This window comes from Streptomyces sp. NPDC051018, from assembly GCF_044456085.1.
Taxonomy (GTDB): Bacteria; Actinomycetota; Actinomycetes; order Streptomycetales; family Streptomycetaceae; genus Streptomyces.
Genome location: NZ_JBITFN010000011.1, coordinates 114,751 through 171,119, shown reverse-complemented (window position 1 = coordinate 171,119; position 56,369 = coordinate 114,751). Strand labels below are relative to the sequence as shown.

Annotated in this window: 47 protein-coding genes and 4 pseudogenes (1 of these 51 running past the window's edge); 29 read left to right on the top strand and 22 right to left on the bottom strand. The window is 71.8% G+C overall.

The window, feature by feature from the left end; translation table 11 throughout:
• A protein-coding gene (locus ACIBCM_RS20595; RefSeq protein ID WP_399245163.1) for an acetyl/propionyl/methylcrotonyl-CoA carboxylase subunit alpha crosses the window boundary here: on the bottom strand, positions 1-87 show its 5' end (the start). The gene continues 1,668 nt to the left of window position 1, outside the view; the window shows 87 of its 1,755 coding nt (coding positions 1-87); the start codon lies at positions 85-87; the stop codon falls past the left edge of the window.
• Between the two features lie 371 nt (positions 88-458).
• Between ACIBCM_RS20595 and ACIBCM_RS20590 the strand changes: the two genes are divergently transcribed.
• Positions 459-1,058, top strand: coding sequence for a hypothetical protein (locus ACIBCM_RS20590; protein ID WP_399245161.1), 600 nt, complete (start codon positions 459-461; stop codon positions 1,056-1,058).
• Positions 1,059-1,209: 151 nt separating this feature from the next.
• On the opposite strand, the gene ACIBCM_RS20585 is transcribed toward ACIBCM_RS20590, so the two are convergent.
• From ACIBCM_RS20585 to ACIBCM_RS20570, 4 genes are all read right to left on the bottom strand, one after another.
• Positions 1,210-1,848: a Maf family protein gene (locus ACIBCM_RS20585; protein WP_399245159.1), complete on the bottom strand. Its 639-nt coding sequence runs from the start codon at positions 1,846-1,848 to the stop codon at positions 1,210-1,212.
• A 20-nt stretch (positions 1,849-1,868) separates the two neighbouring features.
• Positions 1,869-1,997 (bottom strand): morphogenic membrane protein MmpB, encoded by a 129-nt coding sequence (gene mmpB, locus ACIBCM_RS20580; protein ID WP_399245157.1) that lies wholly within the window; start codon positions 1,995-1,997, stop codon positions 1,869-1,871.
• 507 nt (positions 1,998-2,504) lie between these two features.
• Positions 2,505-2,714 carry an acyl-CoA carboxylase epsilon subunit gene (locus ACIBCM_RS20575; protein WP_399245155.1) on the bottom strand — a complete coding sequence of 70 codons (210 nt, stop codon included), beginning with the start codon at positions 2,712-2,714 and terminating at the stop codon, positions 2,505-2,507.
• 21 nt (positions 2,715-2,735) lie between these two features.
• On the bottom strand, positions 2,736-4,361 hold the full coding sequence (locus ACIBCM_RS20570; RefSeq protein ID WP_399245153.1) for an acyl-CoA carboxylase subunit beta: 1,626 nt from the start codon (positions 4,359-4,361) through the stop codon (positions 2,736-2,738).
• A gap of 133 nt (positions 4,362-4,494) precedes the next feature.
• Between ACIBCM_RS20570 and ACIBCM_RS20565 the strand changes: the two genes are divergently transcribed.
• The 5 genes from ACIBCM_RS20565 to hutH all read left to right on the top strand — a co-directional run bounded on the left by ACIBCM_RS20565 (position 4,495) and on the right by hutH (position 11,947).
• Positions 4,495-5,379 carry a biotin--[acetyl-CoA-carboxylase] ligase gene (locus ACIBCM_RS20565; protein ID WP_399245151.1) on the top strand — a complete coding sequence of 295 codons (885 nt, stop codon included), beginning with the start codon at positions 4,495-4,497 and terminating at the stop codon, positions 5,377-5,379.
• A gap of 429 nt (positions 5,380-5,808) precedes the next feature.
• Positions 5,809-7,140, top strand: a complete 1,332-nt coding sequence (locus ACIBCM_RS20560; protein ID WP_399245149.1) for an adenylate/guanylate cyclase domain-containing protein — start codon at positions 5,809-5,811, stop codon at positions 7,138-7,140.
• Positions 7,141-7,500: 360 nt separating this feature from the next.
• Positions 7,501-8,289 carry an enoyl-CoA hydratase/isomerase family protein gene (locus ACIBCM_RS20555; protein WP_399245147.1) on the top strand — a complete coding sequence of 263 codons (789 nt, stop codon included), beginning with the start codon at positions 7,501-7,503 and terminating at the stop codon, positions 8,287-8,289.
• Between the two features lie 341 nt (positions 8,290-8,630).
• Positions 8,631-10,190, top strand: coding sequence for a diguanylate cyclase domain-containing protein (locus ACIBCM_RS20550; RefSeq protein ID WP_399245145.1), 1,560 nt, complete (start codon positions 8,631-8,633; stop codon positions 10,188-10,190).
• A 212-nt stretch (positions 10,191-10,402) separates the two neighbouring features.
• The gene (gene hutH / locus ACIBCM_RS20545) at positions 10,403-11,947 is read left to right on the top strand and encodes a histidine ammonia-lyase (protein ID WP_399245356.1); all 1,545 of its coding nucleotides are present in this window, start codon (positions 10,403-10,405) and stop codon (positions 11,945-11,947) included.
• Between the two features lie 167 nt (positions 11,948-12,114).
• Here the strand turns inward: hutH and ACIBCM_RS20540 are convergent, their stop codons facing one another.
• The gene (locus tag ACIBCM_RS20540; protein WP_399245143.1) at positions 12,115-12,396 is read right to left on the bottom strand and encodes a hypothetical protein; all 282 of its coding nucleotides are present in this window, start codon (positions 12,394-12,396) and stop codon (positions 12,115-12,117) included.
• Between the two features lie 468 nt (positions 12,397-12,864).
• Here ACIBCM_RS20540 and ACIBCM_RS20535 point away from each other — a divergent pair, with 468 nt between their 5' ends.
• Complete coding sequence (locus ACIBCM_RS20535) at positions 12,865-14,133, top strand: Ig-like domain-containing protein (RefSeq protein ID WP_399245141.1); 1,269 nt, start codon at positions 12,865-12,867, stop codon at positions 14,131-14,133.
• 331 nt (positions 14,134-14,464) lie between these two features.
• Here the strand turns inward: ACIBCM_RS20535 and ACIBCM_RS20530 are convergent, their stop codons facing one another.
• The 3 genes from ACIBCM_RS20530 to ACIBCM_RS20520 form a co-directional block, all read right to left on the bottom strand.
• Positions 14,465-16,126, bottom strand: a complete 1,662-nt coding sequence (locus tag ACIBCM_RS20530) for a glycosyltransferase family 87 protein (RefSeq protein WP_399245354.1) — start codon at positions 16,124-16,126, stop codon at positions 14,465-14,467.
• Between the two features lie 231 nt (positions 16,127-16,357).
• On the bottom strand, positions 16,358-18,106 hold the full coding sequence (abc-f, locus tag ACIBCM_RS20525) for a ribosomal protection-like ABC-F family protein (RefSeq protein ID WP_399245139.1): 1,749 nt from the start codon (positions 18,104-18,106) through the stop codon (positions 16,358-16,360).
• A 569-nt stretch (positions 18,107-18,675) separates the two neighbouring features.
• A complete protein-coding gene (locus ACIBCM_RS20520; RefSeq protein ID WP_399245137.1) occupies positions 18,676-19,638 on the bottom strand; it encodes a phosphorothioated DNA-binding restriction endonuclease in 963 nt (320 codons plus the stop codon).
• Between the two features lie 221 nt (positions 19,639-19,859).
• On the opposite strand from ACIBCM_RS20520, the gene ACIBCM_RS20515 reads away from it, so the two are divergent.
• From ACIBCM_RS20515 to ACIBCM_RS20505, 3 genes and pseudogenes are all read left to right on the top strand, one after another.
• Positions 19,860-20,405 carry a GNAT family N-acetyltransferase gene (locus ACIBCM_RS20515; protein WP_399245135.1) on the top strand — a complete coding sequence of 182 codons (546 nt, stop codon included), beginning with the start codon at positions 19,860-19,862 and terminating at the stop codon, positions 20,403-20,405.
• Positions 20,406-20,500: 95 nt separating this feature from the next.
• Positions 20,501-20,785: pseudogene (locus tag ACIBCM_RS20510) on the top strand (XRE family transcriptional regulator); the annotation flags it as partial.
• Between the two features lie 2 nt (positions 20,786-20,787).
• A complete protein-coding gene (locus ACIBCM_RS20505; protein ID WP_399245133.1) occupies positions 20,788-21,258 on the top strand; it encodes an NUDIX domain-containing protein in 471 nt (156 codons plus the stop codon).
• A 63-nt stretch (positions 21,259-21,321) separates the two neighbouring features.
• Here ACIBCM_RS20505 and msrA read toward each other — a convergent pair whose 3' ends face one another.
• Together msrA and ACIBCM_RS20495 are read right to left on the bottom strand one after the other, a co-directional pair.
• Positions 21,322-21,999: a peptide-methionine (S)-S-oxide reductase MsrA gene (gene msrA, locus ACIBCM_RS20500; protein WP_399245131.1), complete on the bottom strand. Its 678-nt coding sequence runs from the start codon at positions 21,997-21,999 to the stop codon at positions 21,322-21,324.
• A 237-nt stretch (positions 22,000-22,236) separates the two neighbouring features.
• The gene (locus ACIBCM_RS20495; RefSeq protein ID WP_399245129.1) at positions 22,237-23,340 is read right to left on the bottom strand and encodes a hypothetical protein; all 1,104 of its coding nucleotides are present in this window, start codon (positions 23,338-23,340) and stop codon (positions 22,237-22,239) included.
• A gap of 70 nt (positions 23,341-23,410) precedes the next feature.
• On the opposite strand from ACIBCM_RS20495, the gene ACIBCM_RS20490 reads away from it, so the two are divergent.
• Positions 23,411-24,565 (top strand): cystathionine gamma-synthase, encoded by a 1,155-nt coding sequence (locus ACIBCM_RS20490; protein WP_399245127.1) that lies wholly within the window; start codon positions 23,411-23,413, stop codon positions 24,563-24,565.
• 341 nt (positions 24,566-24,906) lie between these two features.
• Here the strand turns inward: ACIBCM_RS20490 and ACIBCM_RS20485 are convergent, their stop codons facing one another.
• The 3 genes from ACIBCM_RS20485 to ACIBCM_RS20475 all read right to left on the bottom strand — a co-directional run bounded on the left by ACIBCM_RS20485 (position 24,907) and on the right by ACIBCM_RS20475 (position 26,934).
• A complete protein-coding gene (locus tag ACIBCM_RS20485; RefSeq protein ID WP_399245125.1) occupies positions 24,907-25,104 on the bottom strand; it encodes a DUF1059 domain-containing protein in 198 nt (65 codons plus the stop codon).
• Between the two features lie 354 nt (positions 25,105-25,458).
• Positions 25,459-25,938, bottom strand: coding sequence for a sigma factor-like helix-turn-helix DNA-binding protein (locus ACIBCM_RS20480; protein ID WP_399245123.1), 480 nt, complete (start codon positions 25,936-25,938; stop codon positions 25,459-25,461).
• A 492-nt stretch (positions 25,939-26,430) separates the two neighbouring features.
• On the bottom strand, positions 26,431-26,934 hold the full coding sequence (locus tag ACIBCM_RS20475; protein WP_399245121.1) for a MarR family winged helix-turn-helix transcriptional regulator: 504 nt from the start codon (positions 26,932-26,934) through the stop codon (positions 26,431-26,433).
• Between the two features lie 169 nt (positions 26,935-27,103).
• Between ACIBCM_RS20475 and ilvA the strand changes: the two genes are divergently transcribed.
• The 3 genes from ilvA to ACIBCM_RS20460 all read left to right on the top strand — a co-directional run bounded on the left by ilvA (position 27,104) and on the right by ACIBCM_RS20460 (position 30,663).
• Positions 27,104-28,339, top strand: coding sequence for a threonine ammonia-lyase (gene ilvA / locus ACIBCM_RS20470; protein ID WP_399245119.1), 1,236 nt, complete (start codon positions 27,104-27,106; stop codon positions 28,337-28,339).
• A 450-nt stretch (positions 28,340-28,789) separates the two neighbouring features.
• Positions 28,790-29,809, top strand: a complete 1,020-nt coding sequence (locus tag ACIBCM_RS20465; protein WP_399245117.1) for an ATP-binding cassette domain-containing protein — start codon at positions 28,790-28,792, stop codon at positions 29,807-29,809.
• Positions 29,806-30,663, top strand: a complete 858-nt coding sequence (locus ACIBCM_RS20460) for an ABC transporter permease (protein WP_399245115.1) — start codon at positions 29,806-29,808, stop codon at positions 30,661-30,663. Before ACIBCM_RS20465 ends, ACIBCM_RS20460 begins: the two co-directional genes overlap by 4 nt.
• Positions 30,664-31,151: 488 nt before the next feature.
• Here the strand turns inward: ACIBCM_RS20460 and greA are convergent, their stop codons facing one another.
• Together greA and ACIBCM_RS20450 are read right to left on the bottom strand one after the other, a co-directional pair.
• Positions 31,152-31,649 (bottom strand): transcription elongation factor GreA, encoded by a 498-nt coding sequence (gene greA, locus ACIBCM_RS20455; RefSeq protein WP_399245113.1) that lies wholly within the window; start codon positions 31,647-31,649, stop codon positions 31,152-31,154.
• A gap of 201 nt (positions 31,650-31,850) precedes the next feature.
• Entirely contained in the window at positions 31,851-32,255 is a 405-nt protein-coding gene (locus ACIBCM_RS20450) for a DUF4307 domain-containing protein (RefSeq protein WP_399245111.1), read from the bottom strand.
• A 163-nt stretch (positions 32,256-32,418) separates the two neighbouring features.
• Here ACIBCM_RS20450 and mca point away from each other — a divergent pair, with 163 nt between their 5' ends.
• A complete protein-coding gene (mca, locus tag ACIBCM_RS20445; protein ID WP_399245109.1) occupies positions 32,419-33,300 on the top strand; it encodes a mycothiol conjugate amidase Mca in 882 nt (293 codons plus the stop codon).
• A complete protein-coding gene (locus ACIBCM_RS20440) occupies positions 33,293-33,559 on the top strand; it encodes a hypothetical protein (RefSeq protein WP_399245107.1) in 267 nt (88 codons plus the stop codon). Before mca ends, ACIBCM_RS20440 begins: the two co-directional genes overlap by 8 nt.
• A 694-nt stretch (positions 33,560-34,253) precedes the next feature.
• Here ACIBCM_RS20440 and ACIBCM_RS20435 read toward each other — a convergent pair.
• Positions 34,254-37,472, bottom strand: coding sequence for a tetratricopeptide repeat protein (locus tag ACIBCM_RS20435; RefSeq protein WP_399245105.1), 3,219 nt, complete (start codon positions 37,470-37,472; stop codon positions 34,254-34,256).
• A gap of 174 nt (positions 37,473-37,646) precedes the next feature.
• Between ACIBCM_RS20435 and ACIBCM_RS20430 the strand changes: the two are divergent.
• Positions 37,647-37,928 (top strand): annotated as a pseudogene (locus tag ACIBCM_RS20430) (type II toxin-antitoxin system RelE/ParE family toxin).
• Between the two features lie 139 nt (positions 37,929-38,067).
• Here ACIBCM_RS20430 and ACIBCM_RS20425 read toward each other — a convergent pair.
• Entirely contained in the window at positions 38,068-38,634 is a 567-nt protein-coding gene (locus tag ACIBCM_RS20425; RefSeq protein ID WP_399245103.1) for a Uma2 family endonuclease, read from the bottom strand.
• A 181-nt stretch (positions 38,635-38,815) separates the two neighbouring features.
• Between ACIBCM_RS20425 and ACIBCM_RS20420 the strand changes: the two are divergent.
• The 10 genes and pseudogenes from ACIBCM_RS20420 to ACIBCM_RS20375 all read left to right on the top strand — a co-directional run.
• Positions 38,816-38,971, top strand: a pseudogene (locus ACIBCM_RS20420) (DUF255 domain-containing protein); the annotation flags it as partial.
• Positions 38,972-39,340: 369 nt separating this feature from the next.
• A complete protein-coding gene (locus ACIBCM_RS20415) occupies positions 39,341-39,886 on the top strand; it encodes a Uma2 family endonuclease (RefSeq protein WP_399245101.1) in 546 nt (181 codons plus the stop codon).
• A gap of 205 nt (positions 39,887-40,091) precedes the next feature.
• Entirely contained in the window at positions 40,092-42,608 is a 2,517-nt protein-coding gene (gene cas3 / locus ACIBCM_RS20410) for a CRISPR-associated helicase Cas3' (RefSeq protein ID WP_399245099.1), read from the top strand.
• Positions 42,609-42,773: 165 nt separating this feature from the next.
• Positions 42,774-43,337: pseudogene (casA, locus tag ACIBCM_RS20405) on the top strand (type I-E CRISPR-associated protein Cse1/CasA); the annotation flags it as partial.
• Positions 43,338-43,377: 40 nt separating this feature from the next.
• Positions 43,378-44,523 carry a type I-E CRISPR-associated protein Cse1/CasA gene (locus ACIBCM_RS20400; protein ID WP_399245097.1) on the top strand — a complete coding sequence of 382 codons (1,146 nt, stop codon included), beginning with the start codon at positions 43,378-43,380 and terminating at the stop codon, positions 44,521-44,523.
• 46 nt (positions 44,524-44,569) lie between these two features.
• On the top strand, positions 44,570-45,232 hold the full coding sequence (gene casB / locus ACIBCM_RS20395; RefSeq protein ID WP_399245095.1) for a type I-E CRISPR-associated protein Cse2/CasB: 663 nt from the start codon (positions 44,570-44,572) through the stop codon (positions 45,230-45,232).
• Positions 45,229-46,413, top strand: coding sequence for a type I-E CRISPR-associated protein Cas7/Cse4/CasC (gene cas7e / locus ACIBCM_RS20390; RefSeq protein ID WP_399245093.1), 1,185 nt, complete (start codon positions 45,229-45,231; stop codon positions 46,411-46,413). The genes casB and cas7e overlap by 4 nt, the downstream gene beginning before the upstream one ends.
• Positions 46,414-46,424: 11 nt before the next feature.
• Entirely contained in the window at positions 46,425-47,183 is a 759-nt protein-coding gene (cas5e, locus tag ACIBCM_RS20385) for a type I-E CRISPR-associated protein Cas5/CasD (protein WP_399245091.1), read from the top strand.
• Entirely contained in the window at positions 47,180-47,863 is a 684-nt protein-coding gene (gene cas6e, locus ACIBCM_RS20380) for a type I-E CRISPR-associated protein Cas6/Cse3/CasE (protein ID WP_399245089.1), read from the top strand. Before cas5e ends, cas6e begins: the two co-directional genes overlap by 4 nt.
• A gap of 62 nt (positions 47,864-47,925) precedes the next feature.
• Positions 47,926-49,929, top strand: coding sequence for a thioredoxin domain-containing protein (locus tag ACIBCM_RS20375; protein ID WP_399245087.1), 2,004 nt, complete (start codon positions 47,926-47,928; stop codon positions 49,927-49,929).
• 113 nt (positions 49,930-50,042) lie between these two features.
• Here the strand turns inward: ACIBCM_RS20375 and ACIBCM_RS20370 are convergent, their stop codons facing one another.
• The 4 genes from ACIBCM_RS20370 to ACIBCM_RS20355 are packed head-to-tail and all read right to left on the bottom strand — an operon-like array spanning position 50,043 to position 54,134.
• The gene (locus tag ACIBCM_RS20370) at positions 50,043-51,284 is read right to left on the bottom strand and encodes an ABC transporter permease (RefSeq protein WP_399245085.1); all 1,242 of its coding nucleotides are present in this window, start codon (positions 51,282-51,284) and stop codon (positions 50,043-50,045) included.
• Entirely contained in the window at positions 51,281-52,345 is a 1,065-nt protein-coding gene (locus tag ACIBCM_RS20365; RefSeq protein ID WP_399245083.1) for an ABC transporter ATP-binding protein, read from the bottom strand. Before ACIBCM_RS20365 ends, ACIBCM_RS20370 begins: the two co-directional genes overlap by 4 nt.
• Complete coding sequence (locus tag ACIBCM_RS20360) at positions 52,342-53,484, bottom strand: efflux RND transporter periplasmic adaptor subunit (RefSeq protein ID WP_399245081.1); 1,143 nt, start codon at positions 53,482-53,484, stop codon at positions 52,342-52,344. Before ACIBCM_RS20360 ends, ACIBCM_RS20365 begins: the two co-directional genes overlap by 4 nt.
• The gene (locus ACIBCM_RS20355) at positions 53,484-54,134 is read right to left on the bottom strand and encodes a hypothetical protein (protein WP_399245079.1); all 651 of its coding nucleotides are present in this window, start codon (positions 54,132-54,134) and stop codon (positions 53,484-53,486) included. The genes ACIBCM_RS20360 and ACIBCM_RS20355 overlap by 1 nt, the downstream gene beginning before the upstream one ends.
• An 86-nt stretch (positions 54,135-54,220) precedes the next feature.
• On the opposite strand from ACIBCM_RS20355, the gene ACIBCM_RS20350 reads away from it, so the two are divergent.
• Positions 54,221-54,874 (top strand): response regulator transcription factor, encoded by a 654-nt coding sequence (locus ACIBCM_RS20350; RefSeq protein ID WP_399245077.1) that lies wholly within the window; start codon positions 54,221-54,223, stop codon positions 54,872-54,874.
• The gene (locus ACIBCM_RS20345) at positions 54,871-56,220 is read left to right on the top strand and encodes an ATP-binding protein (RefSeq protein WP_399245075.1); all 1,350 of its coding nucleotides are present in this window, start codon (positions 54,871-54,873) and stop codon (positions 56,218-56,220) included. Before ACIBCM_RS20350 ends, ACIBCM_RS20345 begins: the two co-directional genes overlap by 4 nt.
• The last annotated feature ends 149 nt before the right edge of the window (positions 56,221-56,369 follow it).

Below are 56,369 nucleotides of genomic sequence, written 5' to 3'. Positions count from 1 at the left end.
GGCTACGCTCGCGATCCCGGCGTCCCGGCAGGCCCGGGCAACGCGGACAGCGATTTCGCCTCGGTTGGCGATGAGCACCTTGCGCACGATGGCTCCCTCCTTGAAACAAGCTGAGTTTAGGGACTGCCGACACGGCCGTTCGACCCGTCCCCTATGGTGAGCTTGCCCACACGGAGCGTGATTCGAGGCTCGCTCGAGGCGCGAAATCCCTAGTCGCACCACGGTACGACGGGTTTCCTCCCCGCACAGTAGTCCTGATATGTGGCACAGGTCTCTGTCCGAGAGCCCCGCCGCCGAACCGGTTTCTTTGTGGAGTCCCTACGAATGGGCGAATGATTCTTTGCCCCGGCGCCGAGCGCGGCGGGAGTGCGCCAGAACTCTTGCGGTGGTGATTACCCATTAGTAGCGTGCGCGCTGTCCGATGCGTGTACTTCGGGTAACACAGGGTTGGGGGCGCCGTGGTGCGGAGACCGGCGGCCGTGGTGGCCGCGGCAGTTCTGCTGGTGGAGGCGGTCGGCTTTGTCGTGATCAACGGCATCCTCGCCACTTTCGTGGACGGCCAGTCGATGTCCCTCGACGGGCTCGACCCGGACGCGATGGTCGTCGGGACCTGGGTCCTGGGCGCGGTCACCGGGCTCTTCCTCGCCTGGTGCGGGGCGGTGTGTCTGCTGGCGGCCGTACGGGACCGGGCGCCCGGCCGGGCCGCCCGGATCCTGCTGATCGCGGCGGCGGTGCTGCACGGGGTGCTGGGGGCGGTGACCGTGGGGCTCGTGGGGTGGGCCGCGTTCACGTTCATGATGGTGGTGCTGGGGCTGATCGTGCTGGTGCTGGTCTCCTACGGCGATCCCCGGCCCGGGACATCTCCGTCCAACGGCCGTCGGCCAGGCGGCCCCGCGCCCGGCACCCGTACGCCCGACGGCCGTCCGGTGGACCCGGCCGCCGGGGTGCGTCAGCCGAAGCTTCCCGGGCTTCCCCGGGCGGCACCGGCACCCCCGCCGCCGCCTCCTCCTCCGGCCCCGCCGGGTGCCGGTGCCGTCGAGCGGGTGGCGCCCGCCTGAGCGGTGTCGTCACGGTTCCGGTCGGGCCGGCTATCCAGGCGGGTGGGGTATCCGGTCGGGCCGGGTATCCGTTCGTACGGGCCGGGCACTCGGGCCCGCGGCCGGGCACCCGCGCGGGCCCGGGGGCGCCGGAGTCACCGGGGCGCGGGAGTCACCCGGGCCGCGAGGCCGTCGCGGCGGCCCGGTCAGCCCAGAGGTCGGTGATCGAGTACCCCAGCTCCGCCAGCAGGGTGCGCAGCAGCGGCAGCGAGATACCGATGACATTGCCGTGGTCGCCGTCGATGCCGTCGATGAAGGGACCCGAGAGCCCGTTCAGCGTGAACGAGCCCGCGACCTGGAGCGGTTCGCCCGTGGCGACGTACGCGGCGACCTCGTCGTCCGACGGCTCGCCGAAGCGGACCGTCGTGGACGCGGTCGCGGAGGCGATCCGGCCCGTGGTGGTGTCGGTGACGCAGTGGCCGGTCCGCAGCACCCCCTCCCGGCCCCGCATCGCCTTCCAGCGGGCGGTCGCCTCCTCCGGGTCGGCGGGTTTGCCCAGCGCTTCCCCGTCCATGTCCAGCACCGAGTCGCAGCCGATCACCAGCGCGCCCGTCACCTCGGGACGCGCGGCGACGACGGCGGCCTTGGCCTCGGCGAGCACCAGGGCGAGTTCGGCGGGGGTCGGGGCGCTGAGGGCGTCCTCGTCGACACCGCTGACGATCACTTCCGGTGCGAACCCGGCCTCGCGCAGCAGGCGCAGGCGGGCGGGGGAAGCGGAGGCGAGAACGAGGCGAGGGGCTGGGACGGTCATGGCGCCATCGTAGGCGCCGGTCAGCGCAAGTTGACCACAATCATCCCGAGCACCATCGCCAGTGCGAGCACCAGACCGGCGCGGCGCAGCATCGCCTGCGTCTCGCGCAGTTCCTCGGGGGGTTCGTTCTCGGGGTCGGACCACAGCATGCCCCGATCCTGCTCCGGGGGCCGCGACCGCGCCTGAGTACGGGTACTCAAGCAGGGCCGGGGGGCCGGTGACATGCACCTGAGTCACTCCGGGGGCGGCCGGTGACGGGGGAGCCGGAGTGCCCCTTTTCGGCACGGGACCCCGTTGCCGCCCGGGGCCGTACGACGCCCGCCCGCGCCCCGGAAGCACGGCTACCGGAATCCGGTGGGTCCGGGGCCGACGGGTGCCGGTGACGGCGCCCGGCCGGTCGGCGAGGGATACCCGAGCACCGGCGCGGGGCCGCCGGCCGGATGCCGGGGCCGTCTGCGTGCGGGCGTTGGGGCCGTCGGCGGTGCGGTCGCCGGGGAAGCCCGGGCCGGGGGCTCGTCACGGTCCTGCGGGTCCCGGGCCCCACGGTCGTCGCGGGCCCGGCGCCCCGCGCCGCCTACGACCCCGGCCGGTACGACGGGAAGACCCCGGCCCGTACGTGACGGGATGGCCGCGGCCCGCCCGGGCCGGGACGCCGGCTACACCGGCCAGTAGGTGCGGGCCCAAGCCCTCGGGCCCGGGAGGGGGCTCGTGCTGCGGGCGATGCGGGCCGGGTCCGCCCACTGCTCGGGCGGCGGTGGCGCACCGCCCTCCGCCGCCGCGGCCGTCGCCGCGGCCCGTGCCCGGACCACCGCCAGAGCGGCGGCCAGCTCCTCCGGAGTGGGGTTGCCCCGTACGATCCTGATCATCGTGACTCCCTTCCCGGAGGTCTACAGGGGGATGTTGCCGTGCTTCTTCGGCGGCAGGTTCTCCCGCTTGGTCCGCAGCTGGCGCAGGCCCCGTACGACCTGGACCCGGGTGTCGGACGGCATGATCACGGCGTCGATGTAGCCGCGCTCGGCCGCCGTGTACGGGTTGAGCAGCGCCTCCTCGTACTCCTCGATGAGCCGGGCCCGTGTCGCCTCCTCGGCCGCCGCGTCACCGGCCGCCGCGTCACCGGCCTCCGCGATCGTGCGCCGGTGCAGGATGTTCACCGCGCCCTGGGCGCCCATGACCGCGATCTGCGCGGTCGGCCAGGCGAGGTTGAGGTCCGCGCCCAGGTGCTTGGAGCCCATGACGTCGTACGCGCCGCCGAACGCCTTGCGGGTGATCACCGTGATCAGCGGGACCGTCGCCTCGGCGTACGCGTAGATCAGCTTCGCGCCCCGGCGGATGATGCCGCCGTACTCCTGGTCCACGCCGGGCAGGAACCCCGGCACATCGACGAAGGTGAGCACCGGGATGTTGAAGGCGTCGCAGGTACGGACGAACCGCGCCGCCTTCTCGGAGGCGTTGATGTCGAGACAGCCCGCGAACTGCATCGGCTGGTTGGCGACGACACCCACCGGGAAGCCCTCGACCCGCCCGAAGCCGGTGAGGATGTTCGGCGCGAACAGCGCCTGCGTCTCCAGGAACTCGCCCTCGTCCAGCACATGCTCGATGACCGTGTGCATGTCGTACGGCTGATTGGCGCTGTCCGGGATGAGGACGTCCAGCTCCAGGTCCTCGTCGCCCGTCGTGAGGTCGGCCTCCTCGGGGAAGGCGGGCGGCTCCGACAGATTGTTCGAGGGGAGGTAGGAGAGCAGGGACTTGACGTACTCGATGGCGTCCTTCTCGTCGCCCGCCATGTGGTGCGCGACGCCCGAGGTGGTGTTGTGCGTACGGGCTCCGCCGAGCGCCTCGAATCCGACGTCCTCGCCGGTCACCGTCTTGATGACGTCCGGACCGGTGATGAACATGTGCGAGGTCTGGTCGACCATCACCGTGAAGTCGGTGATCGCGGGGGAGTAGACCGCGCCGCCCGCGCAGGGGCCGACGATCAGCGAGATCTGCGGGATGACACCGGAGGCATGGGTGTTGCGGCGGAAGATCTCGCCGTACATACCGAGCGCGCTCACGCCCTCCTGGATGCGCGCGCCGCCGGAGTCGTTGATGCCGATGACCGGGCACCCCGTCTTCAGCGCGAAGTCCATCACCTTGATGATCTTCTGGCCGTAGACCTCGCCGAGCGCACCGCCGAAGACGGTGAAGTCCTGCGAGAAGACCGCGACCGGACGGCCGTCGACCGTGCCGTAGCCGGTGACCACGCCGTCCCCGTACGGACGGGTCTTCTCCAGCCCGAAACTGGTGGAGCGGTGCCGGGCGAACTCGTCCAGCTCCACGAACGAACCCTCGTCCAGCAGCAGATCGACGCGCTCGCGGGCGGTGAGCTTGCCCTTGGCGTGCTGTTTCTCGACCGCGCGCTCGGAACCGGCGTGGGTGGCCTCTTCGATACGCCGCCGGAGATCCGCGATCTTGCCCGCGGTCGTCTGGCTGCTGGGTTCGTGAGAACGGGCGGTCTGTTCCGGCTCGGACATCGGGATGCGGCTCCCTGCCTGGTCACGGGGGTGGTGGAGGTGTGGGGGTCGTTGCCGTCGGCTACTGGTTCGTAGCGTATCCGCGCCGATACGGATCGGCAGTGCGGCGTTTACCACACCTAACCTGGCTTGCATGACGTCTCGGAATGCGCCCGGCGACCCGTCCGGCAACGCGCGCGACAGCCGCTGGTCCGACCTCGGCCGGCCGCCGCTGAACACCTCGGCACTGCGCCGTGCCCTGCTGCGGCCCGACGGGCTGTGGACCTCGCTCACCGTCGTTCCCGCCACCGGCTCCACCAACTCCGACCTCGCGGTCCGGGCCGGTGAGGGCCTCGCGGAGGGGGCCGTGCTGATCGCCGAGGAGCAGACGGCGGGGCGGGGGCGGCTGGACCGCGCCTGGAGCGCGCCGCCGCGTTCGGGGCTCTTCTTCTCCGTACTGCTGCGGCCGGGCCCCGGCGTTCCGGTGGAGCGCTGGGGCTGGCTGCCGCTGCTCGCCGGGGTGGCCGCCGCGACGGGGCTGAGCCGGGCCGCCGGCGTCGACATGTCCCTCAAATGGCCCAACGACCTGCTGGTGACCGTGGGCGGTGAGGAGCGCAAGGCCGGCGGCATCCTCGCAGAGCGGGCCGGGGGCGACGCGGTGGTGGTCGGCATCGGCATCAACGTCAGCCTGCGCGCCGATGAGCTGCCCGTGCCCACGGCCGGGTCCCTGGCACTGGCGGACGCGGTCTCCACCGATCGGGACCCGCTGCTGCGGGCCGTGCTGCGCTCGCTGGAGCAGTGGTACGGGGACTGGCGGGCCGCGGGCGGCGACCCCGTGGTCTCCAGGGTCCAGGCGGCGTACGCGGCGGGGTGCGCGACCCTGGGCCGTACCGTACGGGCCGAGCTGCCCGGCGACCGTGCGGTGACCGGCGAGGCGGTGGCGCTGGACGGGGACGGGCGTCTTGTGCTGACCCTCGCGAACGGGGAACGGCAGGCCGTCGGCGCGGGGGACATCGTGCATCTGCGTCCGGCCGGCTGACCGCCGTCCGCCCGGCCCGAACCGGAACCGTCACGGGGACGTGAGCCAGGGCACACCTGCCGTATCGTTGAGGCGATCGAGCGACAGATCGGCAGGGCAGTTGCGCAGGGAACGGGCAGGAGGCGGCTGGTGACCGTCGACGACACCACTTCCGGCGCGGGCGCGTCCGGTGGGTCAGCGTCCGTGTCCGGTTCCGGTACGGGATCCGGAGCCCCCGGGGCGTCCGGGGAGCCGGGGTCCGCGGGGCCGTCCGGCACCGCCGGAGCGCCGGGGTCCGCGAGACCGTCCGGAGCCCCCGGAGCTTCCCGTACCGCCGGTGTCCCCGGTACGGCCGGCACTCCCCGTGCAACCGGAATTGCCGGTGGTCCCCATGCTCCCGGCGGGCCCGGTGGGCCTGGTGTTGCCGGGCGTTCCGGTGCTCCCGGTTTCATGGGCGGCCCCGGGGCCTCCGGCTCCGGGGAACGGGGGCCGAGCGGGGTCGGTGAGGCGGCCGGAGCGCCGGGGTCCGCCGGGGGGCCGGTGTACTCCGGAGGGCCTTCCGGGGCCCCGGGACCGGCCGGACCCGAGGGCTCGCCCGATTCCCAGATCGGTCACGGGGCCGGTGCGGACCAGGCTTCCGGAGGTTCCGCTTCCGGGGCGGCGCCGGTGCCGTACGGCTCCTCGGGGGCGGTGCATCCGACGCCGCACCACGCCGTCGACCACACCGCCGAACCGACCGACGACCCCCTCGCCATCCGCCTCGAACACCTGATCCTCGGCGCCGACCGCCGCTACACCCCCTTCCAGGCGGCCCGCACGGCCGGTGTCTCCATGGAGCTGGCCTCCCGCTTCTGGCGAGCCATGGGCTTCGCCGACATCGGCCAGGCGAAGGCCCTCACCGAGGCGGACGTCCTCGCGCTGCGCCGGCTCGCGGGTCTCGTGGAGGCGGGCCTGCTCAGCGAGCCGATGGCGATCCAGGTGGCCCGCTCCACCGGCCAGACCACCGCCAGGCTCGCGGAGTGGCAGATCGACTCCTTCCTGGAGGGTCTGACCGAGCCGCCCGAGCCGGGGATGACGCGTACGGAAGTCACGTACCCCCTGATCGAACTGCTGCTGCCCGAGCTCCAGGAGTTCCTCGTCTACGTCTGGCGGCGGCAGCTCGCCGCGGCCACCGGCCGGGTCGTCCAGGCCGCGGACGACGAGGAGATGGTCGACCGCAGGCTCGCGGTCGGCTTCGCGGACCTCGTCGGCTTCACCCGGCTCACCCGGCGGCTGGAGGAGGAGGAGCTGGGCGAGCTGGTCGAGTCGTTCGAGACCACCTCCGCCGACCTGGTGGCCGCGCACGGCGGCCGGCTGATCAAGACCCTCGGTGACGAGGTCCTCTACGCGGCCGACGACGCCGGCACCGCGTCGGAGATCGCGCTCCGGCTGATCGACGCGATGAACCAGGACGAGGCGATGCCCGCGCTCCGCGTCGGTATCGCCTTTGGCACGGTCACCACGCGCATGGGCGATGTCTTCGGTACGACCGTGAATCTGGCGAGCCGTCTGACGTCGATAGCGCCCAAGGACGCGGTGCTCGTGGACGGGGCGTTCGCGCTGGAGCTGATCCGAACGGGCGACGCCCCGAAGTCGGAGACCCAGGCGGCGGAGGAAGCGGCCACGGCGGAGAAGGAGGGCGAGCCCCCGCCGCCGTACCGGTTCGCCCTCCAGCCGATGTGGCAGCGACCTGTAAGGGGGCTCGGTGTCGTCGAGCCCTGGCTTCTGTCCCGCCGCGACTGAGCGTTCCGCGCGTGCCGGTGGGGTGGGGGTGGCTCCGGGCGTGGGTCGTTCGTGGGTACGCCGGTCCCGGCGCGCGGGTCGCCCGTGTACCGGGGCCGTTCGCGTCGGTACGGGCGCTCGCGTACGTCCGCTCCGAGGGCGGGCCCTCGGGCGGGGGCCGACGGACCGGGCGGCCCCGTGGCGGGTGGTTCGGGGCGCGGGGCCTTCCCCGCGTACGCCGTTCATGAGCGCGGGGCGCACCGGCCGGAGGCCTTCCGCGGGGCGGGTGGCCTTGGGGCGCGGGGGCTGCTCCCGCACGGTGGGGCCCGTGGGGGAGCGCCTATGATCCGGTGAACCATCGTTAACCGGGAGGGTGCCCAGATGTCCGAGCAGCGCTTCGGCGAGTTCGTCCTCGTCCGCACAGACGCCCATGTCGCCGAACTCGTCCTCGACCGGCCCCAGGCCATGAACGCCGTCTCCACGCAGATGGGGCGCTCCATCGCCGCCGCGTGTGACGCGCTCGCCGCCGACCGGGACGTCCGCGTCACCGTGCTGACCTCCTCGAACGATCGCGCCTTCTGCGTCGGAGCCGACCTGAAGGAGCGCAACTCCCTCAGCGACGCCGAGCTGGTGCGCCAGCGGCCCACGTCGAGGGCCGCGTACACCGGGGTGCTGGAGCTGCCCATGCCCACCGTCGCCGCCGTGCACGGGTACGCGCTCGGCGGGGGTTACGAGCTGGCGCTCTCCTGCGATGTCATCGTGGCCGACGCCACCGCCGTGGTCGGGCTGCCGGAGGTCTCCGTCGGTGTCATCCCCGGCGGTGGCGGTACTCAGCTCCTGCCCCGCAGGGTCGGGGCCGCGCGCGCCGCCGAACTGGTCTTCACGGCCCGCCGGGTGGCGGCGCAGGAGGCGCGGGAGCTGGGGCTCGTCGATCTGCTCGCCGAGGACGCCCGTACCGAGGCTCTCGCCCTCGCCGGCCGGATCGCGGCGAACTCCCCGGTGGGCCTGCGCGCCGCCAAGCGCGCGCTGCGGCTGGGGCAGGGGCTCGACTTCCGCGCCGGTCTGGAGGTGGAGGACGCGGCCTGGCGGTCGGTCGCCTTCTCCGGTGACCGCGCGGAGGGGGTGGCCGCGTTCAACGAGAAGCGGAAGCCGGTGTGGCCGGGCGAGTGACGGACCGGCGGGCGGATGGCGCCGGAGTGGGAGGCGGCCCGGCACCTGCGCGCGCCCGTAACCTGCGCGCGCCCGGCACCCGCGCGCACTCGGCACGGCCGCCTGCGGCGAGGGGTGAAACCTCCGGGAGGAGTACCTGGGCCGGGTGCCCGGACAAGCGCCCGGACGAGAGCGGGACGAGCGCGGGACGAACGTCCCTGACGAGCGCCGAGCCGAACATCCGGGGCGCCCGCGCGCGCTTCGTTCAGCTCATGCCATACGCATATGACATCACTCACCGTCAATATGACCCGGCTCTGTTCAACCGATCAAAACCGTGGAAACCCTCCTAAGCTGGGGTGATGGCTGAGGATCGGCGATTGCGGGCCGTAGTGGCGCTGGCGCAGGCGATGGCGGCAGCGCAGACCCCGCGCGACTTCTGGCGCGCGGCGGCCGAGGGTGCCCGCACCGCGCTCCTCGGGTCGTTCGCCGCGCTGTCCGTGTGGGAGAGGGAGCTGGGCCGCCTCAGGGTGCTGGTGAACGCGGGGCAGCGGGCTCCGGACGAGGAGGAGTTCCCCGAGTCGGAGACGTATCCGGTCAACCGCTTCCCGGAGATCACGGAGTTCCTCCACGAACGCTGGGCGGGCGGCGGCGAACCGGAAGCCTGGGTGGAGACCGCCGACCTCCCGCCGGAGCCGCCCGGGTCGCCCGCGTCGCCCGCGTCGTCCGACGCCGGGGTGCCGGGCGCGGAGGCCGTGTCCCGTACGCCCGTGGGGTCGGGGTCGGGGCCGCCCGCCGAACCGGGTCTCCGCGCCCCTGATGCTCCGGCGGCCGGGGTACGCCATCGGGGCGCCGGGCCCCTTGAAGCGGAGGCGGGTCACGGGGTCGCCGAGGTTGCCGGGGCCGGGTCTTCCGAGGCCGGACGGCCGCCCGGGGCCGGGCGCACCGGGCCCGCCGCCGGGGCTCCCGGGGCCGGGCAGCGCCCCTCGGCCGGGACTCCGTGGGAGGAGGCCGGGCGGGGGTCGGTGGTTCCGGAGTACGGGCCGCACACCACGGCACCCCGCGGTTACCGTCACCCCTCCGTGCCGCCCGTACCCGGCGGGGCCGAGGGGCGGGCCGCGGCCCTGCGGCGGCGGCAGCGGGGGTGCTGCGTCGTGGCGCCGATCGTGCTGCACGGGCGCGCCTGGGGTGAGCTGTATGTCGCGCGCCCGCTCGGTGCGCCCGTCTTCGACCGGGACGAGGCCGACTTCGCGACCGTACTCGCGTCCGTCGTCGCCGCGGGGATCGCGCAGACCGAGCGGCTGGAGGAGGTCCGCAGACTGGCGTTCACGGACCCGCTCACGGGCCTCGCGAACCGGCGGGCCGTCGACATACGGCTCGACGAGGCCCTGGAGCGCCACCGTGAGGACGGTGTCGTCGTCAGTCTGGTCGTCTGCGATCTCAACGGGCTGAAGCGGGTGAACGACACCCACGGCCACGCGGTCGGCGACCGGCTGCTGGAGCGCTTCGGCTCGGTGCTGTCCCTCTGCGGCGCGATGCTCTCGGACGCGCTCTCCGCCCGCCTCGGCGGGGACGAGTTCTGCCTTCTCTGTGTGGGGCCGTCGTCCGACGAGGTGGTCCGGGTCGCCGGTGAGGTCTGCGTACGCGCGGCCGAACTGGAGCTGGGGGAGGGCGTGGCGTGCGGGGTCGCCTCGACCGGGGACCCGATCGGGCGGATCGGAAGCGCCCGCAGGCTTTTCCGGCTCGCGGACGCGGCCCAGTACCGGGCCAAGGCCGCCCGCTCGCCCGAGCCGGTGGTCGCGGGCCGGGACGGCACCGTACTCCGCCTCGCGGACACCCCGCCGCGCCCGCAGCCGCAGGAGCGGCGCCGGTTCCGGGGCGTATCGCCGCAGGACGCCGAGGAGCCGTGGAGCGAACCCTGACCCGCTGACCCGCTGACCCGCTGACCCACCCGCGCCCGATGCCCGATGCCGGATGCCGGTTGCCCGATGCCGGATGCCCGATGTCAGACACCTGCCCCGGTCCTCCCGGGTCCCTCCGGGCCCGGCGCCCCCGCCCGCGTTCCGGTAAGGAGCCAACCCGGCCACCACTGGTGACGTATCGCAATTCAGTCCGTACGCTGCTGAATATGCATATGCAGACAGTCGTGGTGGGTACGTCCGGTGTCACCGCGGCCGAGGTCATCGCCGTGGCCCGCGGAGGCGCCCGGGTGGAGATCTCCGCCGCCGCCCTGGACGCCCTCGCCGCCGCCCGGGCCGTCGTGGACGCGCTGGCCGCCAAGCCCGAGCCCGTGTACGGCGTCTCCACCGGGTTCGGCGCGCTCGCGACCCGGCACATCGGCCAGGACCTCCGGGGCAGGCTCCAGCGCAATATCGTGCGCTCGCACGCCGCCGGCATGGGCCCGCACGTCGAGCGGGAGGTCGTACGCGCGCTGATGTTCCTGCGGCTGAAGACCCTCTGCTCGGGGCACACCGGCGTACGCCCCGAGGTCGCCCGGGCCATGGCCGGCGTACTGAACGCCGGGATCACCCCCGTCGTCCACGAGTACGGCTCCCTCGGCTGCTCCGGAGATCTCGCACCGCTGTCCCACTGCGCCCTGACCCTCCTGGGCGAGGGCGACGCCGAGGGTCCGGACGGCCGGGTCCGGCCCGCGGCCGAACTGCTCGCGGAGCACGGGCTCACCCCCGTCGAACTGCGTGAGAAGGAGGGCCTGGCGCTCCTCAACGGCACCGACGGCATGCTCGGCATGCTCCTCATGGCCATCGACGACCTCCAGCGCCTCTACACCAGCGCCGACATCACCGCAGCGCTCTCGCTCGAAGCGCTCCTCGGCACCGACAAGGTCCTCGCCCCCGAGCTGCACGCCATCCGCCCCCACCCCGGGCAGGGCGCCTCCGCCGCCAATATGCGGGCCGTGCTCAAGGGGTCCGGGCTCACCGGGCACTTCCAGCAGGACGAGGCCCCGCGCGTCCAGGACGCGTACTCCGTGCGCTGCGCCCCCCAGGTCGCGGGCGCGGGCCGGGACACCCTCGCGCACGCCCGTCTGGTCGCCGACCGCGAACTGGCCTCGGCCGTCGACAACCCCGTCGTCCTGCCGGACGAGGGCCGGGTGGAGTCCAACGGCAACTTCCACGGCGCGCCCGTCGCCTACGTCCTCGACTTCCTCGCCGTGGTCGCCGCCGACCTCGGCTCCATCGCCGAGCGCCGCACCGACCGGCTCCTCGACCGGAACCGCAGCCACGGCCTCCCGCCCTTCCTCGCCGGCGACCCGGGGGTGGACTCGGGCCTGATGATCGCCCAGTACACCCAGGCCGCCCTGGTCGGCGAGATGAAGCGGCTCGCGGTCCCGGCGTCCGCCGACTCGATCCCGTCCTCCGCGATGCAGGAGGACCATGTGTCGATGGGCTGGTCGGCCGCCCGCAAGCTCCGTACCTCGGTCGCCGCGCTCGGCCGCATCCTCGCGGTCGAGCTGTACGCGGCGACCCGGGCGATCGAGCTGCGGCACGGTCTCACCCCCGCGCCCGCCTCACGCGCGGCCGTCGACGCACTGCGCGCCGCCGGGGTGGGCGGACCGGGGCCCGACCGCTACCTCGCGCCCGAGCTGGAGGCGGTGGACGCGTTCGTACGGGAGGGGAGGCTCATCGCGGCGGTGGAGCGGGTGACCGGCCCCCTCGCCTGAGCGCGCCGGGCGCGCACGGACGCGGGCTGTTCGCGGACGCGGGCCGTACACGGACGCGGGTCGTACACGGGGCCGGCTGTTCACGGGCTCCGGCTGCTCATGGACACGGCACCTGACCCGGACCGCGGGTTTCACGGGCCCGGAGTCGTGCCGGGCCGGGCGGGGGCTCAGGTCCGGACGGGTCCCCGCCGCCGCGTCGCATAGGCCACGAACCCCACCCCGACGCCGAGGAACGCCGTCCCGCCGATCAGATACGGGGTGGTGTCGAAGCTGCCCGTGGCGGCGAGCCGCAGATCCGGGGAGTCCTCGCCCTGGGCCCCGGCGGAGGCGCGCTGTCTGCCGTTGTCCCCGTGTTCGGCCGTGGCGTTCGCCGACGGAACGAACCACAGCGCACAGAGCAGAGACCCCGCTGCTGCGGCGGTCAGTAGCGGGCGGCGTGCGAAGGACACGAACTCGATCTCCCTTGACAACTCTTGGACTTGGGCGTCGGCTGATGCTAGTGAACGGGGTGGCTCCCGGGAAAGCCGGGCAGCCCAGGGCCCTGACCTCCGGCATATGACCGCTGCTGAGTCATCACGGTATGTACGGTTGGCGGTGGAATCACTCCTGAAGATCGGTACGCAGGCGGCCCCGACGCGGTCGATCGGGACCTCGGTGAAGTCGATCGGGACCCCGACCGGCAGGATCGGGACCCCGGCCAGCAGGATGTCGGGACGAGGGAGGGGGCCGGCCGGAACGAGCCGTACGGCGGTCACGGTGAAACCGGACAACCGGGGACGCGTGGGACGTACGGCGGCCGGAAGGCCAGGGAACGGCGAGTGGTATTCGCCACATTCTGCGAAGGATGTGGAACCGGGTACCCCGAGATAGATGTTGTCCCCAATGGTTCGGTAGTTCGGCCAGGGGACTCGGCGACGATGGAGAAGCGTGTGATGACGGACAGCAAGCGGCGCAGGGGCCTCATGGTCGCGTCCGCTGTGCTCGGCGGCGCATTGGTGCTGTCGGCCTGTAGTGACGGTGGGGACAAGGGCGGCGACGCCGCCGACAGCTCGAAGAAGTCGTCGCAGGCGCAGGTCGACGAGGCGGCGGCGAAGAAGGTCTCCGAGGCCCGAATAGCCATTGAGCCCAAGACCGGCACGAACAACGCGAGCATCAACAACGCCAAGGTCACCGTCACCGCGGGTACGCTCACCGAAGTCACCCTGACCACCTCCGACGGCCAGCCCGTCGAGGGCAAACTGGCCGCGGACGGCAAGAGCTGGACCCCGGCGAAGGCGCTGGAGCGCTCCACCTCGTACAAGGTCAGCGCCACCGCGAAGGACGCCAAGGGCCTGGTGGCCCACGAGAACTCCTCCTTCACCACGGTCTCACCGGGCAACAGCTTCATCGGCAACTTCACACCGGAGGACGGCTCCACCGTCGGCGTCGGCATGCCGGTCTCGATCAACTTCAACAAGCCGATCACCGACAAGAAGGCCGTGCAGAGCGGCATCACGGTGTCGTCCAGCAGCGGCCAGGAGGTCGTCGGCCACTGGTTCAACTCCCAGCGCCTGGACTTCCGGCCGGATCAGTACTGGCAGGAGGGCTCCACCGTCACCATGAAGCTCGCGCTGGACGGGGTCGAGGGCTCCAGCGGCGTCTTCGGCGTCCAGCAGAAGACGGTGACCTTCAAGATCGGCCGCAACCAGGTCTCCACCGTCGACGCCCGGTCCAAGACGATGACGGTCACGCAGGACGGCAAGACGGTCAGGACCATCCCGATCTCCGCGGGCGCGCCCTCCACACCGACGTACAACGGGCAGATGGTGATCTCCGAGAAGTTCAAGGAGACCCGGATGAACGGCGCGACGGTCGGCTTCACGGACTCCGACGGCAAGGGCGAGTACGACATCAAGGACGTCCCGCACGCGATGCGGCTGTCCACGTCGGGCACGTTCATCCACGGCAACTACTGGGGCGGCCGCGGGGTCTTCGGCAACTCCAACACCAGCCACGGCTGTGTCGGTCTGGAGGACTCGCAGGGAGCCAACAATCCCAACAAGCCGGGCGCCTGGTTCTACGACAACTCGATGATCGGCGATGTCGTCATCGTGAAGAACTCCAAGGACAAGACCATCAAGCCCGACAACGGGCTGAACGGCTGGAACATGAACTGGGCCGACTGGAAGGCCGGTTCGGCGGTCTGAGCCGCCGCGGTCCCCGGGCCTGGGCGACCTTGGCCCGCGGCCCGCGGCCCGCGGCCCGCGGCCTGCGGCCCTTGGGCTGCGGTCCTCGGTCTGCGGTCCTCGGCCCTTGGCCCGGGCCGGTCCCACTCGGAAAGCGCGGTGTCCCTCCCGGGGCACCGCGCTTCTCGTCTTCCCCGGGGCTGCCTCGGATGCTCCCGGCCGGGCGCCCGGCCCGTACGAGAAGCCGTGCCCGTGCCCGTACCGGCATCCGCGTGGCCCGGGCCGGAGGGTGCCGAACCGCCGTCGGACGGCCCTGAGCCGGAGCGAGGCGGCCATCCGTCAGCAGCCAGCTTCAGCAGCCCGCGCGCGGGAAGCGGTACGGGGAGGCCAGAGTGTAGTCGCCGGGGCGGTCCACCGTCAGCCGGGTCCACTCGCCGTCGGGGCGGAGGCAGGCACCGTCGGCGCGGAGCCAGGGGGAGTGGGCGACCCGTACCGTCACCGAGCCCGCCGCGGGCATACGGACGACCAGTTCGGCGGCGTCGGCGCGGACCACCGTCGCCGGGGAGGAGACCAGGGGCACCGCGTCCCGTACGCGGTAGACGGTCCAGCCGTCGTCCCGCCAGACGCGCTCCAGCCACGGCGGTTCACTCCGTACGATCGCGGCCTCGTCCAGGGCCGGGCCGTCCGGCCGGCCGTGGTGCAGGACGACATAGCCGACCGCCCAGTGGTCCAGCCAGGCACGGTAGGTCCGGGGACTCAGCGACCCGTCGTAGAACAGGCGCCCCCGCTCCACGTCGAGCTGGCGGTTCCAGCCGCGCGCCATGTTGATGTGCGGGGCGAGTACGGCCGCCTCGCGGTGGTTGCGGGCGGGGACCACCTCGACGCGCGTACGGTCCGCGCCGAGCCGATTCAGCTCCCGTACGACGCCGTCGGTGTTCGCGGCCCAGGGGGGGACGGTGTTGGAGACGGCGAGATCGTCCTCGGTCTTGTCGATCAGCCAGTTGGTGTTGACGGCGAGGGCGGCGACAAGCGCGAACCGCAGCGCCAGGGTCCGGGCCCGCCCACCGCGACCGGCCGGGGCCGTCGGGGCGCCGGCGCCGGAGGAACCTGCCTCTGTGGAACCTGCGCCGGTGGGGCGGGGGCCCGTACCGCTCCCGGCGCGGAGGAAGGCCGCCACCCCGCCCGCGGCGCTCACCGCCGTCACCACCGCCGCGAGCAGCACGGGCGGTCCCGCGAGTCCCGCCAGACGCTCCACGTTCCGCCCGATCGGCGAGGGGATGAGGTAGGTCAGGACGACTCCGAGCCCGTACACCAGGGCCCCGTACCGCACCAGGCGCCATGCGCGCGGCGCGGTGAGCGCCACCGCCGCCGAGACGACGAGCGGCAGCCAGAGCTTCTCCGTCTGCATCGGCATCTCGCCCTCGAAGGGGAAGAGCACCGTCGTCGTCGCCACCACGAGGGCCGGGGGCACCACCAGCGCCACCGCCGGACGCCACCGCCGGTCCAGCAGATACGCGGCTCCCGCGACCACCAGGAAGAGCCCGGCGACCGGGCTGGCCAGCGTCGCGAGCGCCGCGCACCCCCCCGCGAGCACCGGTCTGCGGGCGTACAGCAGCGCGAGCAGCGCGATCGCGACACCCAGCGCGAAGGTCGTGCGCCCGGACGCGATGTTCGCCCAGAGCACTCCCGTCCCGGCGATCGCGGGCCACAGCGGACGCGTCACCCCGCTGCGGACGACGAGCCGGGCCAGCGCCCAGGTCGCGAGGAGCCCGGCGGCGACCGACACCGCCCGTACACCGAACGCGGCCATCAGCGGCGGGGCCAGCACACTGTAGTTGGCGGTGTGCATACCGCCGTACCAGGAGAGGTTGTACGCGGACGACGGATGCTGCTCGGTGAAACCCGTCCACGCCAGCTGGGCCGCGAGATCGCCGCCGCCGGTGGCGAGCCCGCCCGCCCACAGGACGTACAGCGGGACGGCGGCGGCGGTCGCGACGAGCGGTACGCGCCACAGCGGCAGGCGCCACGGCGGGAGACGCGACCGGGGTGCCGCCCCCCGCTCGTCCTCCGTGCGCTCCGGCGCGTCCGCCGTCACCGTCGTCTCTGCCCGCCGCTCACTGATTCCCACCCGGAAACCCTAACGGCGCAATCTCGCCACGAGGGCGCCGCGTCCGGGCCGCGTGCGAGCGGGGTCCGGGCCGGGTCCGGGTCGTGTCCGAGCGTCGTTCGCGCCGGATCCGTGAGGTCAGGCGGTCAGCGGCGCCGACCGCGGAGTTGTCCCCGGTGCCGTGCTCGCCGCCGCTCGCGGTGTCGTGGACGGTGTTGTGTTCGGTGTTGTCCGTGGTGCCGGGCCGGTCTCCGGCGGTGGTGCCGTGAGCCGTCCGGAACGCAGTTCCAGCCGTTCGCCCCCGAAACCGCTCCGGAACCTCCGGTCGTGCGACACCGCCACGATCGCGCCCGGGAACGACGACAGCGCCTCCTCCAGCTCCTCCACCAGGCTCAGCGCCACATGGTTGGTCGGCTCGTCGAGGACGAGCAGATCCGCTGGCGAGGCCAGCAGCCGGGCCAGCTCCAGCCGCCGCCGCTGCCCCACCGAGAGCGCCGGGACCGCGACCGTCAGGTCCTCCTCCCGGAACAGCCCCGTCCCGAGCAGCTCGTCCGCGTACTCCTCGGGCAGCCCGCGCCGCCCCCGCGCGTACGCGTGGAGCAGTGGCTCGGACGCGGGGGAGGGCGCCAGTTCCTGGGCGAGGTAGCCGATCCGCACCCGCTCCCGGTGGTGGACCGTGCCCCGGTCCGGGCGCAGTTCACCGGCCAGGACGCGCAACAGCGTCGTCTTGCCCGCGCCGTTCGGGCCGGTCACCAGCAGCCGCCACCCCGACTCCACCCGGAGCCCGGCCAGCCGCAGCCGGTCGCCCACCGCGATGTCCGTCAGCTCGGCGAGGAGTCCCGTACTGCCGGAGGTAACGGGCCGCGCCCGGAACCGCAGCGGCTCGGGCGGCGCGGCCACGGGCTCCCGCCGGAGCCGCTCCAGCCGCACACGGGCGGCCCGGACCTGCCCGGACAGCTTGGCCTCGTGCGAGCGGCGGTGCTTGCCGAAGCCCTGGCGGGGGTCCTTCCCGCTCGTCGCCAGCCGCTGTCCGGCCGCCGCGACCAGCTCCGCCGTACGGGCCAGCTCGTCCAGCCACTCCTGGTGCTCCTGCTCCCGGCGGCGGCGGGCGGCGGCCTTGGCCGTGCGGTAGCCCTCCCAGCCGTCGCCGTACCGGTGCACCGCGCGGGTGTCCCGGTCCACCTCCAGGATGGTGGTGGCGACGCGTTCCAGGAACGCCCGGTCGTGGGTGACGGCGACGACCGTGCCCCGGTGTTCCCTGAGCCGGTCCTCCAGCCACGCGACGGCCTCACGGTCCAGATGGTTCGTCGGCTCGTCGAGCAGCAGCAGCTCGGGCGCGGCGGAGAGCACACCCGCCAGCGCGAGCCGCGACTGCTCGCCTCCCGACAGCGTGCCGAGTCGGCGCTCCCGCCCGATCCGGGCCAGCCCGAGGGCCTGGAACGCGGCGTCGACCCGGGCGTCCGCCTCGTACCCGCCGCGCTCCTCGAACGCGGTGAGCAGATCCCCGTACGCGGTGAGCGCCTCCTCGCCCGCGTCGGTTTCGAGGTCCTTCTCGGCCTCGCGCAGCCGCCGTTCCAGGTCCCGCAGCCCGGCGAGCGCGGCCTCCATGGCGTCACGCACGGTGTGACCGGGCCCGAGCCCGAAGGTCTCGGCGATCGTCTGGGCGAGATGCCCGGTCCCGCCGGGGGCGCTGACGGTGATCCCGCCGGTGTCGGGCGCGTCGGCCCCGGCGATCAGCCGCAGGAGGGTGGATTTCCCGGAGCCGTTCTCACCGATGACTCCCGCGCGTTCGCCGGGCCGGACGGTGAGCGACACCTGATCGAGGACGGGGCGGGTGCCGTACGCCTTGGAGACGTCCTTCATGGTCAATTGGGCGCGTTCGCGCATGGTTCTTTCCCTGATGATGAGGAGGGGTTCGGCCGGTACGGGCGACGGCGGACGGCGGCGGAGCGCTCAGTCACCCGCCCGACGGCGGAGCGCCGATGCGCCCACCCGGCGGGCGGAGCCGCTCTACGCCGCGTCCGCGCCCGGAATCAGAGAAAGAAGTAGTACGTGTACGGACCCATGCGCCCAGGCTAGCCAGGCGGCCGCGGCCGCGCACCCGGATTGCGCCGGACAGGGGGAGCCGGGGACGACGGCCGGCGTCGCCCGGGACTGCGACCGGGACGGCCGCGGGGGTTGCGGCCGGGGGCACCCGGGCCCGGGATCATCCGGGTCTGCGGCCGTCATGGCACGGGGTCGCTCGATCGACGGGGCGTACGGGGGCGGGCCCGCGGCCCGTACGTGGCGCGGGGCCCGGGCCGTACGCGGGGCGGGGCCCGCGGCCGTACGCGGGGCGGGTAGGAGCCCGGGCCCCCGCGCGAGGCCGTCGGCGGGGCTCGCGTGGGAGGAGGCACCCCCGCTCCCTCACGCCGGCAACGCCCTCGCTCCCCAACACCGGCAACATCCCCGCTTCCTCACACCGGCTCGGGCGTGCGTGCCTGGCCCCGGAACACCTGCGCGGTGTGCCAGCCGACATGCTCGGACGCGACCCGGGCACTGCCGTTCTGCGGCCCGATCAGCTCCTGGCCGATGAGGCTGAACACATGGCTCCGCGCCGACGCGCTGCGGCCGACGAACTCCCGCGAGACGGTGATCCGCCGCCCGGTATCCAGTCCCAGCACCCCCCGGTCGAAGAGCTTGTGGTGAAGGGAGCACAGACACAGGCAGTTGGACAGTTCGTCGGGCCCGTCGAAGGCCCACCACTGGACATGCGCCGCCTCCAGCCCGACCGGGAGCCGCCCGATCGCCCCGTCGAAGCCGCAGAACGCGCACCGGTACTCGTACGCCACCAGCACCTCCCCCCGCAGCTCCCCCGCCCGCGATCTCGCCCGGACCCGGCCCGTCTCCCGTGTCTGCCCCCGAGCCTGACCCTGAGCCCGGGCTATGTCATCGGCGTGGGTCCAGCCCTCTCCAGGGCCCGAGCCGCGCTCCAGGTCGAGCCCGACGGCCGCGGCGATGTCAGCGTGGATCGACGGCGGAAAGTGCAGGTCGAGCAGGAGATGGGCCATCCGTCCCAGCAGCCCGGGATCGTCCGCGAGCGCCTCCCTCAGCCCCTCCGCCAACCGCCCCTCGGCCCCGCTCTCCCGCAGCGCCCGCACCCCCGTGCCCGGACTGACCGCCCCCCGCTCCGTACGGACCTCCCACACCCCGTCGCTCACCAGATGATGGAACGGATACGCGGCCGAGGTCCGCCGCGGCGGCCCGTACTCCTGCAACAGCCCCTGCAACTCCCGCTCGACCTCCGAGAACCGCAGCCCCCGCCCGGGCTCCCGCTGGAACCGCCCCAGCGCGTACAGCATCAACAGGGGCTTGTGCGGCGCGCGTTGTCCGTTCTGCGCCCACTGCCGCAACCTCCCGACCCGCCCGATCCAGTCCATGCCCCGACTGTAGGCCGCCCGCCCTACGGCTCCCCCTCCCCATGACCGCCATGTGCCCCGCCGGGAGAGGGAGTTGCCTCAAGGGAGCACGATTCCGGGCACAGGGCCGAGGGCCGGAAGCGGCGCCGGAAGGCGCACCGGGGTTCGTGCCCGGGATCCGAACGGGCAGGCCCTCCCGCCCCGCCCTCTCCCGCCGACCCCGACCGATAGAGTTCCGGCCCATGCATCCGGTCAGCCGCACCAGCGAGCGTCTCGCACTGCGTGAAATCCGCACCGAGGACATCGCCGACGTCCTGGCGATCTACGGAAGCCCCCTGGCCACCGAACACCTCTCGTTCACACCACGGACGGCCGAACAGGTCACGACGATCGTCGAGGGCTCCATCGCCTCGGCCACCGCCGAGCCGCGCACCGAGTACGGGCTCGCCGTCACCACGCGCGACGCCGACCGGCTGATCGGGTACGCCCGCCTCGCACTCGACCCCCACCAGCAGCGCGCAGCCACCATCGGCTTCGCACTCACCCCCGACATCTGGGGAAGCGGGTACGGAACCGAGACCGTGCGGCTGCTGCTGGCCCTCGCCTTCGAGGACCTGGACCTCCACCGCGTCTGGGGAGCCCGCTCCCCCCACAACCACATCTCCGCCCGCACGATGACCCGCGCGGGCATGCGCGAGGAGGGCCGCATCCGCGAGCACATCCACAAGAACGGGGCCTGGCGCGACTCCGTCGTCCACGCCGTCCTCGAACGCGAATGGCCCGGCTGACACCGCATCCGACCCGATCCGCACCTGACCGAGGGCACCCGGTCTTCGCACCCGACCACCTCGAACCGGCACCGCCCCGCTCACAACGCAGGCCGCGTACCGGGCACGGAATCGAGTCCCGGTGCCGGCTCGCGCTGATGCACTGCCGGCCCCTGATCGGGGTACCCGGCATCGAGATCCGGACTCACGAGACGACGCTCTACAACTCCCTCTACCGGGCTGATGACCAGCTACTGGTCAACGCCCATGTCTGGGGGGTGAACGCCTACGGTGCCCCCGTCTGGCATCTGCGCCGTCAGAGTGCCGGGGGAGTCTTCGACACGTACACCCAGAGCTTCGACGCGGTATGGGCGACGGCAACCCCCGTCCAGGAGGAGTGACCATGGCCCGTACCGAGTACTACGACGATCCGGCCGCCCCGGAGCCCAACCATCTCGTCGTCGCGGCCTCGGCGGTCGTCACCGACGAGGAGGGGCGCATCCTTCTCCAGCGCCGCCGTGACAACGATCTCTGGGCACTGCCCGGGGGCGGCATGGGGATGACGGACTCCCTGCCCGGTACGGCGGTGCGTGAGGTCCGGGAGGAGACGGGCCTCACCGTGGAGATCACCGGTCTGGTCGGGATTTACACCGACCCCCGCCATGTGATCGCGTACTCGGACGGTGAGGTGCGCCGACAGTTCAATGTCTGCTTCACCGCCCGGGTCACCGGCGGGGAACTGACGATCTCGGACGAGTCGACCGAGCTGCGATTCATCCACCCGGACGATCTTGCCGACATCCCCATGCACCACACCCAGCGTCTCCGCATCCAGCACTTCCTTGATCACCGGGAACGCCCCTACCTGGGATGACCGGGAGTTCCAGAAGGGCGGGTCCCGGAAGGGAACAGGATCGGGGTACGCAGGGGGGCTGTCCTACGTGTTCGGGACCTCTGGAGCCGGAGCGACGCCGATCGGACAGGAGACCCCCGTCCCGCCGATCCCGCAGTACCCCGCGGGGTTCTTGTCCAGGTACTGCTGGTGATATGCCTCAGCCGGGTAGAAGGGGCGGTCTTCCGCCGGGAGCAGTTCCGTGGTGATCGTGCCGTAGCCCGAGGCCGTCAGGACCTGCTGGTACGCCTCGCGGGAGGCGGTGGCCGTGGCGGACTGGGCGGGGGCGTGGGTGTAGATCGCCGAGCGGTACTGGGTGCCGACGTCATTGCCCTGGCGGAAGCCCTGGGTGGGGTCGTGGGACTCCCAGAAGAGCTTCAGGAGCCGCTCGTACGAGATCACCGACGGGTCGAAGACGACGCGGACGGCCTCGGTGTGGCCCGTGAGGCCCGAGCAGGCTTCCTCGTAGGTGGGGTTCGGGGTGTGGCCGCCCTGGTAGCCGACGAGGGTGGTCCAGACACCCGGGGTCTGCCAGAACGTGCGCTCCGCGCCCCAGAAACAGCCCAGGCCGAAGTCCGCGATCTCCAGACCCTCGGGGTACGGGCCCAGCAGCGGGTTGCCCAGGACCGTGTGGCGCTCGGGCACGGTGAAGGCGGGGGCGGGACGGCCGGGGAGGGCTTCGTCCGGGGTGGGGAGGGCGGGGGCGCGGCGGGACAGGAACATGCGGGCTCCTCCTCAGACGTATCTCGGTAATAGAGGAACGCGCGGGGCGCTTCCGGCATTCCTTCGGGGCCGGGCCCGGGCCCGGGCTTTCCTGCAACCGTCACCAGGGCACAGCTTCCGAAGGGCCCCCGCCCCGGCCCGGTCCGGGGAGCGCGCCCTGCCCCGCACCTCCGCCGGGGATCCTCCCCGGGAAGCCGGCCCCCGTCCGGGGACCCGTCGTCCAGGGCCCCCGCCCCACTACCGCCGCAGTGTCGCCGGGCTGCCGCCGTTCGCCTCGTAACCCGCCACCGCCAGGTTCCGGTACACGGTGTACTCCGCCGCCGGGTCGTCGCTCAGCGTCCACGGCAGGGCGCCCACATGGCCGTCCACCCAGATGAGCTGGTTCATCGCCTCGGCCCACCGCTCGGACCGTACGAGGAAGCCGATGAGCAGATGGCGTACGTGTGCCAGCATCGGGTCGCCCGGGCGGGCCGAGTGGACCGCGTACAGCGCGCCCTCGACGGCCTTCGTGACCACCGCGCTCTGGTAGAAGCCCTGCACCAGGACCAGGTCCGGGATGTGCTCATGGACGGCGAACAGGGGCAGCGCGGCCAGCAGCGAGCCCTGGGGCGCGCGGGCCGCGGCCGTCGTCGCGAAGTGGTCGGCCTCTTCCCGGCTGCCGTGCCACTTCTCGCACCAGTAGTGCAGCGCCGCCAGATGCGCGCCCATGTGCTCCGGCGCGCGGTCGATCACCTTCGCCCACACCTGGTCGAAGCGGTCGTGGGGGTAGCCGAGGCCGCGGGCGACGGCCAGTTCGACGATGTACGGAACGGGGTCGCCCGGAGCCAGCAGCGCGGCCTCCTCGCAGACCCCGCGGGCCTCCTCCAGGATGATCCGGAAGTCGTCCTCGCCGACGGACGAGGACCGCCAGGCCTGCTGCACCAGGAACTCCGCGTGCACCTGCGCCCCGCCCGCGTCCTTGGGGGCCTCCGCGCGCCAGGTCCGCAGCCAGGCCCCGCCCACGCCCGGCTTCTGTGCGAGTTCGAGCGAGGCGGCACCGGCGAAGGCCTGCACCCGCTGCCAGCGGACCTCCCCCTCCGCCGGAGTGCCCGCGAGCAGCTGGGAGGCCGCCTGCCAGTTCCGGGTCTGCTGGACGACATCGAGGACATCGAGGAGATCCTGGTCCGGGCCGGGCAGCCGGATGTCCAGCTCCTCCTGGCGCAGAAAGCCGTAGTCGTCCGGGTTGGCCGCGTCCGGGGAGCGGGGGTCGACCTGCTGGAGACCCGGGCGGCGGCGGTTGACAAAGGGGACGAGGATGCCGACCAGCAGCGCCATCGCGATCAGGAACCAGAGAATCTCCATGTCGCCATTGTCCCGGACCACGCCGGACGGCTGCCACGAGTCCGCTCCCACGGCGTTACCCTCGGGCCTCATGAGCCACCAGCACAGCTTCCACAACCTCGAAACCCTCGCGATCCACGCGGGCAACACCGCCGACCCGCTGACCGGCGCGGTCGTCCCGCCCATCTACCAGGTGTCCACGTACAAGCAGGACGGGGTGGGCGGGCTGCGCGGCGGCTACGAGTACAGCCGCAGCGCCAACCCGACCCGTACCGCGCTGGAGGAGAACCTCGCGGCGCTGGAGGGCGGCCGGCGCGGGCTCGCCTTCGCGTCCGGGCTCGCGGCGGAGGACGCCCTGCTGCGTACGCTCCTCGAACCGGGCGACCACGTCGTGATCCCGAACGACGCGTACGGCGGCACCTTCCGCCTCTTCGCGAAGGTCGTCGCGCGGTGGGGCGTCGAGTGGTCGGTCGCCGACACCTCCGACGCGGCCGCGGTGCGGGCCGCCCTCACCCCGAGGACCAAGCTGATCTGGGTCGAGACGCCCTCCAACCCGCTGCTCGGCATCACCGACATCGCGGTGCTCGCCGAGATCGCCCACAGCGCGAACGCCCTGCTGGTGGTGGACAACACCTTCGCGAGCCCCTACCTCCAGCAGCCGATCGCGCTCGGCGCGGACATCGTGGTGCACTCGCTCACCAAGTACATGGGCGGGCACTCGGATGTCGTCGGCGGTGCGCTGATCGCGGCGGACGCGGAGGTCGGCGAGGAACTGGCGTACCACCAGAACGCGATGGGCGCGGTCGCGGGCCCCTTCGACTCCTGGCTGGTGCTGCGCGGGATCAAGACGCTGCCCGTCCGGATGGACCGCCACAGCGAGAACGCCGGCCGGGTCGCCGAGATGCTGTCGCGCCACCCGAAGGTCACCGAGGTGCTCTACCCGGGGTTGCCGGACCACCCGGGCCACGAGATCGCGGCCAAGCAGATGAAGTCCTTCGGCGGGATGGTCTCGTTCCGTGTCCGGGGCGGCGAGGAGGCGGCGGTCGAGGTCTGCAACCGGGCGGAGCTGTTCACGCTCGGTGAGTCCCTGGGCGGCGTCGAGTCGCTGATCGAGCACCCGGGCCGGATGACCCACGCGTCGGTCGCGGGGTCCGCGCTGGAGGTGCCGGCGGATCTGGTCCGGTTGTCCGTGGGCATCGAGGCGGCCGATGACCTGCTCGCGGACCTCCAGCGGGCGCTGGGGTAGCCGGCCGCTGGGGCTTCGCACCGCCCCGCCACGGCTTCGTACGGCCATGGCTTCGTACGGCCACGCTTCCTACCGCCACGGTGCGTGCCGGTACGGTCCGGTACTCCGCACGGCCTGTGTCGTGCGGAGTACCGGACGTGCGGCGGCTTCGACGGGCTGCGTTCCGTGACGTACGGCGGTGCTTCCGTACCGAGGTGTGTACCGAGGTGTCGCCCTACGGCGTGGGCCGGGCGTGCGCGAGCCGGCGTCCGTGTGGGGCGCCGGCTCGTTGCTGCCGTCCGGGCCCCGATGAGGTCGGGGTCCCCGGACGGCCGGACGGGAGGGTCGGTACCGGACGGGTGTCAGTGCCGCGCGGGGATCTTCTCGTCCTCCAGCAGACCGCGGATCTGCTCCCGCAGCTCGGGGGAGTCGGTGTGGCTGTGCACGGAGACCGCGTGCTCCGTAGCCGCCTTCACGACTTCCTCTTCCTCACCGGAGATGGTCAGGGTGCAGTCCGTCTCGCTCGGGAACCTGCGGCAATCGGCGACTTTCCTGGTCATGACGACCTCCTTGGAGCTGTCCGTACACCGCTTGTTCCAGGATAGGTCTGCCGGGACCGGAAAATTGTACGAAGTGGGTCAAGTCGGGCAAATGGTGGTCCAGGCCCACCACCACCGGCGGGGTCGTCCGTGACGGCGGGCCCTCCCAAGGTTCCGCCACCGCCGCCCAGGCCGTGAGCGCGATCACCGCCGCGAGCAGCAGTGCCCACGCCGTGGCCCGTACCGCGCGCCGCCGGCGCAGCAGCCGGGTGCCCTGTTCCAGGGCGAGGGCCGCCAGATCGGCCGGGACCGGCGGATGCGGGGTGCCCAGCATCCGGCGGACGTCCGCCTGCTTGCGTGTCTGGCCGCTGAGCGTCACACCGCCTCCGCGGGGGCGGTCCGGGCAGCCGGGGTCCGCGGCTGCGGGCTGTGCGCCGTCGCGACCGCCCGGTGGCAGACCGTCCGGACCCGTTCCACTGCGAGCCCCAGCTGGGCCGCCGTCTGCTCCTCGGGGATCCCTTCGTACAGCCGCAGCACCAGAACGAGCCGCTCCTGCGGGGTGAGCCGGTGCAGCACGCCGCCGTGCGCCCGGTGCCGGCGCCACGCGGAGCGCGCGAAGCGGACGGCGAGATCCTGGCGGGTGCGGCTGTACGGATCCTCACCGCGCAGCCGGTCCCATTCCGCGTAGGTGTGCGCCAGCGCGTCGGTCAGCAGCCGCCGGGCGTCCGGGTTGTCCTCGGGGAGCTCCGCCGTGAGCAGTGTGGCGGCATGCAGCAGCCGGCCGCCCGCGCCCGCGACGAACGCCTCGAACTCGCGGGTGCGGCGACGTGTCGACTCGGCCCGCCGCTCGCCCACATCCTCATATAGAGGCAGACGCGCGGCCGGGGTCAAGACGTCAGCACGCCTTCCTGCGCGCTACCGCGGCCGGCCGGGCGCCGTGGGAAGTCGGATTCGTGGCGCGGCCGGGATGTGGACCCGTACCGGGACGCGGACTCTTACCGGGACGCGGGCCCGTACCGGGGCGGGACGGGACTGGACGGGGACCCGCACCGTGAGAGTCCCTGTGGACCCGCACCGTGAGCGTGCACATGGACCGGCACCGCAGACCGCGCGCGAGCGGAAAGCGGAACCGTTCCGGAGCGGGTGCGGCTTGATACCGCTGCCGGGAAAAGGCTCCTTTTCGCCGTCGTCCGCGGGAGTTTCCGGGAGAGCGCGCGGTCCGGGCCGAAACGTCCGGCGGACCCAGGTGGTCGGCGTACCAGGGTCGTTGCGCCGGTGCGGAGGCACGGCCCGCGCGGTCCCGTCCGGTGGCTCACGGCACTGACGGGGGCGGGTGAGCGGGCGGGGCTATGAGCTGGTGGGCGGCGGCACATCAACTCCCGCCTGCCGGGCCGCCAAAGCCGTGTTGAAGCGCGTCAGCAAGGTGCAGAACAACTCGCGCTCGGACTCCGTCCAGCCCTCCGTGACCTGTTCCATCAAACCGCGGCGGGAGGAACGGACTTCCTCCAGGCGGGCCTGTCCGCGCGGTGACAACTGGAGGACGACAGCCCGGCCGTCCTCCGGGTGGGAGGTGCGCTTGACCAGGCCGGTGTCGACGAGGGGCGCGACCTGGCGGGTGACGGTCGACGAGTCGATCCCCATCCCCGCGGCGAGCGCCTTCACGCCCATCGGTCCTTCCCGGTCCAGCCGGTTGAGCAGCAGATACGCGGCACGGTCCATCGAATTGCGAACCTGTCCGACCCCACCGAGCCGGGTCTGTTCCGCGCGGCGCGCGAACAGGGCGACCTGGTGCTGGAGAGCATCGAGGAGGCCGGGGTCTAGATGGGTCGTCATGTCCTGAGAAGTGGGCATGGCAAAGGGCTCTCTCGTGCGGGGGCGGTCGATTGGTGGGGGACAGAGTACGCGGCCCCGGGGCAGTCCGTACGGGGCCTGAGAAAACCGGCAAAGAAGCGGTACGGAAGCGGTGGACGAATGCGAAACGGTGGGCCGCGGGCCCGCTGTGAGCTGCGAGACTGGCGTCATGACCTTCCGCACGCCTGACACCTTTCGCCCCGTCATCCTCGATGACATCAGGGGTGCGCAGAAGATGCTCTCCGGGGTCGCGCGCACCACCGCGATGGAGGGCAGCAGGCACCTATCCCAGCTCGTGGGCGCCCCGGTGCACCTCAAGTGCGAGAACCTCCAGCGGACCGGCTCGTTCAAGCTGCGCGGCGCCTATGTACGGATCTCGGGGCTCCGCCCGGAGGAGCGCGCGGCGGGCGTCGTCGCCGCCTCGGCCGGAAATCACGCGCAGGGGGTAGCGCTCGCGTCGTCACTGCTCGGGGTGCACTCGACCGTGTTCATGCCGGTGGGCGCCCCGCTGCCGAAGGTCGCCGCGACGAGGGAGTACGGCGCGGAGGTGCGGCTGCACGGCCAGGTGATCGAGGAGACCCTGGAGGCGGCCGAGGCGTACGCGGACCGGACGGGCGCGGTCTTCATCCACCCCTTCGACCACCCCGACATCATCGCCGGTCAGGGCACGGTCGGACTGGAGATCCTGGAGCAGTGCCCGGAGGTGCGCACGATCGTCGTCGGGATCGGCGGCGGGGGACTAGCGGCCGGGATCGCGGTGGCGGTGAAGGCGCTGCGCCCGGATGTGCGGCTGATCGGGGTGCAGGCGGAGGGCGCCGCCGCGTATCCGCCGTCGCTGGCGGCCGGGCACCCCGTCACCCTGGACGCCCCGGTGACGATGGCGGACGGCATCAAGGTGGGGCGCCCCGGGGACGTACCGTTCAAAATCATTGGCGATCTGCTCGACGAGGTACGTACGGTCTCCGAGGACGCGCTGTCCAGCGCGCTGCTGCTGTGTCTGGAGCGGGCGAAACTTGTGGTCGAACCGGCGGGGGCGAGTCCGGTCGCGGCGCTGCTCACCGAGCCCGGGGCGTTCCGGGGGCCGGTCGTCGCCGTGCTGTCGGGCGGCAATGTGGATCCGCTGCTGATGCAGCGGGTCCTGCGGCACGGGATGGCGGCCGCGGGGCGCTATCTGTCGCTGCGGTTGCGGCTGACGGACCGCCCGGGGGCCCTCGCGGCCCTCCTGGCGGCATTGTCAGTGCTGGACGCTAACGTCCTCGACGTGAGTCATGTACGGACCGATCCCCGGCTCGGGCTCACCGAGGTGGAGGTGGAGCTTCAGCTGGAGACCAAGGGCCCGGAGCACTGCGACGAGGTCGCGGCGGCGCTGCGGGAGGCGGGGTACAGGGTCATGCGCATGGACTGAGCGCGAAGGCTCGGACCAGGTGACGGCCCTGTCGGCAGGCGGTGTGACCGCAGTCTTCGCGGACGCGGCCCGCATCCCGGTGGTCAGGTGGCCGGGGGAGGCGGGTTCCGTGGGGGAGACCGCGGGAGACCGGCTCATGGGGTGTGACTCCGCCCGTTCGCGGACCCCACGCGATGTATCGCGATGCACTCCTCTTGCTTAACGCGATACATCGCGTTACGGTGAGGCCTCTGCCGTGCCCCTGTCAGGTCGGAATCCCGTCCCTTGGGGCCTTCGGATTGAAAAAAGCCGCAAAGTACTGCAAACCTGTACATTCCATCGAGTCCGCTCCGCGGTGGCACCGCCGTACGGAACAACCCCGCACGCGCACGGCACCGGCTCCGCGAACACCGTCCGCACCACGACCGCCCCGATGTAACGAACCGTCATCTGCCACCCTGGGAGACTCATATGCCAGGCGCCATCTACGCCGAAGGCCTGGTCAAGACCTTCGGTGAGGTAAAGGCTCTGGACGGCGTCGATCTCGACGTCCCCGAAGGCACGGTCCTGGGACTGCTCGGCCCGAACGGCGCCGGCAAGACCACCACCGTCCGCGTCCTCACCACACTGCTCCAGCCCGACAGCGGCAAGGCCGTCGTCGCCGGACTCGATGTGCTCAAGCAGCCGAACGAAGTCCGCCGCTCCATCGGCCTCTCCGGCCAGTTCGCCGCGGTCGACGAGTATCTGACCGGCCGCGAGAACCTCCATATGGTCGGCCAGCTCTACCAGATGAGCTCCCGGGACTCGAAGACGCGGGCGGCCGAGCTGCTGGAGCGCTTCAACCTCGCGGACGCCGCGGACCGGCCGGCGAAGACCTACTCCGGCGGTATGCGCCGGCGCCTCGACCTGGCCGCCGCCCTGGTCGTCTCCCCGCCGGTGATGTTCATGGACGAGCCCACCACCGGTCTCGACCCCCGCAACCGCCAGCAGTTGTGGGGCGTCATCCAGGAACTGGTCGAGGGCGGTACGACCCTGCTGCTCACCACCCAGTACCTCGAAGAGGCCGACCACCTCGCCGACACCATCTGCGTCGTCGACCACGGCCGGGTCATCGCCCGTGGCACCGCCGACCAGCTCAAGGCCCAGACCGGCGGCGAGCGCGTCGAGGTCGTGGTCCACGAGCGCGACCAGATCGACCCCGCCCGTGAGGTGCTGCTCGCCCTCGGCAAGGGCGAGGTCGCCGTCGAGAACCACACCCGCAAGCTCACCGTCCCCGTCACCGGCGGCGCCAAGCTGCTCGCCGAGGTCATCCGGGACCTCGACACCCGGGGTGTGGAGATCGACGACATCGGGCTGCGCCGCCCGACCCTCGACGACGTCTTCATCTCCCTCACCGGCCACGCCGCCGAGATCGCGCCGGAGGAGTCCGAGGACGCCCCCGACGCCGCCGGTCGCAAGGGCCGCAAGCCCCGTAAGGAGAGCGTGCAGTGACCACCACAACGGAAGCCGCCAAACTCGCGGCCCCCCGGCCCCGCGGCGGCATCGTGCAGTCGGTCAACGACTCGCTCGTGGTCGCCCGGCGCAATCTGATCCGGATGACCCGCATCCCGGAGATGATCATCTTCGGGATGATCCAGCCGATCATGTTCGTCGTGCTGTTCACCTATGTCTTCGGCGGCTCGATCAAGGTCGGCGGCTCCACGTCCGCCGACACCTACCGCGAGTTCCTGATGGCCGGGATCTTCGCCCAGACCGTCACCTTCGCCACCGCGGGTGCCGGCGCGGGCATCGCCGACGACATGCAGAAGGGGCTGATCGACCGCTTCCGGTCGCTGCCCATGGCCCGGGGCGCGGTGCTCACCGGACGTACGCTCGCCGACCTCGTACAGACCGCGCTCACCCTGGTCGTCCTCGCCGTCGTCGCCCTCATCGTCGGCTGGCGGGTCCACGAGAACTTCGGCAAGGTGCTCCTCGGCTTCCTGCTGCTGCTTCTGCTCGGATACGCGTTCTCCTGGATCGGCGCCCTCATCGGCCTGTCCGTACGCACCCCCGAGGCCGCCACCTCCGGCGGGCTGATCTGGCTGTTCCCGCTGACGTTCATCTCGAACGCCTTCGTGGACGCCAACCAGATGCCGGGCTTCCTGCGCCATATCGCCGAATGGAACCCCTTCAGCGCGACCGTCCAGGCGTGCCGGGAGCTGTTCGGCAACCTTCCGCCCGGGTTCAAGACTCCGGACGCCTGGCCCATGCAGCATCCGATCCTGGCGTCCCTGCTGTGGTCCGTGCTGATCATCGTGGTCTTCCGGACGCTGGCGGTCCGCAAGTACCGCTCGGCGGCTTCCTGACACCCGCCGCAGGGCGGGCACGGACCGCCGCCCGGTCTGCCCGGCCGTCCCGGTTCCGTCCGGTGGCGCTGAGACCCGTCCGGGCCGAGGTCCGTCCGGGCCGAGACCCGTCCGGTGTGCCGTCGGCATACCGGACGGACCGGGTCACGGCGGCGGGACGACCCCGGTCGCCCCGCCCTTTCCGCGCGTACCCGACCGGTGTCCTGAATCACTCCCTGATCGGCGTCCGGAAATCGATGGGGATTCCCTGGGGCGAATCCGCGGTGGGATGCAGTGGGGTGGTGCGGTGGGATTCCGGACGGATGAGCGCGGATGAGTACGGATCCGCGCGGAATCCGCTCGGATGGGCGGCCCGCCCGGAATCCACACAGGAAAAGGGGCCGGACCGCAAGAAAGCGGTCCGGCCCCTCTGCCCGTCGTCTGTCTGTCGTCGTGTCGCGCTTCCCGCCGGCCGCGCGAGCGCTTCTGACGGCCCGGGTGCGGCCCGGTCAGCCCGAGTACGGCTTGGCCGCGAGGATCTTCACCGAGGCCGTCCTGCCGTTCGGCAGTTCGTACTCGGCGATGTCGCCCACCTTCTTGCCATTCACCCCGGTGCCCAGCGGCGACTGCGGCGAATAGGTCTCGATGGTGGTGCTCGCGTACTCGCGGGACGCCATCAGGAACGTCAGCGTGTCGTCCTCGTCGCCGTCGAAGGCGATCGTGACCACCATGCCCGGCTCCACGATGCCGTCGTCCGGCGGGGCCTCGCCGACCTTCGCGGTGTCCAGGAGCTGGGTCAGCTGGCGCACACGCAGTTCCTGCTTGCCCTGCTCCTCCTTGGCCGCGTGGTACCCGCCGTTCTCCCGCAGGTCGCCCTCCTCGCGAGCCGCCTCGATCTTCTTGGCGATCTCGGTGCGCGCGGGACCAGACAGATACTCCAGCTCGGCCTTGAGCTGGTTGTACGCCTCCTGGGTAAGCCAGGTGACGTTTTCACTGGTCTGGGTCACAGGTGCTCCTCGTAGGTACTGGGATACAAAGCAACGCCCTACCCAGAAGGATGTGCCTTCATGGAAGGGCGAAACCACGACCCTAACAATTTCGTGGCGAAAGGGGGAGAACAAAAGCCATGAGAATCGCGTCAAGGCAGGTCAGCCATTGTCGGCCGCCGTGCCGTGCGGGCTGTTTCCCGCGGAGTGCCGCTCAGGCGGCTATGAGGCGGTGCATCGCACCAGCTCCGCGGTCGTGCCCCGGGACAGCGTCCGGATGGTGACCACCCGGTCGATCCGGGTCTCGCCCCGCTGTTCCACGGCGACGTGCAGCCGCCCCACTTCCCTGCCGTCCTCGGCCCGGGACCGCACGGTGCAGGTGCCGGTGGAGTCCGCGTCCTTGCGGATCTCCAGATGCACCTGGACCTCGGAGTCCGAGGCCACCGAGAACTTGATGACCTCGGCGCTGACCTTCTGCCCGGCGACGTAGTCGTAGCCGAACCAGCCGACCATGGCGATCAGACCCGTTCCCAGGACGGCGCCCAGGATCTTGAGCCGCCGGTCCGCGCGCCGGTCCGCCGAGCGGCCGTAACGCCCCTCGGGAAGCTGCTCGCGCACGCCGGTCATGGTCATTCCTCTCGGACGGATCTCCCCCGGGGGACGCGGAATTTTTCCGCCCCCCGATTCGGTCACTATAGAGACGCCCTCCCGCCTCCCGACCACCCGCCCCTCATCGACGTCCCGAAAGGGACGGCACCGACCATTTGCGACGAATCCTGAGGATCGAGTCTTGACTGAGCAGCTGCGACTGATGGCCGTTCACGCCCACCCCGACGACGAGTCGAGCAAGGGCGCGGCCACCATGGCCAAGTATGTGTCCGAGGGGGTGGACGTGCTGGTGGTGACCTGCACGGGCGGCGAGCGCGGCTCCATCCTCAACCCCAAGCTCCAGGGGGACGCCTATATCGAGGAGAACATCCACGAGGTCCGCCGCAAGGAGATGGACGAGGCCCGCGAGATCCTGGGCGTCGGCCAGGAGTGGCTGGGCTTCGTCGACTCCGGGCTGCCCGAGGGCGACCCGCTGCCGCCACTGCCGGAGGGCTGCTTCGCGCTGGAGGACGTGGAGAGCGCCGCGGGCCGTCTGGTGCGGTCGATCCGCTCGTTCCGCCCCCAGGTGATCACCACGTACGACGAGAACGGCGGCTACCCCCACCCCGACCACATCATGACCCACAAGATCACGATGGTGGCCTTCGAGGGCGCGGCGGACGCGGAGCGCTACCCCGAGACGGAGTTCGGCCCGGTCTGGCAGCCGCTGAAGCTCTACTACAACCAGGGCTTCAACCGCCCGCGCACGGTCGCGCTCCACGAGGCGCTCCTCGCGAACGGTCTGGAGTCCCCGTACGGGGAGTGGCTGGAGCGCTGGAAGGAGTTCGAGCGCGCCGAGCGCACGCTGACCACGCATGTTCCGTGCGCCGACTTCTTCGAGATCCGCGACAAGGCGCTGATCGCGCACGCGACGCAGATCGACCCCGACGGGGGCTGGTTCCACGTTCCGATGGAGATCCAGAAGAAGGTCTGGCCGACGGAGGAGTACGAGCTGGCGAAGTCTCTGGTCGATACCTCCCTCCCCGAGGACGACCTCTTCGCGGGCATCCGCGAGAATGCCTGACATGAGCGCTAGCGCAAACCTCGCCATCTCCCACGCGGCGACCCTGGCGAAGGAACTCGACGAGAACAAGGTCACCCCGGGTGTCCTGGGCTTTCTCATCTTCGCCGTCATGGCCGTCGGTGTGTGGTTCCTCATGAAGTCGATGAACCGGCACATGGGCCGCATCGACTTCGACGAGACCGCGGTGCCGGACGCCCGCGCGCCGAAGCCGTCGTCCTCGTCGACGTCCGCGTCGGCGTCGGACTCCGGCACGGCGTAGGGCCGGACGGGCCGTCGTCTTCCGGGGTCGCCCCGGGACGCACCGAGCGGGTCGCGCCGAGCGCTCGCGTCGGGCGTGCCCCCGCGGCACCGGTGGGCGGCTTCGCCCCGGGTCTGCCGGGGCGGCCGGGTCGCGCGGCGTGTGCGGTGGCGCGCCTCGGTCACGGCCGGTGCGTGGTACCGGCAGTGCGGTCGGTGGGCGTCGAGCGTGTACGGAGTGGTGCGCCGATGGCCGCGACAGGGTGTTCTCCCGTACGGGCCCGGGGGCGCCGCGGGCCCCGTGGTGGCCGTCCCCCTGTCGCCACCTCGCCGGCGCCGGCCGGCGCGCGGCCCAGCAGGTGAGGCCCGGCCCGAGGGCGGCCTCACCGCCCGGCACGGGGCGCGGCTGGGTGCGCTGGTACGAAGGGGGCCGGGGCGCCGAGACCCCGTAGTGGTCCTGCTGCCCCTGTCGGCTCCCGGTCGGAGCGTCGGGGCGCGACTCAGCCCGAGGCCGCGTAACCGCCCGGCCCGGCGCCCCCACGGCCCGGCGCCCGGGCCGTGCTCGTATCCCGGCCCCGGGCCGTGTCCGTACGGCACCCAGCCGCGAACCGGGCGTCGCACGGCCCCGGTGCGTGACCGGAATCACCGCCGCCTCGCGGGGCCGCCCGCCCCCGCAGCGGCCCCGCGAGGCAGCCGCGGGGGCGGGCGTTCCAGGCTCAGTTCACCGGGAGGACCGGGACTCCCATCACCTCGCGGGCGTGGCGGTTCGGGACGAGGCCCAGATTCCAGGCCCCCCAGCCGTCCTCCAGACGGACACCCCGGTCGAGCACCACCGACAGGGCCTCGGCGCAGTCCTCCAGCTTGCCGTCGCGGGCCGGGTGGCGGGCCGCGATCAGACGGGACAGCTCCTCCTGGGCGACCACCGTGCCCACCTCCGTACCGCCGGGAGAGGCGTAGGGGAGCAGCGTGCAGCGCAGGAAGCGGGCCCAGTCGGCGCCGCGCTCGTCCTCGTACGAGAGGAACAGTCCGAGCGCCTCGTCGCACAGCGTCAGCGCCTGCGCCGCGCGATGGTTGCCCGCGTCGATCAGGGCGAGTTCCAGACAGGTCCACGCCTCGCCGTGCGCGACCCCGATCCGGCGGAAGTCGGCCCGCGCGTCCACCAGCAGCTGGCGGGCGAAACCGGAGTTGCGGAGATTGCCGGTCTGGGCCGCGCGCTGGTCGCGGGTGACCCGGCCCGAGTGGTGGCGCGCGCACGCCAGCCCGTAGACGTCCCGCATCCGGGAGAACATCGTCCGCGCGCGTTCCAGCTCCCGTACCGCCTGGTCGCGGTCGCCGCGCTCCTCCAGGGCCTGCCCGAGGTAGTACAGCGTCCACGCCTCACCGCGCGCGTCCTCGTTCTCCCGGTGCCGGGAGAGCGCCTGCCCCAACCGGTCCACCGCCGTCACCGGATCGCCGTCCACCAGCCGGGCCCGTGCCAGCTGGGTCAGCGCCCAGGCCTCGCCCCGGCTGTCGCGGGTGCGCCCGTACAGGTCCAGCGCGGTCCCCAGCTCCGACTCCGCGCGGGGTACATCGCCCATCCGCAGACAGACCTGCCCCAGCTGGAAGTGGGTCCACGCCTCACCGTGCAGGGACTCGCCCTCGCGGTGCAGCTCCAGCGCCGTCGCCAGCAGCGTCTGTGCCTCCGCGAGACGGGCCTGGTCCCGCCGTACCGAGGCGAGCGCGTGCAGGGACCACGCCCGGTCCTCCGCCAGCTCGTCCGACGACTGGAGCGCGATCGCCTCGTCCAGCTTGGCCGCCGCCTCGGTCAGATTGCCCTGGTGGTGCAGGGTGATCCCGAGCGAGCAGAGCGCGAGCGCCGCACCGGCCTCGTTCTGCGCCTCCCGGTAGAGCCCGACCACCGACGACAGGGTCGTCCGCGCCTTGTCCAGCTCACCGAGCTGACGGGCCGCGATGCCCGTACGCCACCGTACGGAACGCTCCAGCAGCCCCTGGTCGACCGCCTGCGACAGCTCGCTGATCTCACCGAGCCGGTACAGATCGCCGCGCAGCAGACAGTAGTCCGCGAGCGCGCCCAGCAGATTGAGCACGCTCTGCTGGTCCACGCCCTCCGCGTGCCGCAGCGCCGAGGTGATGAAGCTGGACTCGTCGTCGAGCCAGCGCAGCGCGGACTCCAGCGAGGAGAAGCCGTGCGCGCCGAACTTCCCCGCACGGGTGGAGAGTTTGCCGTCGACCATACGGATGACGGCCCCGGCGAGGTCCGCGTAGTTCTGGATCAGCCGCTCCTGCGCGGCCGTACGCTCCGACGCCTCCTCCTCGTCGAGCAGCCGCGCCCGGGCGAAGGCGCGGACGATGTCGTGCAGCCGGTAGCGGCTGGAGCGCACCCGGTCGATCAGCCCCGCGTCCGCCAGTTCCCGCAGCAGCCGCTCCGACTCCTGCTCGTCCGTGGCCAGCAGCGCCGCCGCCGCTGCCGCGCCCAGGGACGCCCGCCCGGCGAGCGCGAGCCGGCGCAACAGCCGCCGGGACTGGTCGCTCTGGTCGGTGTAGCGCAGCCACAGGGCCCGCTCGACCGGTTCGAGCCCGCCGTACGCCTCCAGATCGGCGGCCAGCCGCTCCGCCGTACGCGGCCCCAGCGAGGACCCCGCGATCCGCAGCGCCAGCGGCAGCCCGCCACACAGCCGGGCGACGCCGTCGGCTCCCCGCACGTCGTACGGCCCCTCCGGCGGCGCCTCGGCCACCGCCCGCAGCAACTCCTCCGCGCCCGCCCCGTCCAGCGCCTCCACCGGCAGCTGGTGCACCCACGCGGGGATGTCCCCGGGCAGTTCGAGGGGCGCCCGGGACGTCACCAGTACCAGGCTGTCGGAACGCTCCGGCACCAGCGTGCGCACCTGCGCGGGATCGGCCGCGTCGTCCAGGACGACCGTGACGGGCAGCCCCGTCAGATGCTGGTGGTACAGCTCGCCCAGCCGCCGCACCTGCTGCTCCGCCGACGACCGCTCGCGGAACAGCAACTGCTCGCGCGGCGCGCCCAGCCGGTTCAGCAGATGCAGCAGCGCGTCCCGGGTGGACAGCGGGTGGTCGCCCTCGCCGCGCAGATCGACGACACACGCCCCCCGGAACTGGTCCTTGAGATGGTGTGCCGCGCGCATGGCGAGGGTCGTACGGCCCGAGCCCGGCTGCCCGTGGAGGACGACGATCGTCGGCTTCGTCTCCGTCGACGCACGGGCCGCGTGCACCCACTGCGAGATCTGGTTCATCGCCTCCCGCCGGCCCGCGAACGGACCCTCGCGCAACGGCAGATGCCCGAACGACTGCTCCAGGACCGATCGCCTGCGCGCCGCCGCGCTCCGGTCGCCGCCCCGCAGCTGGGGCGTGGTGCCCTGCTGCCCGGGCCGCACCGGGCGGGGCCGCGCGGTGGCCAGCAGCATCCGCTGCTGGTCCAGGAACGGCCGTACGCCCCGCACCTCCAACGCCGTCAGCCACTGGAGCCTCAACTGCTCGGCCCCGCCCGGCTGTCCGAGCGCGCCCGCTCGGCGGTGCGCCGCCGGCCAGTGGGACACGGTCACCTTCAGTACCGTCGTCGCCGCCCCGGCCACCGCGACGACCGCCCCCGCGCCGAGCGCCGTACCGGATGCCGTGCCGAAGGCGAGGTCCGCCCCGGCCGCAGTGGCGGCGGCAACCGCCGTCACCAGCAGGGGAGTCGACAGATTCGCCCGGTTCAGCCGCGCGGACAGCGGCTGCCGGGCGGCCTCCGCCTCCGCCAGCGCCTGTTCGTAAGCGGCGTACTCCTCGGCCGCGTTGGTGGCCATCGCATCGAGAGCGGCCCTGCCCCGGGCCAACAGGGTTCCGGTGTCCGCCTGCCCGCCCGAACGCCGCGTCTCCTCCTCCACCGCGCGCACCAACAGCCGCTCGGCCTCGGTCCGATGGCTGTCCCGCATAGGAGCCCCCTCCGTGATCCGTTGTCCGGTTCCGGACCCAAGTGTCCTGCGTGTTGCCCGTCGGCGCGAGAGAGCCTCGGGAGCGCGCGCACCTGGACAGGGGCGGGGGAAGGGCGTGACGGCGCGGGCCGGGCGGGGCCGGGGTGCCTCGGAGGGGGGCGATTTCCCGCCCGGGTGGTGCGGGCGCCGGATGCCCTGACGGAGGGGCCCGGGGCTCGGGCGCCCGTTGGCCGACACCATTCATGGCTCCGCAATGGCGAATCTGAAGGAACTGCGTCCCGGTACGGTACGTATCTCCTATTCGCCCTCGACCCGTGGCGCTCCAGCATTCTGCTGGTGGCAGGAGATGAAGCGGGGCGGTGGCACGAGTGGTATCGGGCAGCGATTCCGCTGGCCGAGGAGCGCTACGAGATCTCTATGAGGGAACGGACCCAGGGAGAAGGAGACCGATCGTGAGTGGCCACACGCGCTGGGACGACATCCATGCCGGGCATGTTGCCCGTGCCGGAGGTGAGGAGGCCGTACGGGAGGGCAAGGAGGAACTTCTCGCGGAGACCACCGGCCGCCGTCCCGCGGAGCGAATCTCCCGGCGCTGTCAGACGGCTCCCAGGTCCGCGGTGACGGAGAAGGGCGCGGCGGCCTTGATCAGGCCGGTAAACATTTCGCCGTCCCGGTAGGTTCTGTTGGCTGGGTCAAGGACGTAGGTGTAGACGATCGGAACCCCGGTGGCGGCCTGTTCGACCCGCCAGTAGAAGGGGATGCCGGCCTTGGCGTACTGGTCCACCTTCACGATACGGTCCGTCGTCTCCGAGCCGGGCGACACCACCTCGACGACTAGGAGCACGTGCTCGGGCCGGGTGGGCGTGAGGTCGATGGTCTCCGCCCGGTAGACGATGACGTCCGGACGGCGGTTGGTGAGCGGAACGTCCTGCAGTCGGACGTCGAAGTCCGTGTCCGCGTTCCAGTCGGGCCCCGCGGCGGCATCCAGGGCATTGGCCAGGACCCGAGCCAGTCGGTTGTGCCGTTTGGAGGCGCTCGGGCTCACGACGACCATCCCGTCCACGACCTCGATGCCGGCGCACTGCTCCTCGGACCAGGAGTCGTACTGCTCCGCGCTGATCTGTGAGTGCATCCATGCGGGCGCCACCATCTCGGCGGTCATGGTGTGCCTCCTTCGAGGAGCTTCCACAGTTCCAGTGCTGCTGGGCTCAGCCTACTGTCCTGCGGTTCCGAGGCGCCTGCCTTCGGGGAAGAGCGATCGCGGTCCCCGCGCTGCTTGGCCGGGAGGGCGGAGTCCGTGCGGTTTCCACGATCGGATCGGGTGCCGTGAGAGGCTGGGTCACATGAACCGGTTGGCTGGCGTGACCTCGCCTTATCTGCTTCAGCATGCCGACAACCCCGTCGACTGGTGACCCTGGACACCGGAGGCTTTCGAGGAAGCGCGGCGGCGTGACGTACCCGTGCTGCTGTCGGTCGGCTACTCGGCGTGCCACTGGTGCCAGTAGATGTACACAACCCAGTAGTCCTGACCTGCAATGTTTCCAGAGAGTAGTTCCGTGGGTGCGTGTGGCGAGCGACTGGGGCGGGGTGTGGATGCCTGGGTCGAAGGCCAGTTGGCCAGCTCGCCCGACAGGGTGCCCGAGCAATACGCCACGATTTGCCGTTACCCGGAAGGCGGCGGCCCCGCCTCCGCGCAGCTGTCGCCGCCGAGCAAGGGCACGAGGCGGCCGTTGCGGCCCACCCGGTGGTGGCGTGCGCGTGGGTCCGGCCGCCCCCGTGCACGCCACCATCCAGGCTGACGTTCTTCGTGGCCGCCCTGGTGCGGGTCCGGGGGACATATGCTGAGAGGCGACGGGAAGGAGCTGTTGATGAGCGTGGATGCGGTCCTGCACGCCGAGTTCCCCGCGGGGTACGTGGTCTTCTTCGGTATCGACGGGAAGGTGGTCATGACCCCGCAGAGTGAAGAGCACTCCAGCACTATTCGGTCGATGCAGATCGACTCCCTCGCCCTCGGCCGGCATGCGAAGGTCATCTCCGACGTGTACATCGAATTCCCCGCCGACGAGAACTCCGCTCCCGATTTCGCGATCATGCGGGAGGACGCGCAGCGGCAGGGCAAGCGCTACGGCTTCGAGGACGTGCTGTTGATCGCCGAAGTGGTGTCGGTCTCCTCCGCGCGCAAGGACTACGACGACTGCACCGGCAAGTACGGCCGTTACGGCATTCCGGTCTACGTGGTCGTGGACCCGTATGCCGAGGAGGTTGTCGTCCACACCCAGCCCACCGGTTCCGGCTACATCGCAGCCCACACGCACAAGTACGGCTCGGGCAAGCTGCCCGTCGAACTGGCCGACGGGCGGACTTATACCCTCGACCTGGACGAGCTGCCCCGGCCCGTGGCAGACGGCCGCTGACGTACGGCACTGGTTACCCACCGCAAGCACCCGTTGCTCCGGTGAGCGGGAGTGAACCGACCGAGTGGGCGCGGGTGTGCGGGTCCGGCGGTCGAGGACCGTGAGGCGCTCGGGTGTATGAACCGGTTGGCTATGAGGCGGCGGTTCGTAGGGGTGAGGAGCGAGTTCCGCCCGTCGGTGTCCGGCATTCGGTTGGGTGGGTGTTGTGTCCCTCTCGAACGGTGAATTCCGCGTGCCTGTCGACGTCCGTCCGATCTGGGGGAAGCTGGGCAACGGTTCCCGGCCGCACCCCCTCATCTGTCATGCGTTGGACACTGCCGAAGTGGCGTACCAGTTGTTCGATCTGTGCCTTGGGCCCTATCTCAAGGACCGCCTGAAAGCGGCGCTGGAGCCGCTCGGGGACGCACGGGAGTGGGCCGCGAGGTTGGCGGGACTGCACGACCTGGGCAAGTGCTCACCCACCTTCCAGGGGTTGAGGGCGGACGTTGCCAAGAAGCTGCTGCCGGAGTCCGATCACGCGGCCATCGACCGGTTGCGGGAAAGGCCGAGGAGTTCCGGGGCGCGGACGGATGTGGCGCATGGGCTGATCAGCGCGCTGTATGTACGGAACCTGCTGGTGAAGTGGGGCGCCTCGGCGGAGACTGCCGAGTCCATCGGGACTGTGCTTGGTGCTCATCACGGGTACGTTCCGGGCCCGGCCGACCTTTGGCAGGTCTCCTACAAGCGCGGCGCGACCGGAGGGGAGACCTGGGCCACCCGTGTGGAGGCGTTGGCCGACGAGCTGTGCAGGCTGCGACGCACCTCGGGAGGTGATCCGACGCCGGCCGACTGGGCGCGGGTGACGATGGACGGGCCTGCGGAACTGGCCCTCGCGGCGCTCACCTCGGTCAGCGACTGGATCGCGTCCGACCGGAAGGAGGCGGCCCATGCTGGTGCGAGCGTAGACGTGACCGCATATGCCGCCGGAGTGGCAGCGGTCGAGCAGCCGAAGGTCAAGTCCTTGGGGTGGGAAGCGTGCACGGTACCCGAGGACACCTCCTTCGGGTCGTTGTTCCCCCAGAGTTCCGAACGGCGCGACCTCCAGACCGGGCTGGAGCAATTGGTCGCCGGTGAGCGAGGACTCGGGGTGTTCCTGTTGTCCGCGCCGACCGGTGAGGGCAAAACGAAGGCGGCCTTGCAGGCTGCGGCTTCCATGATCCGCCTGCATCATCTGCGGGGATTGCACGTGGCTATGCCGACCAGGGCGAGCGGCAACCAGGCGTACGAGGTCGCCGCCGAACTGCTGAGGCCGTGGGACGGACACGCAATGGGCCGGCTGAAGCTGTTCCACGGAGCCGCGGGCGAGTACCTGGACCGACGGCACGCCGCCGGTCCGCCGCCGTTGTGCCCCAAGTGCGTCGCGGAGGACGGCGGCTCCGGGGCATCGGAGCAGTTCGGGTGCGACAGCGACGCGCAGGCGAAGGCTCAGTTGTCCTCCAAAGCCGATCACCTGAATCCACTGGTGGTGAGCACCGTCGATCAGGTGCTGAAGGCTGCCGTTCGCTCAGGGCACGTCTTCGTTCGGCTGGCGGGGCTCTCGGGCAAGGTGATCATCTTCGATGAGGTGCACGGCTACGACGTGCACGCGGGGGTTCTGTTCGAGACCCTGCTGCACCGATTGGGCGCGCTCCGGACACCGGTGGTGCTCCTGTCGGCGACCCTGTCGACTCGCCAGCAGTACACCTTGGTGAACAGCTGGCGGGCGGGAGCCCTGGGGGTGTCGGTGAGGGAGTTGCCGGAGTCCGCAACCTCGGGGACGGCCGCCTATCCGCGGATCCTTTCCGCTGAGGTCTCCGTCGAGGGCACGGTGTCCGCGGTGGACGTCATTGCCGCCCCCGTCAACCGCGACCGGGTGGTCCGGCTGCACTGGGTGGATCGGCAGGGCGTCGTGGAACTCGCCTTGCGGGAGGCGCGTCGGGGTCGGAACGTCGCGATCGTGCACAACCTCGTCCGGGAGGCGGAGAGGGACTGGGAGTCGCTGCGGAGGGCAGTGGGGCACGGGGCCGGGCAAGTCGTGGTGACGGAGTTGATTCACGGTCGGCTCGACCCGACGGAGCGGCTCGCGACGGAAGGACGCCTGCGCGCCTGCTTCGGTCCGCGGGGTTCGATGACCGCAGCGGCTGGGAGTGGGGGATCGGTCGTGATCGGCACTATGGTCCTGGAGAGCAGTCTCGACCTGGACTTCGACGTGATGATCAGCGCGGTGGCGCCGATCGACAGCCTGATCCAGCGGATGGGACGGGTCGGGCGGCACCGGGTGGGCGCCGAACGGCCTGAACTCCGGTTCGTCCTCATCAGGGTGCCGGAGCCGCGCTCGGGACGGAAGGCGGTCAATTTCGGTTACGCCGTGAACGTGTACCCCGAGGCGATCCTTCTTCGCACGTTGGCGGTGTTGAGGGAGCGGGGCGAGATCCGATGCCCCGACGAGGTACAGGAACTGCTCGACAGGGTGTACGACGACGGCGAGAAACTGCGGTCCCCGCTCGGATGGGAAGAGCAGTGGGAACGTGCGGCGGACCGGTCCGAGAGGGGCGCGCCGAAGGCAGGCCGCGAGGCGTTGACGGCTCGCATCCCCATGTCACCGGGTATGAAATGGGGTCTGCGGACCCTCACGGAATTCGGTCGTGCCGGTACCGGTACACGTCAGAGCGGCCATGGATCCGACCGGGACCGCAAGGCCTAACCGTACTCCGCAACCGGGGTGGTAGGTGATTCTCGGACAATCTTGCTGTCTCTCGGTCGGATGTGCGCGGGACGGTCGTGATTTCTTGAGGATCGTGTGCGCGGTGCGCCGGGATTCGCTTCACTGATCCCGCGCCGCAATTCCAGAAGCCGGAGGGGTCGAGTGATGTTCGATTTGCTGCGTGAGCCCTGGCTTCCGGTGCTTCCGCTCGATTCCGACCACATCACCGAAGTGAGTCTGGTCGACCTCGTCCTCAACGCGCACCGTCACCGCCGCCTCGTCGGCAGCAGCCCGACGATGACGGCGGCGCTGCACCGGCTCGTGCTGGCCCTCCTCCACCGGGCGTTCACCCCCGATGACGACGACTGGGACGAGCTGTGGATGGCCGACCCGGCACATCTGCTCGACGAGGAGAACGAGTTCCGAGGCCGCCTCGATCGCTATGTGGAGCGCACGGAGTCCCGGTTCGACCTGTTCGACACTCACCGGCCGTTCCTGCAGTGCCCGGATCTCGCGAGGCGTCCCTCGTGGAATCCCGCCAAGGAGACCGAACCGCACCAGAGCACCGCCGTCCTCGTCGCGCCGTGGGCCACCGGCAACAACCGCACCCTCTTCGACCACACCACCGCCGCCGAACGGCCGGAATTGTCACCGGCCGAGGCCGCGCGCTGGCTGGTCACGTTGCAGGCGTACGACACCGGTGGGCAGAAGACCGGATACCAGAAGAGCCCGGCCTCTTCGCAGACCTCCCTGGGCGGCTACTTCGGATGTGTCCTCCTGGAGGGGGGATACGCTCCGCCAGACCCTGCTGCTCAACCTCGTCGCGTACCGGCCCGACGAAGGGCGTCCGATCGGTACCGGCCCCGCGGACCGGCCTGCCTGGGAGGACGACGAGGTGCACCGGCCCGATCCGGGCCCACCGCGTCCTTCCCTGGGGCTCACCGACGTGCTGACTTGGCCGTCGCGGCGGGTGCTGCTCTTCCGCGGCCCGGAGGCCGAGGGGGCTTCGGTCGTGGGTGTGCTGCGCACCCCAGGGACCCGTCTCGACGGTGATCTGTCCCAGGACGTGGAACCCATGGCCGCCTTCCGCGAACGGTGGATCTCGGATTCCAAGCCGGCACGCCCCGTGCCCGTTCGGCTGGAGGGGGTGCGCGGCGTGTGGCATTACACGCAGGAGTTGTTGCTGCCGGAGGTCGCGCGCTGGAGCCGCTCTGGCAGCAAGTACCAGGGCAAGGCAGGGGAGAAGAAGCTCGCGTCGAAGAACAAGCTCGTTCCCGCGCTGGTTCCCGGAGCCGAGCCCGCCCGGTTGCGACCCCTCGCGGTGTCCAGGGCGGACGGTTCGCACGTCATCCCGGACTCGACCGTGTTCACGTTGCGGGTTTTCGGACAGGAGCTGGGAACGAACGGCGGGAACATCGTCGCATGGTACGAGGAGGAGGTTCCGGCTCCCGTCGCCCTGATGCGGTCTCGTGATCGCCGTATCGGGTACGTCATCGGAGAAGCCGTCGCCTACGCCGACAACCTCGGGAACGCCTTGCGCATGATGGAGAAGACCTACCGCCAGAGTTTCGCTCCTCCGTCCTCCGGCCGGCGCGGAAAACCGTCCGCGGCCTTGCGGCGTACCGCTCTGGAGATCGACTTCTGGCCGAGGATCGCCGACCCCTTCAACGAACTCGTTCGGCGCCTCGGCGTTTCGGTGGGTTCGGACGCCGAGATCGAGCAGGCCGCGATCGAATGGGCGGATGCCGTTCACCGCACCGCGGTCCGGGCCGCTCGGCGCTGGGCCGAGGACGCCGGACGACGAGACCGGGAGCTTTTGGCGGCCGGTGAGAGCTACACGCACTATCTTCGTGCCGCCACGTGGCTCCGCGCCCGTCACCGCGAGAACCTCGCCCAGTACACGGAGGTCTCATGAGCTGTCGAACACGGGCGACGAGGGTCGATGCGAGGAGGATTGCCCGATGACGGTACAGACCGGAGCCCGTGAGGAAAGGCAGACTCGGCGTGATGCGTTCGTCTCCCACCTGCACTCCCTCGCGACGGCGCGGGAATCGGATGCCACGCACCAAGTGGCCCGAGGGCGTGCGGAGCTCGCCGTGCTGCGCCGGGGCTTCAGCGGCGGGCGACACCAGGCGCAGGCGTACGGGGTCGTCGTCCCGTACAGCCCGGCGGAAGAGGAACAGGACGTCTGGCTCCTGGTGAGCGGTCTCTTCGCCCTGCACCCCCTGCCCCGCTCGCTGGGCGGACCGCACGCACCGACCCTCGCCCGCTCCCTCGGGGCTCTTGCACGGGTGAAGGGGAGTTCGGTCGAGCGCCGCTTCACCGACCTCGTTTCCGTGGAGGGTGCGGCCCTGGAACACCAGGTGCGCCAGGCCGTGCGACTCCTGCACGGCAGCCACACGCCGTTGAACTACGGACAGCTGCTCGACGATCTCGTCGTCCTCCTCTCCACGGACCAGACGGATCACCGGGTCAAGGAGCGGCAACGCGTGCGACTGCGCTGGATCAGCGACTACCACCATGACCCGGTAGCCCGGCCCCGGATGGCGGACGGCGAGCCGGGCGACGACCCCGGAACCCCGCTCGACCAGGCCCCCGATTCGACCACCCAGGATGACGAATGATCATTGAGCTCCACCTGCTCCAGTCCTTCCCGGTCAGCAACCTCAACCGGGACGATCTCGGACAGCCGAAGACAGTGCGGTTCGGCGGGGTCACCCGGGCCCGGGTCTCCAGTCAGTCGCTGAAACGGGCGGCACGTGAGCTCTTCACCTCACACGGCCTGGAAACGGGTGACATCGGGCGGCGGACGAAGCAACTGCCGGAACGTGCCGGCATTCTCCTCGCCGAGCGCGGCAAGTCCGAGGTGGGAAGGGCGCAACTGGTGGCCCAAGAGGCGCTGGCGGCATTCGGATTCGGTGTAACCGAGGACCGGGGGCGGTCCGAGTACCTGTTGTACGTGGGACCGGCCGCCGTGGAGCACCTCGCGAACTACTGCGAGAAGCACTGGGACGCCCTGGAGAAGGAGCAGAAGCGCAAGGCGGCCGTGAAGAAGACGTCACGGGCCAAGATCAAGCCGACGCAGAAGGACGTCATTGAGGCGCGGAAGGTCTTCGACTCCACCCGGGTCGCCGACATCGCGCTCTTCGGCCGGATGATCGCCGACAACCAGGACTTCTCCGTGATCTCCGCCAGCCAGGTGGCCCACAGCATCTCCACCCACGCCGTGGCCAACGAGTTCGACTTCTACACGGCCATGGACGACATGCGTCCGGCCGAGGAGCCCGCCGCAGACATGATGGGCACCATCGACTACAACGCGGCTTGCTACTACCGCTACGCCAACCTGGACACCGACTGTCTGCTCCGGAACCTCTTCGGTGAGGAGTCGGTCCCTCCGGAGGAGCTCTCCGCCGAGGACAAGGCGCTCTTGGTCCGCAGTGTTCGAGCCTGGCTTCGGGCCTTCGTCCACGCCGTTCCGCGCGGCAAGCAGAACTCCATGGCCGCGCCGACGGTCCCCGACGTCTTGTTGGGAGTCACCCGCACGGACGGGGCGTGGAGCCTCGCGAATGCGTTCCTCTCGCCCGTCGGCGACGTTGCGGACCTGATGGGCACGTCCGCCCGGCGCATGACCGGTTACTTCGATCAGATCCGTGACTTCTACGGGGACGAGGAGCTTCGCGGCGTGCACTACGGCGCCCTTGATTCGAGTGGAGGGCTCTCCCACCGCCAACCACGTGATTGCCAGGAGGCGAAGGGCATCGATGCCTTCGTCGAGGGGCTCATCGGCTCGGCCGGTCTCTGAGGAGCGGTGCGGTGACATCCACCCTGATCCTGTGCCTCGACGCCCCCATGCAGTCCTGGGGTGTCTCATCCCGCTTCGACCGTCGGGACACGGCCCGTGAACCGACGAAGTCCGGCATCGTCGGTCTGCTCGCGTCGGCCCTCGGCGTGGCGAGGGACGACGACGATCGAGTGCGGGAACTCGCCACACTGCTGATGGGTGTTCGGGCGGACCGCGAAGGGGAGCTGGAACGCGACTTCCACACCGTTTCCAACGTGCCCAACACCGAAGGCGGGGCGAGGGCCACCGTCGTCAGCGAGCGGTTCTACCTGTCGGGGGCACTCTTCCTCGTGGCTCTCGAAGGGGCGGACGCGGAGGTGCGCGGCCTGTACCGGGCTCTGAGACGTCCTCGATGGCCCCTGTTCCTCGGTCGCAAGGCATTCCCGCCCGGCACTCCCGTCGTACACCCGGACGAGAGCCGCGCGGTACACGACGGCCACGTGGACGACGTGCTGGAGGGCCATCCGTGGCTGGAGACGCGTCCGGCGCAGCTGCGCCGGGCACGCGAGCGCCTGGACGCGGGTACCCCGCTGCATCTGCGGACCGTGCGCGACACCGTGCCCATTTTCGTGGGGGCCGAGTTGCGCCACGACCATCCGATCTCGTTCTCGGCACGGCGGCGGCACCACGGAACGCGCGCGGTGCGTGTCGATTACGTCCCTCTGATCGCTCCGATGCTCCCACGACAGTCGGAGACCACCTTGAAATCCGAACGGGCGGGAACAGCATGAGCCTCTGGCTGACCCGGTTGACCCCCGATCTGCGCAGGGGGGACGTGTTGAACGACCTGAACGACGCCCACTTGATGCACCGCCGCGTCATGTCCCTCTTCCCCGACTGCCCCTCCGACACCCCCCGCAGCGACGTGGGTGCCCTGTACCGGACGGAGCCCGTGCGAGACGTGGTCCAGGTCCTCGTGCAGAGTCACGTGCAGCCCGAGATCGGACGCCTGCCCGAGGGATACGCCGAGACGGGGGTGCTGCACCTGAAGTCGTACCTCGACACGCTCGCGGAGGGCATGCGGGTGCGCTATCGGATCGCCGCCAACCCCTCGAAACAGTTGGCCGTGCCCTCGGCGGGAGGCGGCAGGGTCGGACAGCGGGTGGCCCTGCACGGGGACGCCGCCGAGGAGTGGTGGCGGCTGCGTGCGGCCAAGGCGGGGCTTCGTCTCAAGTCCGGGCTCGTGACCCCCCGACATCCGCTCGTCAGCCGACTCCGCGCACGTGCGGGCCTCCGATTTCACCTTGCACAGTTCGATGGGGAAGCGGAGATCCACAACGCTTTCGCCCTGCGGCGAGCCATGTCGGAGGGAATCGGAAGGGGCAAGCCCTACGGCTGCGGGCTGTTGAGCGTCCTGCCGATCCGGCAACCCGCCGGTGAGTCCGCCGCGCACGGACGCGCCCTCGCCTGACCGCGGCACGCCGTTCCCGAGTGGTGGGTAGGGTGAAGCGGGCGGAGGCATAGGTTGGTGAGATGCCGAATCGACTCGTGGGGGAGACCTCTCCCTATCTGTTGCAGCACGCCGAGAACCCCGTCGACTGGTGGCCCTGGGGCCCCGGGGCGTTCGCGGAGGCCGAGCGGCGGGGGGTGCCGGTCCTGCTGAGCGTCGGGTATTCGAGTTGCCACTGGTGTCATGTCATGGCGCACGAGTCCTTCGAGGACGACGACACCGCCGCGTATATGAACGAGCACTTCGTGTCCGTCAAGGTGGACCGTGAAGAGCGTCCCGACGTGGACGCCGTGTACATGGAGGCCGTGCAGGCCGCCACCGGGCAGGGCGGCTGGCCCATGACGGTGTTTCTGACCGGCGAAGCCCAGCCGTTCTACTTCGGGACCTACTTCCCGCCCGAGCCCCGGCACGGGATGGCGTCCTTCCGGCAGGTGCTGGAAGGGGTCACGGCCGCCTGGGCGGGCCGGCGGGACGAGGTCGCCGAGGTCGCCGGGAAGGTCACCCGGGATCTGGCCGCGCGGTCGCTCGCGCACGGCGGGGAAGGGGTGCCCGGGGAGCCGGAGCTGTCACAGGCGCTGCTCGGGCTCACCCGGGACTACGACGAGCGGCACGCCGGTTTCGGGCGCGCGCCCAAGTTCCCGCCGTCGATGGTGCTGGAGTTCCTGCTGAGGCACCACGCCCGCACCGGTGCCGAAGGGGCACTCCAGATGGCCGTGTCGACCTGTGAGGCGATGGCCCGGGGCGGCATCTACGACCAGCTCGGCGGCGGATTCGCCCGCTACTCGGTCGACCAGGAGTGGATCGTTCCCCACTTCGAGAAGATGCTCTACGACAACGCGCTCCTGTGCCGGGTGTACGCCCACCTCGCCCGTGCCACCGGGTCCGGTCTCGCCCGCAGAGTCGCGCTGGAGACCGCCGACTTCATGGTGCGCGAGCTGCGGACCGCCGAGGGGGGCTTCGCGTCCGCGCTGGACGCGGACAGCGAACTCGACGGCAGGACGGTCGAGGGCGCGTACTACGTATGGACTCCGCGCCGGCTGCGCGAGGTCCTCGGCGACGAGGAAGGACAGCGCGCCGCCGAGCTGTACGGGGTGACCGAGGAGGGGACCTTCGAGGAGGGCTTCTCGGTGCTGCGGCTGCCGGGCGCGGAGCCCGATCCGTCCGTACGGGAACGGCTCTTCGCCGCCCGTGAGCGCCGTCCCCGACCCGGGCGGGACGACAAGATCGTCGCCGCGTGGAACGGACTGGCCATCGCCGCGCTCGCCGAGACCGGTGCCTACTTCGACCGCCCCGACCTCGTCGAACGCGCCACCGAGGCCGCCGATCTGCTCGTACGGCTGCACATGGACGCGGGCGCCCGCCTCACCCGTACGTCGAAGGACGGCACCGCCGGTGCGAACGCCGGTGTCCTGGAGGACTACGCCGATGTCGCCGAGGGCTTCATCGCGCTCGCGGGCGTCACCGGGGAAGGGGTCTGGCTGGACTTCGCGGGCTTTCTGCTCGACAACGTCATCGACCGTTTCACCGGTGAGAACGGCACGCTCTACGACACCGCCCATGACGCCGAACCGCTCATCCGCCGGCCTCAGGACCCGACCGACAACGCCACCCCCTCCGGCTGGACCGCGGCGGCCGGGGCGCTGCTGTCGTACGCCGCGCACACCGGCTCCGAGGTCCACCGCGGCGCGGCGGAAGGCGCGCTGGGTGTGGTGAAGGCACTGGGCCCGCGGGCGCCCAGGTTCATCGGATGGGGGCTCGCCGTGGCGGAGGCGCTTCTCGACGGGCCGCGTGAGGTGGCCGTCGTCGGTCCGCAGGACGACCCCGCTGCCCGCGCACTGCACCGAACCGCCCTCATGGGTACGGCCCCCGGCGCCGTCGTCGCCGCCGGTCCGCCCGACGGCGACGAGTTCCCGCTGCTGAGGGGGCGCCCGCTGGTGGACGGGCAGGCCGCCGCCTATGTCTGCCGGGGCTTCACCTGCCGTCTCCCCACGACCGAACCGGACGAGCTGGCCCGGCAGTTGGAGTGAGCGGCTGTCACCCGTACCCGAGCGACGGCCCCCGGCGGAGCGCGCACGCCGGGAGAGCGTGAGCGTCTTCGCCGGGGGCCCGCGCGGCGGACGTCGGCGGGTCCGCCGCGCCGTCATGACGACGCGAGCGCCTCCGTCGGGGGCAGCCGCGCCGCACGCCGGGCCGGGTACAGGCCCGCCACCGCGCCGATCAGCGCCGCGGCGCCGACCCCGCCCGCCACCGCTTCGACGGGCAGTACCAGGGGCCAGCCGCGGTGGAGCGCGTAGCCGAGGGTGATGCCCACCCCGATGACCAGCCCGAGCAGCCCGCCCAGCAGCGACAGGGCCACCGCCTCCGTCAGGAACTGCGTCCGGATCTGCCGCCGGGTCGCACCCAGCGCCCGCCGCAGCCCGATCTCCTGACGGCGTTCCAGGACCGAGATGACCATGATGTTCGCGATACCGACGCCCCCGACGAGCAGGGCCACCCCGCCCAGCCCGAGCAGCAGTCCGTTGAACGCGGACTTCGCCGCCAGCTGGGCCGTCAGCGCGTCCGACGGGCGGCTCACCCGCACCTCCTGGGGGTGCTCCGGCGAGACCGTGGCGGCGAGCACCTGCCACACCTCCTCGACGACGGCGTCCTTCGAACGCTCGTAGATACGGGTGGGGTGACCGTCGAAACCGAGCTGGGCCGCGTACTCCCAGCCGAGCAGCGCCGAACGGTCGATCTCGGGGGCCAGCGGCAGGGGCTTGAGGATGCCGATGACGGTGACCCAGCGGCCCGCCGTGTACACCTGCTCCCCGGGCCGGTCGAAGCCGAGCCGCCGGGCCGCGACCGAGCCGAGGACGACCGAGGGGTAGCGGGCCGTCGCCGCGTTGAGGAACACCCCGGACGCCAGCGGGTCGCCCGTGCCGCCGATCGTCCGCAGCAGATCGAGCCGGGCGGCCTGGACACCGATGCCGCCCGTCTCCGCCACGGGGATGCGGTCCGTACGCCGTACCGTCGCGTCCGGGACGGTACCCACCGCCGAGACGGACTCGACGCCGGGGATCTGCCGGACCATGCCCACCGCGTCCTTGGGCAGCGTGGCGTTGTCGCCCTGCAGGGACTGGCCGGGGGCGGCGGTGAGGAGGTTGGTGCCGAGGGCCTCGACCTGTTTCAGCAGGCCCGCCCGGCTCACCGTACTGATGCCCAGGACGGCGACGAGCGCGGCGATGCCGATCGCGATGCCGAGCGCGGACAGGGCCGCGCGCAGGGGGCGCCCCCGCAGACCTCCGAGGCCGACGCGGGCCAGATCGACCGTGCTGAGGCGGGCGGGTACGGGCAGGGGGTGGGCCGGCGGAGCGTCCGCTCGGGAGGGCGCGAGGAGTGTCATCCGGCCCCCTCCCCGAGCATGGACTTCCTGTCGGCGCCAGGGCCCCCGCCCCTGGGCGGGTGCGTGGCCGGGCCGGTGCCGGCGTGCGGGTGTGGGCCTGTGCCCCTGCCGGGGTCCGTGCCCCCGGCCGCGTCCGCCGTCGGGCCCGTGCCGGTCTCCGGGCCCGCGCCTGCGCCCGTGTCTGCGCTCGCGCCCGTGCCCGGCCTCGCTGCCGTGCCCCCGGCCGTGTTCGCCCGCACCCTCGTATCCGTACGGATCCTGCCGTCCAGCAGCTCGACCCGTCTCGGCAGCGAGGCCGCCAGCGCCGGGTCGTGGGTGATGACCGCCACCGACGTACCGTCGCGGTTCAGTTCCGCCAGGACCTCCATGATCCCCGTGCCCGTCGCCGAGTCGAGTGCGCCGGTGGGCTCGTCCGCGAGCAGCAGGGCCGGGCGGTGGACGACCGCGCGGGCGATGGCGACCCGCTGCTTCTCCCCGCCGGAGAGCTGCCCCGGCAGATGGCTCATCCGGCGGCCGAGGCCGACCCGTTCGAGACCCGCGGCGGCCAGGGCCCTGCGCCTCCTGAGCGGAATGCCGCTGTAGAGCAGGCCCGTCGCCACATTGTCGAGCGCCGAGAGATGCGCGGTCAGAAAGAACTGCTGGAACACAAAGCCGATCCAGCGCGCCCGGATGGCCGCGAGCCGCCGGTCGGGCAGGGCGGCGACATCGTGGCCGCGTACGGTCACCAGCCCCGTGCTCGGCCGGTCGAGCGTGCCCATCAGATGCAGCAGCGTGGACTTTCCCGAGCCCGACGGGCCGACGATGGCGAGGAGTTCGCCGGGGGCGATGGTGAGGGAGACCTCGTGCAGAGCGCGTACGCCACCGGGGTACTCCTTGGAGGCGGCGCGCAGTTCCACGACGGGCACGGCCCCGCCGGTCCGGGAACCGCCCACGGTCCGGGAATCCGTGCCGGCCCGGGAACCGCCCACGGCCCGGGAGCCGGAGCCGGTCAGGGAATCCGCGCCGGCCCCGGAGGCGGTGCCGGTACCGGAGTTCGTGCCGGTCCTGGAGTCGGTCGTCATGCGCCCGGCACCTCCACCGTGGTCCCCGCCGTCAGAGCACCGGTCACCTCGACCTTGCCGTCGGCGAAGACCCCCAGCTCCACCGGTACCCGCCGGGCCGTGCCGTCCGCCGCCACGACCCGTACCGCGTAGCTGCCGTCCGGCATCGCGACCAGCGCGCTCACCGGCACCGCCAGGACGTTCTTCCGCACCCCGCTGGTGAAGCCGACCGTGACCGGCGCCTTGTCGAACCGCCCGGCGTCCGCCGCGCGGTCGAGGGTGATGACCACGGGCAGGGTCGCCGTCTCGGTCCCGGCACCCGGCTGCTGCTCGTCGCCGTCGTCGCCGCCGGTGGCCACCTTGCCCACGGAGGAGACCTTGCCCGTGGCCGACTTCCCGCCGGGGAGCTGGATCCGTACGGCGGCACCGACGACGGCCAGCTCCTGCTGTCCCACGGGCATGTCCACCAGGATCCGGCGTTCGGTGCCGGAGGCCGTGAACACCTCGCCGCCCGCCGGTGCGCCCAGCACACCGGTGACGGAGGTGACGCGCAGCGCGCCCGGTTTGACGACCACATCGCCCGGCTGCACGGTTCCCGACGCGGTGACGCCCAGGGCCTTCTGCCACTTCTTCACCGCGGCGGCCGTCGCCGCGCTGAAGTGGTCGTCGACCGCGAGGGCGGAGCCGTGGCCGAGGCGGACGAGATTGCGTTCCAGCAGGGTGACGTCCGGGCCGTCGGTCATCCCCTGGGCGAGGGCCCGCCACAGCGGAGTGGCGCCGTAGAGCAGGGGTACGGGGCGCCCGTCGACGCCGTACACCCGCTGTCCGCGCCGGATCACCTGCCCCTCGGCGGGCAGCCAGGTGACCGTCCCCCGGGCGTTGGCGGCCACCTTGTGGCTGCCGGCGTAGTCGAGCTTCCCGTCCAGCTGGGTGCGCTGGGCGAGATCGGTCCGGACGACGGGGGCCGTGGACGTACGCGGTCCGGTCCCGGGATCGTCCCCGGCGCGGTCCGGTACGAAGAAGGCGGCGGCACCCGCCGCGCCGCCGACGAGGACGGCGGCGACGAGTACGGTCAGCCCGCGCCGCCGGGTCAGGCCCCGGCGGTACGGGACCGGCTCCTGATCCGGCGGTCCCGGGGGCCCGGTCTCCACGACGGTCATCACGAGGTGCCCTTCTCGTCCTTCGGCGGACCGGCCTCCTTCTGGCAGGCCCGCTGGGCCTTCTCGACCTTGGCCTCCTCGCCCGCCTTGGATCCCAGCTCCAGCGGCTTCCCGGGCTGGGGATCCTTGACGTCGAGGCCGTTGGCGCGCAGACAGCGGGCCAGTTTGAGGTCCTTGTCGTGGGCGTTCGGATCGAGGGGAGCGTCCCTGTCCTCGGGGGCGTACTTCTTGCACGCGGCCTCCGCCGCCTTCAGTTTGGCCTCACCGCCGTCGGGGACCTTGATGTTCGATCCTCCGTCGGGGCCCGGGTCGGCCGCGTCGATGCCGTGTTCGCGCAGGCACTTGGCGTACGCCACCCCGTCGGCCGCCGCTTTGGGGGAGGGGCTCTTGGCGTCGGCGGTCTCGTCCGTGCCACCGGAGGCACCGCAGCCGGTCAGCGCCACGAACAGCAGGGCGGGGAGCGCGAGGGCGGGCAGCGCCCGGAGCCCGCGCCGGCGCCCCGCGCGGGGAGCGTTGGGTGCGGCGGGTGCGGCGGGCGCTGCCCCGGCAGCGGGTGCCCCTGACTCAAGAGAAGGGGCGGGGGCGGCGGACGGGCGCCGCCTCGTGTCTCCGGACCGGCGCCCTTGCGGGTGTCGCAGATGCTGATTCATGCGGCCAGGCTGGCCCGGCGGGAGTTTCGCGGCGGTGACCCGGGCGTTCACCGCCGCCTTACACGGCCCGCGCTACCAAGGCAGACATGCGACTACTCGTGGCCGAGGACGAACGCCCGCTCGCCGGACTGCTCGCCACCGGTCTGCGCCGTAACGCCCTGGCCGTGGACGTGGTCCACGACGGCTCCGACGCGCTCGAACGGCTGGCGGTCAACGACTACGACGTCCTGATCCTGGACAGGGATCTGCCCGGGGTGCACGGCGACGAGATCTGCCGCCGTCTGGTCCGGGAGGGTTCGCCGGTACGCATCCTCATGCTCACCGCCGCGAGCGCGGTGAGCGAGCGGGTGGCCGGTCTCAGCCTGGGCGCCGACGACTATCTGCCCAAGCCCTTCGCCTTCGCGGAACTCCTCGCCCGCGTCCACTCCCTGGGCAGACGCAGCGCCCCGCCGCTGCCTCCCGTGCTGGAGCGGGAGGGCGTGAGCCTGGACACCGGCCGCAGGGAGGCGTACCGGGACGGGCGGTATCTGCATCTGACACCGAAGGAGTTCGCCGTGCTGGAGGTGCTGCTGCGCGCGCGTGGGGCTGTGGTGAGCAGCGAGGACCTGCTGGAGCGGGCATGGGACGAGCACACCGACCCGTTCACCACGGTGGTGAAGGTGACGATGAGCAAGCTGCGCGCCAAACTGGGGGAGCCCGCGGTGATCTTCACCGTCGCGGGCGGGGGGTACCGGCTGTGAGCCGGGCGCGGGATCTCGTACGGGACCGGCGGGCTTCCGTACGCGTACGGCTGACGGCCCTCTACAGCGGGCTGTTCATCACCGCCGTCACGATCCTCCTCATCACCGTGAACCTGCTGCTCGGCCGGGTGCTGGAGCGCGAGGCCGGGACGCTGCACGAGTCGTACGACCTCTACCGGCCGGGTGTCTCCCAGGGCCGGTATCCGCCCGGGACACCGGAAGGGACGCCAGGGACGGCCAGGACACCAGAGACCCCAGGGACAGCCGGAACACCAGGGACAGCCGGGACCCCCGACCGAACACCCGGGACGTCACCGGAGAAGGCGCCCCCGCCCCGGGGCGAGCCGTCGGCGAATGTGCGGAGCAGCACCGAGAGCTCGGCCGAACGGCTCAAGAACACGGTGCTCGACTACCAGTGGGACGTGACCTGGATCGCCGTAGGGGTCCTCGCCCTGGTCTCGGTCGTCGCCGGGTGGTGGCTGGCGGGCCGGCTGCTGCGTCCGCTGCACCTGGTCACGGCGACGGCGAAACGGCTCTCCCTCTCCCGGCTGGACGAACGGATCGCGCTGCGCGGTCCGCGCGACGAACTCAAGGAACTGGCCGACACCTTCGACGACATGCTGGCGCGTCTGCAGCGCGCGGCGGACACCCAGCGCCGGTTCATCGCCAACGCGTCCCACGAGCTGCGGACCCCGCTCGCCGTTCAGCGGGCGGCCATCGACATCGGACTCGACCGGCCGACCGCGGACGAACTCGCCGATATGCGGCGGGAGTTGCTGAACGCCAACATCCGTACGGAGAAGCTGATCGACGGGCTGCTGATGCTGGCCCAGGGCGAGCGGGGACTCGAATCCCGTGAGCCGGTGCGGATCGACGAACTGGCGGCCGAGGCCGCCACCCAGTACCGGGGTGCGGCCACCGGGGCGGGTATCGCGCTGGAGACCGACCTCGGACCGGCGCTGGTCGAGGGGGACGCGGTCCTGCTCACCCGGCTGATCGGCAATCTGGTGCACAACGCCGTCCGGTACAACCACCCGGGCGGCCGGATCCTCGTACGCACCACACGCTCCGGCGGGATCACGGTGACCAACACCGGTCCGGTGGTGCCGCCGGGACGGGTGCCCGAGCTGTTCGAGCCGTTCCGGCGGCTGCGTGTACCCCGTACGGCCGGGCCCGAGGACGGGGAGCCGGGCGGGCTGCCCGCCGAGGGCGCGGGGCTCGGCCTGTCCATCGTCGCCGCGATCGCCGAAGCGCATGACGCGCCCCTGACCACCGTCGCCAACCCGGACGGCGGGCTGACGATCTCTCTCGCCCTGCCCGCAATGCGCCTTTCCGTCCCCTCCTAAACCACGGCGGCGCGATCCGTGCGGGGAATCCGTCAGACGGGGACACCCGGTCGTCCAGGTGTCCGCTGAGCGGACACATGTGAATGTTCCGCGGCCCCTGGGACGCCAAGTGTCAGGAATGCGATGGCGTTTGTCGGATGATCGCCGGA

Excerpts from the sequence above, each read along its gene's own strand:
- ACIBCM_RS20535 (WP_399245141.1), top strand. The coding sequence starts at position 12,865 with ATGGAGAAGCGTGTGATGACGGACAGCAAGCGGCGCAGGGGCCTCATG.
- abc-f (WP_399245139.1), bottom strand. The coding sequence starts at position 18,106 with ATGCGCGAACGCGCCCAATTGACCATGAAGGACGTCTCCAAGGCGTAC.
- ACIBCM_RS20465 (WP_399245117.1), top strand. The coding sequence starts at position 28,790 with ATGCCAGGCGCCATCTACGCCGAAGGCCTGGTCAAGACCTTCGGTGAG.
- ACIBCM_RS20565 (WP_399245151.1), top strand. The coding sequence starts at position 4,495 with ATGACGTCTCGGAATGCGCCCGGCGACCCGTCCGGCAACGCGCGCGAC.
- ACIBCM_RS20475 (WP_399245121.1), bottom strand. The coding sequence starts at position 26,934 with ATGCCCACTTCTCAGGACATGACGACCCATCTAGACCCCGGCCTCCTC.
- casB (WP_399245095.1), top strand. The coding sequence starts at position 44,570 with ATGACGGTACAGACCGGAGCCCGTGAGGAAAGGCAGACTCGGCGTGAT.
- ACIBCM_RS20375 (WP_399245087.1), top strand. The coding sequence starts at position 47,926 with ATGCCGAATCGACTCGTGGGGGAGACCTCTCCCTATCTGTTGCAGCAC.
- ACIBCM_RS20360 (WP_399245081.1), bottom strand. The coding sequence starts at position 53,484 with ATGACCGTCGTGGAGACCGGGCCCCCGGGACCGCCGGATCAGGAGCCG.
- ilvA (WP_399245119.1), top strand. The coding sequence starts at position 27,104 with ATGACCTTCCGCACGCCTGACACCTTTCGCCCCGTCATCCTCGATGAC.
- cas6e (WP_399245089.1), top strand. The coding sequence starts at position 47,180 with ATGAGCCTCTGGCTGACCCGGTTGACCCCCGATCTGCGCAGGGGGGAC.
- ACIBCM_RS20370 (WP_399245085.1), bottom strand. The coding sequence starts at position 51,284 with ATGACACTCCTCGCGCCCTCCCGAGCGGACGCTCCGCCGGCCCACCCC.
- ACIBCM_RS20560 (WP_399245149.1), top strand. The coding sequence starts at position 5,809 with ATGGGCGGCCCCGGGGCCTCCGGCTCCGGGGAACGGGGGCCGAGCGGG.
- ACIBCM_RS20415 (WP_399245101.1), top strand. The coding sequence starts at position 39,341 with ATGAGCGTGGATGCGGTCCTGCACGCCGAGTTCCCCGCGGGGTACGTG.
- hutH (WP_399245356.1), top strand. The coding sequence starts at position 10,403 with ATGCAGACAGTCGTGGTGGGTACGTCCGGTGTCACCGCGGCCGAGGTC.
- ACIBCM_RS20350 (WP_399245077.1), top strand. The coding sequence starts at position 54,221 with ATGCGACTACTCGTGGCCGAGGACGAACGCCCGCTCGCCGGACTGCTC.
- ACIBCM_RS20585 (WP_399245159.1), bottom strand. The coding sequence starts at position 1,848 with ATGACCGTCCCAGCCCCTCGCCTCGTTCTCGCCTCCGCTTCCCCCGCC.
- ACIBCM_RS20550 (WP_399245145.1), top strand. The coding sequence starts at position 8,631 with ATGGCTGAGGATCGGCGATTGCGGGCCGTAGTGGCGCTGGCGCAGGCG.
- ACIBCM_RS20490 (WP_399245127.1), top strand. The coding sequence starts at position 23,411 with ATGAGCCACCAGCACAGCTTCCACAACCTCGAAACCCTCGCGATCCAC.
- ACIBCM_RS20440 (WP_399245107.1), top strand. The coding sequence starts at position 33,293 with ATGCCTGACATGAGCGCTAGCGCAAACCTCGCCATCTCCCACGCGGCG.
- cas7e (WP_399245093.1), top strand. The coding sequence starts at position 45,229 with ATGATCATTGAGCTCCACCTGCTCCAGTCCTTCCCGGTCAGCAACCTC.
- ACIBCM_RS20435 (WP_399245105.1), bottom strand. The coding sequence starts at position 37,472 with ATGCGGGACAGCCATCGGACCGAGGCCGAGCGGCTGTTGGTGCGCGCG.
- ACIBCM_RS20450 (WP_399245111.1), bottom strand. The coding sequence starts at position 32,255 with ATGACCGGCGTGCGCGAGCAGCTTCCCGAGGGGCGTTACGGCCGCTCG.
- ACIBCM_RS20555 (WP_399245147.1), top strand. The coding sequence starts at position 7,501 with ATGTCCGAGCAGCGCTTCGGCGAGTTCGTCCTCGTCCGCACAGACGCC.
- ACIBCM_RS20515 (WP_399245135.1), top strand. The coding sequence starts at position 19,860 with ATGCATCCGGTCAGCCGCACCAGCGAGCGTCTCGCACTGCGTGAAATC.
- mmpB (WP_399245157.1), bottom strand. The coding sequence starts at position 1,997 with ATGCTGTGGTCCGACCCCGAGAACGAACCCCCCGAGGAACTGCGCGAG.
- msrA (WP_399245131.1), bottom strand. The coding sequence starts at position 21,999 with ATGTTCCTGTCCCGCCGCGCCCCCGCCCTCCCCACCCCGGACGAAGCC.
- ACIBCM_RS20365 (WP_399245083.1), bottom strand. The coding sequence starts at position 52,345 with ATGACGACCGACTCCAGGACCGGCACGAACTCCGGTACCGGCACCGCC.
- ACIBCM_RS20505 (WP_399245133.1), top strand. The coding sequence starts at position 20,788 with ATGGCCCGTACCGAGTACTACGACGATCCGGCCGCCCCGGAGCCCAAC.
- ACIBCM_RS20425 (WP_399245103.1), bottom strand. The coding sequence starts at position 38,634 with ATGACCGCCGAGATGGTGGCGCCCGCATGGATGCACTCACAGATCAGC.
- ACIBCM_RS20570 (WP_399245153.1), bottom strand. The coding sequence starts at position 4,361 with ATGTCCGAGCCGGAACAGACCGCCCGTTCTCACGAACCCAGCAGCCAG.
- ACIBCM_RS20575 (WP_399245155.1), bottom strand. The coding sequence starts at position 2,714 with ATGATCAGGATCGTACGGGGCAACCCCACTCCGGAGGAGCTGGCCGCC.
- ACIBCM_RS20485 (WP_399245125.1), bottom strand. The coding sequence starts at position 25,104 with ATGACCAGGAAAGTCGCCGATTGCCGCAGGTTCCCGAGCGAGACGGAC.
- ACIBCM_RS20495 (WP_399245129.1), bottom strand. The coding sequence starts at position 23,340 with ATGGAGATTCTCTGGTTCCTGATCGCGATGGCGCTGCTGGTCGGCATC.
- ACIBCM_RS20520 (WP_399245137.1), bottom strand. The coding sequence starts at position 19,638 with ATGGACTGGATCGGGCGGGTCGGGAGGTTGCGGCAGTGGGCGCAGAAC.
- ACIBCM_RS20355 (WP_399245079.1), bottom strand. The coding sequence starts at position 54,134 with ATGAATCAGCATCTGCGACACCCGCAAGGGCGCCGGTCCGGAGACACG.